The organism is Alteribacter salitolerans (genome assembly GCF_016901055.1).
Lineage (GTDB): Bacteria > Bacillota > Bacilli > Bacillales > Salisediminibacteriaceae > Alteribacter > Alteribacter keqinensis.
Genome location: NZ_JAFEUX010000008.1, coordinates 2,907 through 60,420, shown reverse-complemented (window position 1 = coordinate 60,420; position 57,514 = coordinate 2,907). Strand labels below are relative to the sequence as shown.

Annotated in this window: 55 protein-coding genes, 3 tRNA genes, 1 other RNA gene and 1 riboswitch (1 of these 60 running past the window's edge); of the genes, 47 read left to right on the top strand and 12 right to left on the bottom strand. The window is 43.1% G+C overall.

The window, feature by feature from the left end; all coding sequences use genetic code 11:
- The 18 genes from JSY36_RS15315 to JSY36_RS15230 form a co-directional block, all read left to right on the top strand.
- Positions 1–257, top strand: partial view of a diacylglycerol kinase family protein gene (locus tag JSY36_RS15315; RefSeq protein ID WP_122896392.1) — the 3' portion only. 136 nt of this gene lie to the left of the window's left edge; the window shows 257 of its 393 coding nt (coding positions 137–393); its start codon lies beyond the left edge, outside the window; its stop codon occupies positions 255–257.
- A 314-nt stretch (positions 258–571) separates the two neighbouring features.
- On the top strand, positions 572–1,357 hold the full coding sequence (locus tag JSY36_RS15310; protein WP_205167024.1) for a DUF502 domain-containing protein: 786 nt from the start codon (positions 572–574) through the stop codon (positions 1,355–1,357).
- Positions 1,329–1,730: a cytidine deaminase gene (gene cdd, locus JSY36_RS15305; protein WP_122896394.1), complete on the top strand. Its 402-nt coding sequence runs from the start codon at positions 1,329–1,331 to the stop codon at positions 1,728–1,730. The genes JSY36_RS15310 and cdd overlap by 29 nt, the downstream gene beginning before the upstream one ends.
- Positions 1,723–2,631: a GTPase Era gene (era, locus tag JSY36_RS15300; RefSeq protein ID WP_122896395.1), complete on the top strand. Its 909-nt coding sequence runs from the start codon at positions 1,723–1,725 to the stop codon at positions 2,629–2,631. The genes cdd and era overlap by 8 nt, the downstream gene beginning before the upstream one ends.
- A 353-nt stretch (positions 2,632–2,984) precedes the next feature.
- Positions 2,985–3,128: a YqzL family protein gene (locus tag JSY36_RS15295; RefSeq protein WP_122896396.1), complete on the top strand. Its 144-nt coding sequence runs from the start codon at positions 2,985–2,987 to the stop codon at positions 3,126–3,128.
- A gap of 59 nt (positions 3,129–3,187) precedes the next feature.
- Complete coding sequence (gene recO, locus JSY36_RS15290) at positions 3,188–3,931, top strand: DNA repair protein RecO (RefSeq protein ID WP_205167023.1); 744 nt, start codon at positions 3,188–3,190, stop codon at positions 3,929–3,931.
- 348 nt (positions 3,932–4,279) lie between these two features.
- Positions 4,280–5,170: a glycine--tRNA ligase subunit alpha gene (gene glyQ, locus JSY36_RS15285; RefSeq protein WP_205167022.1), complete on the top strand. Its 891-nt coding sequence runs from the start codon at positions 4,280–4,282 to the stop codon at positions 5,168–5,170.
- Positions 5,163–7,253 carry a glycine--tRNA ligase subunit beta gene (glyS, locus tag JSY36_RS15280; RefSeq protein WP_205167021.1) on the top strand — a complete coding sequence of 697 codons (2,091 nt, stop codon included), beginning with the start codon at positions 5,163–5,165 and terminating at the stop codon, positions 7,251–7,253. The genes glyQ and glyS overlap by 8 nt, the downstream gene beginning before the upstream one ends.
- Positions 7,254–7,316: 63 nt before the next feature.
- Positions 7,317–7,964, top strand: coding sequence for a transcriptional regulator CcpN (locus tag JSY36_RS15275; RefSeq protein ID WP_272873304.1), 648 nt, complete (start codon positions 7,317–7,319; stop codon positions 7,962–7,964).
- Between the two features lie 549 nt (positions 7,965–8,513).
- Positions 8,514–9,326 (top strand): pyruvate, water dikinase regulatory protein, encoded by an 813-nt coding sequence (locus JSY36_RS15270; RefSeq protein ID WP_205167019.1) that lies wholly within the window; start codon positions 8,514–8,516, stop codon positions 9,324–9,326.
- A 408-nt stretch (positions 9,327–9,734) separates the two neighbouring features.
- Positions 9,735–10,202, top strand: a complete 468-nt coding sequence (locus JSY36_RS15265) for a YaiI/YqxD family protein (RefSeq protein WP_122896402.1) — start codon at positions 9,735–9,737, stop codon at positions 10,200–10,202.
- 72 nt (positions 10,203–10,274) lie between these two features.
- Positions 10,275–12,086, top strand: a complete 1,812-nt coding sequence (gene dnaG / locus JSY36_RS15260; protein ID WP_236784982.1) for a DNA primase — start codon at positions 10,275–10,277, stop codon at positions 12,084–12,086.
- A 65-nt stretch (positions 12,087–12,151) separates the two neighbouring features.
- Positions 12,152–13,273, top strand: a complete 1,122-nt coding sequence (rpoD, locus tag JSY36_RS15255) for an RNA polymerase sigma factor RpoD (RefSeq protein ID WP_122896404.1) — start codon at positions 12,152–12,154, stop codon at positions 13,271–13,273.
- A 229-nt stretch (positions 13,274–13,502) separates the two neighbouring features.
- On the top strand, positions 13,503–14,039 hold the full coding sequence (locus JSY36_RS15250; RefSeq protein WP_205167018.1) for a hypothetical protein: 537 nt from the start codon (positions 13,503–13,505) through the stop codon (positions 14,037–14,039).
- Positions 14,040–14,349: 310 nt separating this feature from the next.
- Positions 14,350–15,102 (top strand): glycerophosphodiester phosphodiesterase, encoded by a 753-nt coding sequence (locus tag JSY36_RS15245; protein WP_205167017.1) that lies wholly within the window; start codon positions 14,350–14,352, stop codon positions 15,100–15,102.
- Positions 15,103–15,296: 194 nt separating this feature from the next.
- Positions 15,297–15,674, top strand: coding sequence for a c-type cytochrome (locus tag JSY36_RS15240; RefSeq protein WP_205167016.1), 378 nt, complete (start codon positions 15,297–15,299; stop codon positions 15,672–15,674).
- 73 nt (positions 15,675–15,747) lie between these two features.
- Positions 15,748–16,464 carry a tRNA (adenine(22)-N(1))-methyltransferase gene (locus tag JSY36_RS15235; protein ID WP_205167015.1) on the top strand — a complete coding sequence of 239 codons (717 nt, stop codon included), beginning with the start codon at positions 15,748–15,750 and terminating at the stop codon, positions 16,462–16,464.
- Positions 16,458–17,579, top strand: coding sequence for a Nif3-like dinuclear metal center hexameric protein (locus JSY36_RS15230; RefSeq protein WP_205167090.1), 1,122 nt, complete (start codon positions 16,458–16,460; stop codon positions 17,577–17,579). Before JSY36_RS15235 ends, JSY36_RS15230 begins: the two co-directional genes overlap by 7 nt.
- A 222-nt stretch (positions 17,580–17,801) precedes the next feature.
- Here the strand turns inward: JSY36_RS15230 and JSY36_RS15225 are convergent, their stop codons facing one another.
- The 3 genes from JSY36_RS15225 to vrrA all read right to left on the bottom strand — a co-directional run bounded on the left by JSY36_RS15225 (position 17,802) and on the right by vrrA (position 20,144).
- On the bottom strand, positions 17,802–18,752 hold the full coding sequence (locus tag JSY36_RS15225) for a 4-hydroxy-3-methylbut-2-enyl diphosphate reductase (protein ID WP_205167014.1): 951 nt from the start codon (positions 18,750–18,752) through the stop codon (positions 17,802–17,804).
- 144 nt (positions 18,753–18,896) lie between these two features.
- Positions 18,897–19,391: a CarD family transcriptional regulator gene (locus JSY36_RS15220; protein WP_122896410.1), complete on the bottom strand. Its 495-nt coding sequence runs from the start codon at positions 19,389–19,391 to the stop codon at positions 18,897–18,899.
- A 141-nt stretch (positions 19,392–19,532) separates the two neighbouring features.
- The gene (gene vrrA, locus JSY36_RS15215) at positions 19,533–20,144 is read right to left on the bottom strand and encodes a VrrA/YqfQ family protein (RefSeq protein ID WP_205167013.1); all 612 of its coding nucleotides are present in this window, start codon (positions 20,142–20,144) and stop codon (positions 19,533–19,535) included.
- A gap of 458 nt (positions 20,145–20,602) precedes the next feature.
- On the opposite strand from vrrA, the gene JSY36_RS15210 reads away from it, so the two are divergent.
- Entirely contained in the window at positions 20,603–21,922 is a 1,320-nt protein-coding gene (locus tag JSY36_RS15210; RefSeq protein WP_205167012.1) for a DEAD/DEAH box helicase, read from the top strand.
- A gap of 26 nt (positions 21,923–21,948) precedes the next feature.
- Positions 21,949–22,839, top strand: coding sequence for a deoxyribonuclease IV (locus tag JSY36_RS15205; protein WP_205167011.1), 891 nt, complete (start codon positions 21,949–21,951; stop codon positions 22,837–22,839).
- A gap of 77 nt (positions 22,840–22,916) precedes the next feature.
- Here JSY36_RS15205 and JSY36_RS15200 read toward each other — a convergent pair whose 3' ends face one another.
- Positions 22,917–23,186, bottom strand: a complete 270-nt coding sequence (locus tag JSY36_RS15200; protein WP_122896414.1) for a DUF2624 family protein — start codon at positions 23,184–23,186, stop codon at positions 22,917–22,919.
- A gap of 197 nt (positions 23,187–23,383) precedes the next feature.
- Between JSY36_RS15200 and JSY36_RS15195 the strand changes: the two genes are divergently transcribed.
- The 4 genes from JSY36_RS15195 (at position 23,384) to JSY36_RS15180 (ending at position 27,747) form a co-directional block, all read left to right on the top strand.
- Positions 23,384–24,736: a two-component system sensor histidine kinase NtrB gene (locus JSY36_RS15195; protein WP_205167010.1), complete on the top strand. Its 1,353-nt coding sequence runs from the start codon at positions 23,384–23,386 to the stop codon at positions 24,734–24,736.
- A gap of 354 nt (positions 24,737–25,090) precedes the next feature.
- Positions 25,091–25,849, top strand: a complete 759-nt coding sequence (locus tag JSY36_RS15190) for a metal ABC transporter ATP-binding protein (protein ID WP_122896416.1) — start codon at positions 25,091–25,093, stop codon at positions 25,847–25,849.
- On the top strand, positions 25,846–26,715 hold the full coding sequence (locus JSY36_RS15185) for a metal ABC transporter permease (RefSeq protein WP_122896417.1): 870 nt from the start codon (positions 25,846–25,848) through the stop codon (positions 26,713–26,715). The genes JSY36_RS15190 and JSY36_RS15185 overlap by 4 nt, the downstream gene beginning before the upstream one ends.
- A 303-nt stretch (positions 26,716–27,018) precedes the next feature.
- The gene (locus tag JSY36_RS15180; protein ID WP_205167009.1) at positions 27,019–27,747 is read left to right on the top strand and encodes a transglycosylase SLT domain-containing protein; all 729 of its coding nucleotides are present in this window, start codon (positions 27,019–27,021) and stop codon (positions 27,745–27,747) included.
- Between the two features lie 74 nt (positions 27,748–27,821).
- On the opposite strand, the gene JSY36_RS15175 is transcribed toward JSY36_RS15180, so the two are convergent.
- Positions 27,822–29,933: an RNA degradosome polyphosphate kinase gene (locus JSY36_RS15175; RefSeq protein WP_272873303.1), complete on the bottom strand. Its 2,112-nt coding sequence runs from the start codon at positions 29,931–29,933 to the stop codon at positions 27,822–27,824.
- Positions 29,934–30,054: 121 nt separating this feature from the next.
- Complete coding sequence (locus JSY36_RS15170) at positions 30,055–31,578, bottom strand: Ppx/GppA phosphatase family protein (RefSeq protein WP_205167008.1); 1,524 nt, start codon at positions 31,576–31,578, stop codon at positions 30,055–30,057.
- Between the two features lie 179 nt (positions 31,579–31,757).
- Here JSY36_RS15170 and JSY36_RS15165 point away from each other — a divergent pair, with 179 nt between their 5' ends.
- Genes JSY36_RS15165 through JSY36_RS15150 form a run of 4 tightly spaced genes read left to right on the top strand, consistent with a single transcriptional unit; the run spans position 31,758 to position 34,681 of the window.
- The gene (locus tag JSY36_RS15165; protein WP_122896420.1) at positions 31,758–32,561 is read left to right on the top strand and encodes a metal ABC transporter ATP-binding protein; all 804 of its coding nucleotides are present in this window, start codon (positions 31,758–31,760) and stop codon (positions 32,559–32,561) included.
- A complete protein-coding gene (locus tag JSY36_RS15160) occupies positions 32,558–33,388 on the top strand; it encodes a metal ABC transporter permease (protein ID WP_205167007.1) in 831 nt (276 codons plus the stop codon). The genes JSY36_RS15165 and JSY36_RS15160 overlap by 4 nt, the downstream gene beginning before the upstream one ends.
- Positions 33,389–33,399: 11 nt before the next feature.
- A complete protein-coding gene (locus JSY36_RS15155) occupies positions 33,400–34,239 on the top strand; it encodes a metal ABC transporter permease (protein ID WP_336511502.1) in 840 nt (279 codons plus the stop codon).
- A gap of 19 nt (positions 34,240–34,258) precedes the next feature.
- The gene (locus JSY36_RS15150; RefSeq protein WP_122896423.1) at positions 34,259–34,681 is read left to right on the top strand and encodes a Fur family transcriptional regulator; all 423 of its coding nucleotides are present in this window, start codon (positions 34,259–34,261) and stop codon (positions 34,679–34,681) included.
- Between the two features lie 441 nt (positions 34,682–35,122).
- Here JSY36_RS15150 and JSY36_RS15145 read toward each other — a convergent pair whose 3' ends face one another.
- Positions 35,123–35,692 (bottom strand): 5' nucleotidase, NT5C type, encoded by a 570-nt coding sequence (locus JSY36_RS15145; protein ID WP_122896424.1) that lies wholly within the window; start codon positions 35,690–35,692, stop codon positions 35,123–35,125.
- Between the two features lie 112 nt (positions 35,693–35,804).
- Between JSY36_RS15145 and JSY36_RS15140 the strand changes: the two genes are divergently transcribed.
- Positions 35,805–36,200: a DUF308 domain-containing protein gene (locus JSY36_RS15140; RefSeq protein ID WP_122896425.1), complete on the top strand. Its 396-nt coding sequence runs from the start codon at positions 35,805–35,807 to the stop codon at positions 36,198–36,200.
- Between the two features lie 69 nt (positions 36,201–36,269).
- Here JSY36_RS15140 and ispG read toward each other — a convergent pair whose 3' ends face one another.
- The gene (gene ispG / locus JSY36_RS15135; RefSeq protein ID WP_122896426.1) at positions 36,270–37,391 is read right to left on the bottom strand and encodes a flavodoxin-dependent (E)-4-hydroxy-3-methylbut-2-enyl-diphosphate synthase; all 1,122 of its coding nucleotides are present in this window, start codon (positions 37,389–37,391) and stop codon (positions 36,270–36,272) included.
- 117 nt (positions 37,392–37,508) lie between these two features.
- Positions 37,509–37,871: a hypothetical protein gene (locus tag JSY36_RS15130; RefSeq protein WP_122896427.1), complete on the bottom strand. Its 363-nt coding sequence runs from the start codon at positions 37,869–37,871 to the stop codon at positions 37,509–37,511.
- Positions 37,872–37,954: 83 nt separating this feature from the next.
- Here JSY36_RS15130 and JSY36_RS15125 point away from each other — a divergent pair, with 83 nt between their 5' ends.
- From JSY36_RS15125 to JSY36_RS15085, 9 genes are all read left to right on the top strand, one after another.
- On the top strand, positions 37,955–39,160 hold the full coding sequence (locus JSY36_RS15125) for an MFS transporter (protein ID WP_205167006.1): 1,206 nt from the start codon (positions 37,955–37,957) through the stop codon (positions 39,158–39,160).
- Positions 39,161–39,256: 96 nt separating this feature from the next.
- Complete coding sequence (locus JSY36_RS15120) at positions 39,257–40,159, top strand: DUF1002 domain-containing protein (protein ID WP_205167005.1); 903 nt, start codon at positions 39,257–39,259, stop codon at positions 40,157–40,159.
- Between the two features lie 806 nt (positions 40,160–40,965).
- Positions 40,966–41,595, top strand: a complete 630-nt coding sequence (locus JSY36_RS15115) for an NfeD family protein (protein WP_205167004.1) — start codon at positions 40,966–40,968, stop codon at positions 41,593–41,595.
- Positions 41,596–41,962: 367 nt separating this feature from the next.
- Positions 41,963–42,050, top strand: a riboswitch (cyclic di-GMP riboswitch).
- A gap of 31 nt (positions 42,051–42,081) precedes the next feature.
- Positions 42,082–42,222 carry an anti-repressor SinI family protein gene (locus tag JSY36_RS15110; RefSeq protein WP_336511501.1) on the top strand — a complete coding sequence of 47 codons (141 nt, stop codon included), beginning with the start codon at positions 42,082–42,084 and terminating at the stop codon, positions 42,220–42,222.
- A 377-nt stretch (positions 42,223–42,599) separates the two neighbouring features.
- Positions 42,600–43,691 carry a hypothetical protein gene (locus JSY36_RS15105; protein WP_205167002.1) on the top strand — a complete coding sequence of 364 codons (1,092 nt, stop codon included), beginning with the start codon at positions 42,600–42,602 and terminating at the stop codon, positions 43,689–43,691.
- 18 nt (positions 43,692–43,709) lie between these two features.
- The gene (sipW, locus tag JSY36_RS15100) at positions 43,710–44,297 is read left to right on the top strand and encodes a signal peptidase I SipW (protein WP_205167001.1); all 588 of its coding nucleotides are present in this window, start codon (positions 43,710–43,712) and stop codon (positions 44,295–44,297) included.
- A gap of 94 nt (positions 44,298–44,391) precedes the next feature.
- Entirely contained in the window at positions 44,392–45,282 is an 891-nt protein-coding gene (locus tag JSY36_RS15095; RefSeq protein ID WP_205167000.1) for a TasA family protein, read from the top strand.
- Positions 45,283–45,328: 46 nt separating this feature from the next.
- Positions 45,329–46,048 (top strand): LPXTG cell wall anchor domain-containing protein, encoded by a 720-nt coding sequence (locus JSY36_RS15090; protein WP_205166999.1) that lies wholly within the window; start codon positions 45,329–45,331, stop codon positions 46,046–46,048.
- Between the two features lie 128 nt (positions 46,049–46,176).
- Positions 46,177–46,755 (top strand): class D sortase, encoded by a 579-nt coding sequence (locus JSY36_RS15085; RefSeq protein WP_336511505.1) that lies wholly within the window; start codon positions 46,177–46,179, stop codon positions 46,753–46,755.
- Between the two features lie 37 nt (positions 46,756–46,792).
- Here JSY36_RS15085 and JSY36_RS15080 read toward each other — a convergent pair whose 3' ends face one another.
- Entirely contained in the window at positions 46,793–47,122 is a 330-nt protein-coding gene (locus tag JSY36_RS15080; RefSeq protein WP_205166997.1) for a helix-turn-helix domain-containing protein, read from the bottom strand.
- A gap of 816 nt (positions 47,123–47,938) precedes the next feature.
- Positions 47,939–48,727 (bottom strand): DUF1189 domain-containing protein, encoded by a 789-nt coding sequence (locus JSY36_RS15075; protein WP_205166996.1) that lies wholly within the window; start codon positions 48,725–48,727, stop codon positions 47,939–47,941.
- 240 nt (positions 48,728–48,967) lie between these two features.
- Here JSY36_RS15075 and JSY36_RS15070 point away from each other — a divergent pair, with 240 nt between their 5' ends.
- The 5 genes from JSY36_RS15070 (at position 48,968) to JSY36_RS15050 (ending at position 51,682) form a co-directional block, all read left to right on the top strand.
- On the top strand, positions 48,968–50,596 hold the full coding sequence (locus tag JSY36_RS15070; RefSeq protein WP_205166995.1) for a Na/Pi cotransporter family protein: 1,629 nt from the start codon (positions 48,968–48,970) through the stop codon (positions 50,594–50,596).
- Positions 50,597–50,884: 288 nt separating this feature from the next.
- Positions 50,885–50,961, top strand: a tRNA-Met gene (locus JSY36_RS15065).
- 4 nt (positions 50,962–50,965) lie between these two features.
- Positions 50,966–51,042, top strand: a tRNA-Ile gene (locus JSY36_RS15060).
- A gap of 47 nt (positions 51,043–51,089) precedes the next feature.
- A tRNA-Ser gene (locus JSY36_RS15055) sits at positions 51,090–51,182 on the top strand.
- A gap of 164 nt (positions 51,183–51,346) precedes the next feature.
- A complete protein-coding gene (locus JSY36_RS15050; RefSeq protein ID WP_205166994.1) occupies positions 51,347–51,682 on the top strand; it encodes an iron-sulfur cluster biosynthesis family protein in 336 nt (111 codons plus the stop codon).
- Here JSY36_RS15050 and JSY36_RS15045 read toward each other — a convergent pair.
- A complete protein-coding gene (locus JSY36_RS15045) occupies positions 51,663–52,499 on the bottom strand; it encodes an undecaprenyl-diphosphate phosphatase (RefSeq protein WP_205166993.1) in 837 nt (278 codons plus the stop codon). The two genes, JSY36_RS15050 and JSY36_RS15045, sit on opposite strands and share 20 nt — an antisense overlap.
- Before the next feature lie 286 nt (positions 52,500–52,785).
- Here JSY36_RS15045 and JSY36_RS15040 point away from each other — a divergent pair, with 286 nt between their 5' ends.
- The 4 genes from JSY36_RS15040 (at position 52,786) to JSY36_RS15025 (ending at position 57,483) form a co-directional block, all read left to right on the top strand.
- A complete protein-coding gene (locus JSY36_RS15040) occupies positions 52,786–53,394 on the top strand; it encodes a superoxide dismutase (protein ID WP_122896438.1) in 609 nt (202 codons plus the stop codon).
- Positions 53,395–53,713: 319 nt separating this feature from the next.
- Complete coding sequence (locus JSY36_RS15035; RefSeq protein WP_122896439.1) at positions 53,714–54,970, top strand: MFS transporter; 1,257 nt, start codon at positions 53,714–53,716, stop codon at positions 54,968–54,970.
- 71 nt (positions 54,971–55,041) lie between these two features.
- A non-coding RNA gene (ssrS, locus tag JSY36_RS15030) (6S RNA) lies at positions 55,042–55,228 on the top strand.
- A 149-nt stretch (positions 55,229–55,377) separates the two neighbouring features.
- Positions 55,378–57,483, top strand: a complete 2,106-nt coding sequence (locus JSY36_RS15025) for a penicillin-binding transpeptidase domain-containing protein (RefSeq protein ID WP_336511500.1) — start codon at positions 55,378–55,380, stop codon at positions 57,481–57,483.
- The last annotated feature ends 31 nt before the right edge of the window (positions 57,484–57,514 follow it).

The following is a 57,514-nucleotide window of genomic DNA, read 5'->3' as shown; positions in this document are numbered from 1 at the left end:
TATTAATTGCCTCAACACTTTTAGGTGTCAGCGTAGTTGAACAGGCGCTCCTGATACTTGTTATCGGTGGCGTTCTTGGACTTGAGCTGATTAATACCGCACTTGAGCGGTGCGTAGATATGATCACAAAGGAATACGCAATTGAGGCAAAAATTATTAAAGATGTAGCGGCAGGGGCTGTGATGGTGTTTTCCATTACAGCTGTTCTTGTTGGTATTACGATTTTCCTTCCAAAAATTATTGCACTTTTATTTTAGGCTTATATAGAGCTCCCGCTTTCCTTCACCTTCATGCGTGCTGTTCCGGGGCTTTGCAATCACAGGAAGTCTGTCTCCCATATTACGTTCACGGAGCACGATCCATTGCAACTCAAATAAAAGGCACTGAAAAAGTTGTTTTGTACTTTTTCAGTGGCCTCCTTTAGATTAAGGAGGCTTGCCGGCACCTCCACGGAAAGCGAAGGGCACGCAGGAGGCATCTTTATTTCCTGTACTCAAAAGGAAGTAATTTCAACAGCAATGAAAAGAGCGGTTACCAGAACATGTTAAGGAAAGAGAAGGGAGACTCTGTTATGTGGAAGACTTTTCAAAGAAACCTTGTGGCAGGGTTTCTCTTTTTGCTTCCTGCAATTGCAACAATTTATGTTCTCCAGCTTTTGTTTTCCATCATTGATAATTTCCTCGGCCCGTTTATCACTGATGTTCTCCGGGTAATGAGAGTCGTCAGCGTAGAGGAAGGAGGGCTTTATTTTCTCGGGGTATATACGCCGTTTACCGAACGCCTTGTGGGGATCGGCTTTATATTTACCCTGATACTGGTGGCCTGGATCGGTGCGGTAAAAAGAAAGGGAACAAAAGAGGAAGCCTTTACAGGAGTAGATCGCTTTTTCAGGAAAGTACCCGTGGTGAATTACATATATGGATCGGTGGATCAGCTGATTAATGCCTTTACTCAGGAAAGATCGTCTTTTCAGAAGGTGGTTATGGTAGAATATCCTCGTAAAGGTGTTTACACTCTTGGTTTTCTGACCGGTGAAACAAAAGGGGAAGTTCAGCGAATTACACAAAAGGATTCCATTAACGTCTTTCTTCCTACTACACCCAACCCTACATCGGGCTGGCTTGTCATTGTTCCTTTGGAGGATGTGACAATCCTTACAATGAGTGTGGAAGAGGGGCTGAAGTTTATTATCTCCGGGGGCGTTGTGGTCCCGCCGGATAAGGCAAAGGAACTGAATGAAGAATTTAATGAACAGCAAAAGGCTGAAAAGGAAAAGCTATTTAAAGACTTCGTAGTAAACGTAAGAAAGCATCGAAAGGGTGATTTGGATGGTCGACGCAAAGACATTGATAGCTGAAGCGAAAACAGCGAGGGAAAAAGCATACGTCCCTTATTCTAAATTTAAAGTTGGAGCTGCCCTTCTGTCAGCGGATGGACAGGTCTTTCACGGTTGTAATATTGAAAATGCCGCTTACAGCATGTGTAACTGTGCAGAAAGAACAGCGTTATTTAAAGCGGTCTCTGACGGGGTAACGAAATTCGAGGCGATTGCAGTAGTGGCCGATACAGAAGGACCGGTATCCCCGTGCGGCGCGTGCAGACAGGTGATGAGTGAACTCTGTGCCCCTCAAACGAAGGTTATTCTTACGAACCTTAAGGGAGATGTGTCGGAATGGACAGTACAGGATATCCTGCCAGGCGCTTTTTCAGGAGCTGATCTTGATGACTGAAAAAGTGTTTAAGTCAGGTTTCGTATCTCTGATCGGGCGTCCAAATGTAGGGAAATCCACCCTGTTAAATCAAATGCTGGGTCAGAAAGTAGCGATCATGAGTGACAAGGCCCAGACAACGAGAAATAAAATACAGGGTGTATATACAGAAGAGAGGGGACAGGTCGTGTTTATCGACACACCTGGTATTCACAAACCGAAGCACCGGCTCGGCGATTTTATGATGAAAGTTGTCGGAACAACGTTTAATGAAGTGGACACCATTTTATTTCTGGTTGACGCAAAAGAAGGCATGGGCCGTGGAGACGAGTTCATCATGGAGCGTCTTGCGTCTGTTAAAACCCCTGTATTTCTTGTGGTAAATAAAATCGACGAGGTTCACCCTGATGAGCTGCTTCCGTTTATTGATAAATACCGGAGCAAGTTTGATTTTGCAGAGATCATTCCTATTTCCGCTCTTCAGGGAAACAATGTAGAGACGTTAAAGGAGCAGATTTTTGCGAACCTTGAAGAAGGTCCCCAATATTATCCTTCCGACCAGATAACAGACCACCCGGAACGTTTCCTCATAAGCGAAATGATCCGTGAAAAAGTCCTTCACCTTACGAGGGATGAAGTGCCCCATTCCATTGCTGTGGATATCGAGCAGATAAAACTGCGGGAAGACGGGGAAACCGTTTATGTTTCAGCAGTCGTGGTAGTTGAGCGGAGCTCCCAGAAGGGAATCATTATCGGCAAAAGCGGCAGCATGCTCAAAGAAATCGGCAAACGTTCAAGAGAGGATATCCAGGCTCTGCTGGGTTCAAAAGTATTTCTTGAGCTGTTTGTCAAAGTAGAAAAAGACTGGCGAAACAAAGCCAAATATCTAAAAGAATTCGGCTACCGAGCTGATGAGTACTAAAAGTTTTTGTTATTAAGGAAGGCTGATTTCGCAAAAATTGTTTTCTTTTTTGTGAAAAAGTAATAAACCCGTAGTGTGCCAAAGACTCCGGTGGCCGTGGGGGCCATGCAAGACCCTTCAAAGCTTCAGGAGGCTTGCCCACATCGCCCGGAAAGCGAAGGGCACTCAGGATTCATCTACATTTTTGTAGTGAGAATATCAGCGAAAGCAATCAATCAGAAAGGAAGGGATGCTCTTTTTGCCCGTGAAATCTGTTAATTTTTCCAAGTCATGAAAATGACTGATTAGAGGCACGCTAGTATGTAACGAAAGAATCAGCAAAATAAAGTCTGTTTGAAAGGGTGGAACCGTAAGTGAAAGAATTTTCTTGGAAGGTTTTCTCAGTCACAGGCAGTATTGATTCGTACTTGTTATTTAAGGAAATGGACAACAGAGACGCTGATAATCAGGATGAGGAAGAAGGAACAGAACAGGAACTTCAGCCTCCGGTGCATTAAAGGGTACCCTTCTGCTGAGCTCGAGTGATTAAGCAAACAGCGAAGTGTGGTGTATGAATATGCTTCAAAAAGCAGAAGGCATTATTATCCGGACGAATGACTACGGAGAAACAAACAAAATCATTACGCTTTTCACAAGAGAGCAAGGGAAGCTGGCACTGATGGCGAAAGGTGCAAAACGGCCCAAAAGCCGGTTTGCCTCAAGTGCACAGCTTTTTATTTATGGCACATTTATTTTTCATCAGTCCAAAGGAGTAGGGACATTAAATCAGGCGGATATTACCGAATCCTTCAGAGATGTAAGAACCGATTTAATGCTTACAGCCTATGGGGCATACATGGCGGAAATGATTGATAAGCTTACAGAGGACCGTCAGAGAAATCCGTATTTATTTGAACTGCTGTTTCAGCTTCTGACCAGGATGAATGAAGGTGAGGACAGTGAAGTCCTCATACGAATGTTTGAAACGAAGATGCTGCAGGTGGCGGGGATTGTTCCAATGCTCGATGCATGTGTCAACTGCGGGAGGCAGGAAGGAACCTTTGCTTTTTCCATAAAAGAGGCAGGCATTCTTTGTCATGCCTGTTATGATGTCGATCCGTACAGACTTGAAGCAGCGCCTGGAGTGCTTAAGCTTCTCCGCCTTTTTCACCATCTGGATGTGAGCCGGATCGGTAATATTCAGGTGAAACCGGAAACAAAAAAACAGCTGAAGTATATCCTTGAGCTGTATTACGATGAGTATTCAGGTCTCAGACTGAAATCGAAGCGCTTTTTAAGCCAGATGGAAAAATTAGAGTAAGGAAAGTTGACACCTGCATGCTTTTTAAGTAAGATACGAAATAACTACATACGTGTGCATGCATTGAAGAAGAGGAGTATTTAACCCCTCTGTATAAATCCTTAATTGAGGAAAAGCGAGCCCGGGACAGTGGGAGCCGGGTGTACAGAAGTTAAAGAAGGCGCTTTGGAGCATGGCTTTTTCGAAAAAGCAGGCTGACTTTTGTCAGCAATTAGGGTGGAACCGCGGGTAACTCTCGTCCCTATGTTCATGTTGAGCATAGGGGCGGGATTTTTTTTGTTCCTGTTTCCAAGAATGGCCGTATTTCTCATGCAGCACACAGTTAGAATAGCGAATGGAGGGAACGTTATGAACGTTCAAGATATGATATTAACGCTCCAGAACTTCTGGGCAAAACAAAACTGTCTGATCACCCAGCCTTATGATGTTGAAAAAGGTGCCGGCACAATGAATCCCATGACCTTTTTGAAAAGTATCGGACCGGAGCCATGGAATGTGGCTTATGTTGAGCCTTCCAGAAGACCGGCGGACGGACGCTATGGTGAAAACCCGAACCGTCTTTATCAGCATCACCAGTTTCAGGTGATTATGAAACCTTCTCCTGATAACATTCAGGAGCTTTACCTTGAGAGCTTGAAGGAGCTTGGAATCAATGCGGAAGAGCATGACATCCGCTTCGTTGAAGATAACTGGGAGCACCCTGCACTTGCTGCATGGGGGCTTGGCTGGGAAGTGTGGCTTGATGGAATGGAAATCACACAGTTCACTTACTTCCAGCAGGTTGGAGGACTGGAGGCAAACCCTGTCAGTGTCGAAATTACTTATGGTATTGAAAGACTTGCTTCTTATATTCAGGACAAAGAAAATGTTTACGACCTGGAATGGGTTAACGGAACCACATACGGTGATGTATTCCTTCAAAATGAATACGAGCAGTCTAAATATGCCTTTGAGATTGCAGATGCGAACATGTGGTTTACACTCTTCTCTACCTACGAGCAGGAAGGGATCAGGACGCTTGATGCAGGACTCGTTATTCCTGCTTATGATTATGTACTTAAGTGTTCACATGCCTTTAATATGCTTGATGCCCAGGGGGCGGTCAGTGTGACGGAACGTACAGGTTACATTGGCAGAATTCGTAATCTGGCCAGAAAGTGTGCCAAGGCTTATTACGATGAGAGGGAACGCCTTGGCTTTCCGCTTTTAAAAGAAGAGGAGGTATCAGACAATGAGTAATCGTACTTTTTTACTTGAGATCGGACTGGAAGAAATGCCAGCTCGTTTTGTTACTGATGCAATGAACCAGCTGAAAGAGAAAATGACTGCCTGGCTTAAAGAAAATCGTCTCAGCTATGAAGCTGTTCGTTCTTTCTCCACTCCCCGTCGTCTTGCTGTTCTTGTTGAAGGTCTTGAAGAGAAGCAGGAAGACAGAAGCGAAGAAGCGAAGGGTCCATCAAAGAAAATAGCTCGTGATAACGAAGGAAACTGGTCGAAAGCTGCCCAGGGATTTGCCCGTGGACAAAAAGTCGCAGTTGATGACCTTTACTTCAAGGAAGTAAAAGGAGAAGAATATGTGTTTGTTGACAAGTATATTAAAGGAAAATCAACAATCGAGCTTCTCGCAAGGGTTGACCAGCTGTTAACAGGCATCACTTTTGCGAAAAATATGCGCTGGGGAAATGGAAAGCTGCGTTATGTGAGACCAATTAAATGGCTTGCAGCCCTTTATGGCAATGAAATTATTGATTTCAATATTGCCGGGGTACAGTCTTCCAATGTCACAACGGGACACCGTTTTCTAGGGGAAACAGTTGTTATCGAAGAAGCTTCTGAATATACGAGAACTCTTCTGAAGGAGCACGTACTCGCTGATCCTGCAGAACGTAAAAGTGCCATCGTAAAGCAGATTGACCAGCTGGCGGAAACGGAAGGCTGGGATGTGCCGGTGGATGAAGACCTTCTTGAAGAAGTTAACAATCTTGTTGAATATCCAACAGTCTTTTTCGGAACGTTTGATGAAAGTTTTCTTCATGTACCTGACGATGTCCTTATAACGTCCATGAAAGAGCATCAGCGTTATTTCCCGGTATTGAATAAAGAGGGAGAACTGCTGCCTAACTTCATTACTGTCAGAAATGGTGACCACCGTCACTTGGAAAATGTTCAAAAAGGGAACGAAAAGGTTCTCCGGGCAAGACTTGCGGATGCAGAGTTTTTCTACAAAGAAGATTTGAAATTGAACATCGATGATGCAGCAAATCGTCTTGAAAATGTTGTTTATCATGAAGAGCTTGGATCAATCGGGGATAAAGTCCGCCGTATAAAAGACTTATCTTCCCGTTTTGCAAAAAGGCTAAATTTTGACCAGGAGGCTGTCGGAACAGTAGAAAGAGCAGCCCACCTGAGTAAGTTTGACCTCGTCACCCATATGGTAGATGAATTTCCTGAACTGGAAGGCCGTATGGGTGAAGAGTATGCTGAAAAGGCAGGTGAAAAACCTGAAGTGGCCGCTGCTATCCGGGAGCATTATTTACCCCGCCACGCAAAAGATACACTGCCACAAAGGTCTGAATCCGCCGTATTGAGTGTGGCAGACAAACTCGATACTGTAGTGACCAGCTTTGGTATCGGGCAGATTCCGACCGGTTCACAGGATCCTCATGGATTGAGAAGGCAGACCGCGGCTGTTATCAGCATTCTTCTTGACCAGAAGTGGGATATAAAAGTAACAGACCTGTTTGATGAAGCGTTGGCCTTGAGTGAACAGCGTGGTGTATTGAAGCGAAGTAAGGAAGATGTTAAGGCGGACCTGATGGAGTTTACCGTCCTCAGGATAAAGAACATGCTCCAGGACAAAAATGTACGTTATGATATTATTGAAGCAGTGTTATCTGCAGGGGTAAGCCGTGTGGATACGATTGTTGAAAAAGGCAGATTTTTAACGGAGCAGGCGAAAAAGCAGGATTTCAAGCATTTGGTTGAAGCGTTCAGCCGGGTTACAAATATTTCGAAAAAAGCTGAAGGAAATGTAATCCGGGCAGACGAATCTTTATTTAAACAGCCAGAAGAAAATCAGTTATATTCAACGCTCAGAGAGGTTAAACAGCAAGTATTGAAGGCCCGGAGCAATGCAGATATTGAGAGTGAGTTTGAAGCATTAAAACAGCTTGAACCTGCGATTCATACCTATTTTGATAACATTATGGTTATGACTGATGATGCAAAAGTAAAGCAAAACCGTCTGGCTCAGATGAAGGAAGCTTCTGATGTCATACTGGCATTTGCAGACTTCCAGGCAATTGTTTTTCATTCGGAATAAAAGAAAGAACCTATGAAGGTAAAGAAGAATCCAGTTATATGAATGTCTCTGGATGAGGCGGTGATGATAATCGAGCTTAATAAACGACAGCAGCATATTTTAGAGATTGTAAAAGATAAAGGCCCTATAACAGGGGAGCAGATTGCAGAAAAGCTCTCATTAACACGGGCGACGCTCAGGCCGGATTTGGCAATCCTGACAATGGCCGGCTTTCTGGATGCCCGTCCCCGGGTCGGATATTTTTATACGGGGAAAACCGGTGCGCAGCTCCTCACTGAAAAAATAGGAAAGCTGACCGTCAAAAATTATCAGTCGATACCGGTAGTGGTAAATGAATCAGCTTCTGTCTATGATGCAATTTGTACGATGTTTTTGGAGGATGTAGGTACATTATTTGTCGTTAACCGGACTTCTCATCTTGTTGGGATTCTATCCAGAAAAGATCTGTTAAGAGCCAGCATGGGCAAACAGGATCTGGAATCCATGCCGGTCAACATTATCATGACTAGAATGCCTAATATTACAACGTGTGAACCAACAGATCTTCTACTGGATGTTGCTCAGATTCTTATTACAAAACAAATTGACGGGCTGCCTGTTGTCAATTTCAAAGAGACTGCTGGAGAGACCAAGATGGAAGTAGTAGGAAGAGTCACAAAAACCAGCATTACGAAAGCGTTTGTAGACATAGCGAACAACAAGATTGTTTAACAAACTCACCGGTAAAGAAGCCTGCTTGTTTACCGGTACTGTTTTCGCACGTGTTGCTGTTATTACTGAATACTTTGCGTTCCCGCAGGAGTGACGCACATCAATCAACAAATTCAACAATGCTCTTTAACACAGCCATTGAATAGGATAATAAAGCAGGGGTTTCGAGACTCCTGCGGAAATCAACACCCGGGTTTAACAATCATTAAGCTTTAATCAATGCAAGACTGTTTTCGTAAAAATCATTGCTTTAGCTAAAAAAAGTAATAAAGTCGAAGTACTGAGGCTACTGTGGCGTGTGGGCCAGGCAAGTTCCCGAAGAGCTATAGTTTTAGGAGGTTTGCCGGCACCGCCACGGATAGCGAAAGGCACGCAGGCTCCATCTTCATTTTCTGTTCTCTTAGAGAAGTGAAAATAACAACAATCGATGCGGAAAAAGCGTAATCCAAAGATAAGCATTATCCACGCCAATCAGATAAAAGAGCAGTGTAAACAGGAGGGCGTCTCCCTTTATCTGCTCTAATGCGGGAATCAGGAGGTCGAAAGCGTATGAGCAAACGTCCGGTTGTATATGTTCTATCCGACTCAGTGGGTGAAACGGCGGAGTTGGTCGTTAAAGCATCAGCAAGCCAGTTTAACCACACGGGTATCGATGTGCGCAGAGTCCCTTACGTTGAAGACGAGGGGACAATTGATGAAGTGATTGCACAGGCAAAGGAAGACAATGGCATCATCGCCTTTACTCTCGTTGTTCCTGAGCTGAGAGATTACCTCATACAAAAGTCCAGCCATGCCGGTGTGCCAATTCATGACATTATCACTCCGATGATGGATTTACTGGAAAAACGTACAGGGGAAAAACCCCGCCTTCAGCCAGGGTTGATTCATACTCTTGATGAAGACTACTTTCGCAAAGTCGAAGCTATTGAGTTTGCGGTTAAGTACGATGACGGACGTGATCCAAGAGGAGTGAAAAGAGCTGATATCGTCCTGGTCGGTGTTTCGAGGACATCGAAAACCCCACTATCACAATACCTGGCACATAAACGTCTGAAAGTAGCCAATATTCCTCTTGTGCCGGAAGTGGATCCGCCGGAGGAACTTTTTCATCTGGACAAGAAAAAGGTAATCGGTCTTAAAATCAGTCCGGAAAAACTCAACAGTATCCGCTCTGAGCGCTTGAAAAGCCTGGGGTTAAAAGAAGAAGCGAATTATGCTACTCTTAACCGGATTGAAGAAGAGCTGAGGTTTTCCGACAAAGTGATGGAAAGGATCGGATGCCAGTATATTGATGTGTCAAATAAAGCTGTTGAAGAGACAGCGAACATCATTTACAACATATACCGGAAAAACAACAATTAGTCCTGGCAGGGCTGACTAAGAGGGAATCCCCTCTTAAGTCAGCCCTTTTTTTCACTCCGGTTGTATTTGCGGAATAAAGGTGTTCACGGAAGACCGGAATAAATGGCCGGGAGGTTTCCTGACCCTTTACTGAAAAGTAACTAAAGAAAGCAGTAGTGATGAACATAAAAAATATATAAGTGCCAAATTTTAAAATCTCATTTAAAATGCTGGCGAAATCAATGCATTTACTTTATAATGAAAAATTGTGATTTATTTTTTTGTTTACAGAATGGAATATTGGAAAAAAGAACAAATAAATTTCAGATGTCAAGACTTTTTATCTTATTTTTGGTAAAGATAGTAAGTGTGTAATGAAAAAACGGCAGGAAAAGAAGGATTCGAACAGGAGATGTAGAATAGAGAATTATGTCACATAACTCCAGAACCGTTTTTATTGATGGAGATGCATGCCCGGTTCGTGATGAAGCTGTCAGGATATCCGGCCGGTATGATCTGCCTGTAGTATTGGTGAGTTCATATGCTCACGAAACAAGTAAAACGTTTCCCTCCCATGTTCAAAAAATCACAGTGGACCAGGAAGCCGAAGCTGCTGACATGGCTATTGTAAAAGGCGTTAAAAAGGGAGATGTCGTTATCACCCAGGACCATGGTCTTGCTGGATTACTTATTGCTAAGGGGGTTCATGTACTTACACCAAGAGGCAGAATCATTACAGATCTATACATTAATACGCTGCTGTCCATCCGGCACGATCAGGGAAAGCTCAGACGAGCAGGTAAGAAAACAAAAGGCCCTAAGAAGATGTCGAATGAAGACCGCAGACACTTTGAAAATCAGTTTGAAAAAATTCTGTCTAACAGGCAGGAATTTTGACGAATGAGGCGAATCTATAATAGCCATCCCTTAATAAAGAATGGTAATTTAGGGTGGTGAATCAACCTGAGTATGCGTATACCACAAGAAAAAATAGAAGAAATCCGAAAATCACAGGACATTGTTGATGTTATCGGTGATTATGTCCAACTAAAGAAGCAGGGCAGGAATATGTCCGGCCTGTGCCCTTTCCACGGTGAAAAAACACCTTCATTCTCCGTGTCTCCCGATAAACAGTTGTATCACTGTTTTGGCTGTGGAGCGGGCGGAAATGTCTTTTCATTTATTATGGAAATTGAAGGTGTCAGTTTTGTGGAATCGGTTGGTAAGCTGGCAGAGCGGGCAGGTATCCCCCTTCCCGAAGCCCCGGGTCAGACTCCCGAGAATTCAAAGGAACAGCGCAGAACCCGTTACTGGGTTGAAGCGCACAAACTGGCTGCAAAGCTCTATCAGCATGTATTACTGCAAACTGATGAGGGCAAAGAAGCAAAGCAGTACCTGGAAGAACGAGGGTTTGATGAAGAAACGATTAAAGAATTCCAACTGGGGTTTGCACCTGATTCGTGGGATTTTCTTACGTCCTTTCTGTCAAAACGGAACTATAACATGGATGAAATGATTGAAGCAGGTCTTCTTGCAAGACGGGACTTCGACGGAAAGCCATTCGACAGATTCCGAGGGCGAATCATGTTTCCCATCTGGGACCGTAAAGGCCAGACAGTTGGTTTCAGCGGGCGCGTTCTTGGCAGTGGCCATCCCAAGTACATGAACAGTCCCGAATCCGATCTCTTCAATAAAAGCCAGCTTCTGTATGCCTTTAACCGTGCCCGGCCATCCATCCGGAAAAAAAATGAAGTTATTCTGTTTGAAGGCTATGCCGATGTTATTTCTGCATACAGAGTGGGTATAGATAATGGTGTTGCTTCCATGGGTACTGCCCTTACGGACCGGCAGATCAAAATGCTGAAGAGAAATGCCGACAAGGCAGTCCTTTGTTTTGATTTTGATGATGCAGGTCAGAATGCGACATACAAGAATGCAGAAATGCTCGAAAGTGCAGGAATGAACGTAAGGGTTGCCAAACTCGAAGAAGGGCTTGACCCTGACGATTATATCAACCGGCACGGAGGAAAAAAGTTTAAAGAAGAAGTTCTTGAAGGAAGCCTGACATTAATGGGGTTTAAATTCCGTTATTTCAGGAAAGGATTAAATCTCCAGGATGAAGGGGACCAAATTGAATATGTTGAAAAAATGCTGAGTGAAGTAAGCAAACTGAACCGGGCGGTGGAACGAGACCACTATATCCGGCAGCTCGCTGAAGAATTCAATTTATCACTCGACGCATTAAAACAGGAACTCATCCAAATTTATAAGAGACGTAAAAAAGGCAGGAAAGACGAACCGGCTGAAAGAAAGCCGGAGAGAAAAAGACTGTCGGTTCAGGCCGGGAAAAGGCTTCTGCCTGCTTATGCAAATGCCGAGCGTTTTCTGCTTGCTCACATGCTTCAGGACGCTGAAGTAGCCTTCAGGGTTCAGGAAAAACTTGGAGCATCTTTTAATATAGATGACTATCATGCGATTGCTGCTCATCTGTACAGTTATTACGGTGAGGGTCACCTGTCTCTTGCGGGCTTTATCGAACAGCTGTCAGATGAAGGACTCAAGCGGACCGTGAGTGAACTTGCGATGATGACAATTAATGTTGAATTGTCTGAGCAGGAATTGAACGATTATATTAAACAAATTCTTAACTATCCCAAAAGGCTTGAGATAGAAAGAATGAAGCAAGAGATGAAAACATCACGGGATCCGAATGAGGCTGCTGTGATTGCTAAAAAAATAAGTGAAATGGAACAACAGCTTAAAAACAGCCTGTTAACATAGTGAGTGTCCGGCAGGGCATTCTCTAATACAAGAAGTTGTCGTGAACCAATGGAAGGAGGGATCGCATGGCTGAGAAACCTATTCGTCCTATGGCGGAAGGCGATCTAACCATCGATCAGGTGAAGGAACAATTAGTTGAACTCGGAAAGAAGCGGGGGGTGCTGACTTATGCTGAGATTACCGAGCGTCTCGCAGCATTTGATCAAGACTCTGAACAAATGGATGAGTTCTTTGAATACCTCGGTGAGCAAGGTGTCGAGATTATGAATGACAATGAAGGTGTCAGTGTCCCAAGTATGCAGCAAGTCGAAAAAGAGGATGAATTTGACCTCAATGACTTGAGTGTACCTCCCGGGATAAAGATTAATGATCCTGTCCGTATGTACCTTAAGGAAATCGGTCGTGTTCCTTTATTGTCAGCACAAGAAGAGGTCAGTCTTGCAAAGCGTATTGAAGACGGGGATGAAGAAGCGAAACGCCGTCTTGCCGAAGCGAACCTCAGACTTGTGGTAAGTATTGCAAAGCGTTATGTCGGTCGTGGTATGCTGTTCCTTGACCTGATCCAGGAAGGAAACATGGGGCTGATTAAAGCCGTTGAAAAGTTCGATTATAACAAAGGCTATAAGTTCAGTACCTATGCCACCTGGTGGATTCGTCAGGCAATTACCCGTGCGATTGCAGACCAGGCGAGAACGATCCGAATTCCGGTTCACATGGTTGAAACGATCAACAAGCTTATTCGTGTTCAACGTCAGCTACTTCAGGATCTTGGCCGGGAACCTTCTCCTGAAGAGGTCTCAAAGGAAATGGATCTTACCCCTGAGAAAGTCCGGGAAATCCTTAAGATTGCCCAGGAGCCCGTTTCACTTGAGACGCCGATCGGTGAAGAAGATGATTCTCACCTTGGTGACTTTATTGAAGACCAGGAAGCACTGGCACCTTCTGATGCAGCTGCCTATGAATTATTAAAGGAGCAGCTTGAAGACGTTCTTGACACCCTTACGGACCGGGAAGAGAATGTGTTAAGGCTGCGCTTCGGACTTGATGACGGGCGTACAAGAACACTTGAAGAAGTAGGAAAAGTGTTTGGCGTTACTCGAGAACGTATCCGTCAGATTGAAGCAAAAGCACTTCGTAAGCTGCGCCACCCGAGCAGAAGCAAAAGACTTAAAGATTTTCTTGAATAGAATATTTACTGAACCTGGATATGGGATAATACCCGTATCCGGGTTTTTATTTACCATAAAAGTGATAAATTTCATTTACATTCTGTTCCTGATAAATCTGCAGGTACCTCCGGGACAAGAACTTCTGGAATGAATAGTGATTTATAAAGATTTATTTAACCCTATTAAAATGGGGCTGATTTCTTTCGATATTATTAATATGACTCAATAAGATCGGCAGGGATCGTTTATGGATGACAGAAAAAAAATCATTATTCGTGAAATAGAGTATTGGAGAAAGAATCGTCTCCTCCCTGAAGTATACTGCACTTTTTTGTTACGCCTTTATGAAGATAAGGAACATGACCAAAATGAAAGGAGAAAAGGTCTGTTCACTGACTTTACATCCCTTTTATACATAACAATTGCCATTTCACTGATAGCGTTAACATTTCTTGTCATTTATTTTACTCAGTTTTCGTCGTCAATGCAAATAGCCTTGCTTTCCTTCATTTTGCTTGCCCTGGGAAGGGGGCTTTTCGTCACTTTCAGAAAGGGGTTGGCGGTTGTTCATATCTTTACCGGCAGCTGCGCTGTTCTCATGCTTTATACCCTTGTTTCACTGGCTCAAGCGATGTTTCCAGGGGCTAATGGAGCTTTGAATACAGTGGTTATCCTGGCGTGTATCACCTGGATGGCTGCAGGGTGGAAAACGGGCTTCGTTTATTTAATCGTCGCAGGAATTACCGGGTTATTTATGCTTACCATTGCGAGTGTATTTTTTTAAGAGAGTGCCTATGTTAAAATCATGTGTTAATTTACGCTCATTGCAGCGGGGGCGCCGATGAGCTTCCAAGAGGTTTATACCTGCTTTTTCCTCTGCAAGTAACGCTACGCAGATATGTGCGTCGAAGCAATTCGAAGCTGATTCGTGTTGTACTGCTCGTTGCTCCCGCAGGAGTGTCGCACATTCGCTGCAATCAACATTTTCAATAAATCAACAACACTCTTTAACACAGCCAAGGGAGTACGTTAGCCTTTATTACAGCAGAACGGTATAATGGAAACCAAGTCAAAAATAAAGGAGACATCTGTTTATGGAGGTCATTGCACACCGGGGGAATACATTTTATGCACCTGAAAATACGATGGCAGCTTTTTTATCCGCTGCATCCTATAATATAAGCGGAATCGAACTTGACGTGCAGTGGACGAAGGATGGTGTGCCGGTTGTTTTTCATGATGAAAAAGTTGACCGGACCACAAACGGAAGTGGATGGATCCGGTCATTTACATACAGGGAGTTAAGACAGCTTGACGCAGGAAGCTGGTTTGCCGGAAGATTCGGCGGAGAAAAAATCCCATCTCTTGAGGAAGTACTCGAATGGATGAAAGGTGAGGATATTACGTTGCATATGGAAGTAAAAAAGCCGCCGCGGCAATTTGAAGAGCTTCTGGATATGACGCTTGGGATGATTGAAAACCACGGGATGGCCCATAAAACAGTCGTCTCCACTTTTTATCACCCGCTCCTCACCTACATGGCCGGCCAGAAGAGAACGCATTTCCAGCGTGCATTCCTGACAAAAACCCCCTTGTTCAGGGGTATCCGGTATTTAAACAGTATTCAGGCACATGCGATTCACATCCGCCATTCCTATCAAGCTATGAGGTTCTATCCGTTGTGGGCAAAAAACGGTATACCTGTAAGAGCCTATACCATTAATCGTGAAAAAGAGGCCCTGAGGTGTAAACGCCTGAATGTTACCAGTATTATAACGGATGATCCGAAAACAATGACATCGTTATTTCATCAACCGGAACATTCACATGGTGAAAACAAAATTTAGACAGACTTGTTTTTGTATAAAGTTCGGGTAATTGTAACAGAATCTACAAGAGAGAGACAATAATTCGCCTTTCCTCTTTTCACTTAAACGTTTTTAGAGTAAAATATACTATAGCTTTGTTAAGCTAAACTTCGGGACCGGTTTGGTACTATCCCGGTTTAAGACTTACTGACATTTGAAGGAGGTACATACACATGAGAGGGAAACCCCTTTATCCGTTCCTTGTAACCGCTTTTCTCGGAATCTTACTAATGATCGTTTTATCCTTTGTTGGGAACGTCCAGCAAGCTGAAATTGCTCAGGAAGGCGAAGAAGGAGAAAACGGAGAAGCAGAAGAGCAAGAGTTCGACGATCCGATTGAACTTGGGGAACACGTCTATGAGCAAAACTGTCTTTCCTGTCACGGCGGTGACTTAGAAGGCGGCTCAGGACCTGCTCTTAATGACGGCTCATATGACCAGGAGGCTATTCTAACTGCGATTGAAGAAGGTCCGGGTTCAATGCCTGGCGGTCTTGTAAGCGGCGAAGAAGCTGAAGCCGTAGCAGAATATATCTTAAATGAAAATGAATAAGAAGATGAAAAAGAAGGGATGATCTGTTCCTTCTTTTTGTCTATTTAAAATACATACTGATTAGGTGAAAAAAATGAAACCACAAGAGTTATCTGAGCGATTAAAAAAAGTTGCTTCATACATTCCGGAAGGGTCCCGCCTTGCAGATATCGGGTCTGACCACGCGAAACTTCCTTGTTATGCCTTGGAAAGAGGCCTGATTATTACAGCAGTTGCCGGAGAGGTAAATGAAGGTCCATTAAATGCGGCCCATAGAAACATTCGCGCAAAGGGCATGGAAGAAAGTATTCATGCCAAACTGGGTGACGGCCTGCAGGTGCTGGACGGCGAAACGGTTGACGTCATTACAATTGCAGGTATGGGAGGTCCCTTGATTGTCAGGATTTTAGAGGACGGGAAAAAAAGACTGGGTGCTTCCGTTCAAAGGCTGATCCTGCAGCCGAACGTTGCTTCTGATCATGTCAGGAAGTGGCTCTATGACAATCAATGGTCGCTAATTGATGAGCAGATTCTTGAAGAGGATGGTCATATTTATGAAATCCTGGTTGCTGCAAGGAGTGAAGCACCGGAAGCAGTTTATAACAAACATGAGCTTGAAAAAGAGATGTGGCTTGGGCCGTTTTTAATGAAGCAGAAAAATTCAGCGTTTGAATTGAAGTGGTCTAAGGAAAGAGAACAACTGAAGAAAGTGAAAGAGCAATTGTCCAAAGGTGGAAACACAGCAGCATTAACCGAAAAGAAGAAGAAAATTGATCAATATCTTATATGGTTGGAGGAGGAGTTATCATGAAGCACGCAAACGGCCAGGCCATTATCCAGACGTTCGAAGCTTTCTCTCCGAAGCACTATGCTGTGGAGGGAGATAAGATAGGACTTCAGGTCGGAACGTTAAACAAGCCGGTTAAAAAGGTAATGGTAGCACTGGATGTCATCGAACCGGTGGTAGATGAGGCAATCGAGGCCGGTGTGGATCTCATTATCGCACACCACCCGATTATTTTTAAGCCGATAAAATCCCTTCGTACAGATCAGGTATACGGCAGGACGATAGAGAAGCTGGTCAAACACGATATTACCGTTTATGCTGCTCATACCAACCTTGATGTGGCACCGGGCGGCGTTAATGACCTTATGGCTGAAGCATTGGGTATTAAAGAGACGGAAGTCCTCGTAGAAACGTTTGAGGACCCATTGAAGAAGGTCGTGGTGTATGTTCCCGAAGAAAATGCACAACAGGTCAGAGAAGCTATGGGGCAGGCGGGCGCCGGTCACCTCGGAAACTACAGTCATTGTACCTTCAATACGAAAGGCACAGGAATTTTCAGGCCGGGAGAGGGAACGGACCCTCATATCGGGGAAAAGGGAAAGATGGAATATGTGGACGAAGTAAAGATTGAGTCTGTATTTCCTGCATCAATCGAAAAGCGTGTGGTTCGTGCGATGACGAATGCCCATCCTTATGAGGAAGTGGCTTATGACTTATATGAAATGGCGGTGCCGGGCAGCAAACTTGGCCTTGGAAGAATAGGTGAACTCAAAAATGAAATGACCTTAAAAGAGTTCGGTGAACATGTGAAAGAGGCATTCGGTGTAAGAGGTGCCAGAGTAGTCGGCGATTTGGATAAAAAGGTGAAAAAGGTTGCCGTTCTTGGCGGAGATGGTAATAAATATGTGAACCAGGCTTTATTTAAGGGCGCCGATGTATTTGTAACCGGTGACTTATACTATCATGTTGCACACGATGCAATGATGGAAGGTCTGATGATGGTTGACCCGGGTCATAACGTAGAAAAAATTATGAAACAAGGAGTGGCAGGTTTCCTTTCTGCTTTTATTGATGAAAATAAATACAGCACGGAGGTTATCACTTCCAAAGTAAATACAGATCCGTTTCAGTTTATTTAAGATCAAGAAAAAGGCTGCACCAGAGTCCTATGCCTCTGATGCAGCCTTTGATTTCGCTGTTGAATGGCGTTATTTGTCCTTCCTCCGGGTCCAGAGAAGGAAGATGAAGCCTGTGTGCTCTTTGCTTTCCGTGACGGTGCCTCCATTGCCACAGGAGTCGCAGACACTTCGGCACCATCAGAAAGGGAAAGCAACAATCTTTACGAAAAAATCCTTCATTCATTACTGCGCCTGTTTCTTTTTCACTTTAGGAAGGATTTTACTCATCCTAACCTGGCTGACGGTACTCCATGTTCCTGGATCTTCTTCATCAAATTGTTCAAGAAACTTGATGACTTCTTTTGTAATCGGAGTAGGTGTACTTGCGCCGGATGTGACAGCGACTTTTGAAATGCCTTTTAACCAGCTCAGATCAATCTCGTTGACGTTGGCAATTCGGTAGGCCGGAGTACCGGCGATTTCTTTAGAAACTTGTGCAAGGCGGTTGGAATTGTTACTTTTCGGGTCGCCAACAACTAAGAGAAGATCTGATTCTCCTGCTTGCTTAGCCACTGCTTCCTGCCGCACCTGGGTTGCCATACAAATTTCGTTATGAACCTCAGCATGAGGATATTTACTCAACGCTTTATTTATAATGTTTTTAACATCCCACTGACTCATGGTTGTCTGGTTTGTAATAATAATACGGTCAGAATCGATTGTGAGTTCTTCCACATCAGCTTCTGATTCAACAAGATGAACGATATCCGGTGCTACACCCATAGCCCCTTCAGGTTCAGGATGCCCTTTCTTACCTACGTAGATCACGTGGTAGCCTTCTTGTTTTTTCTCCCGGATCAGGTCATGTGTCCGTGTCACATCAGGGCAGGTTGCATCTACTGTTGTAAGCCCTTTTTCTTTAGCCAGTTTACGGACCTCCGGTGATACACCATGTGCAGTAAAAATCACCGTACCTTTATCCACTTTTTTCAGTATGTCGAGGCGGTTCGGTCCGTCAAGGGTAATAATGCCTTCTTCGTCGAAAGCATCGGTTACGTGTTTGTTGTGTACGATCATACCTAAAATATAGATCGGACGTGGCAGGTCCAGGTTTTCAGCTGCCTGCCTTGCAAGAACCATTGCGTCAACAACACCATAGCAATAGCCTCGCGGGGATATTTTTAAAACGTCCATATTTATTCATTCCTCCTAAGAGACATTATCAAATAAGTAAGTATCACCCCTCATTATAAAGCACATAAGTGAAAAGGGGAACCACCTTGCCTTTTGCAACGAAGTCAAAAAAAGGTGCCCCCTGCATCGGGAGCACCTTTGTTATTAAGCGCCTTGGGAGTTCTTCATAATGAATTCGTAGGCTTCTTCTTCAGAAATATCATTTACAAGCATTAATTCACTAGCGATGAACTGTTTGGCACGGTCCATGTTTTTTCGGTCTTCCATATGAAGTCCGTTTGTACGCTCGCCTTCTTTAGATGTCAGGTTGGCTATCACACTGGCAGCGTCCATGATGCAGCCGGTTTTCAAAAGGGTTTCATTTTCTTTTGAATACGGTCTTGCAGCTTCTTTTTTGGAGGCGTTGAGGTCTGGCTGACTTAATGCAGAAGCGAGTTCGTCGACTTTGGAAGTCTCAATCACTTTTCTGAGTCCGGATTCTTTAACGCGGCCTTCCGGAAGCATTAACGTAACGTGATTCAGTGGAAAGAAAACAACGAAGTAGTTAATTTTTTCGCCTAAAATATCTTTTTCTTCCATATCTTTAATGGTACCGGCACCGTGGTACGGGTAAACAACGTGATCACCGACTTTGAACATATACATTCCTCCATTACGGTTATAAGAGTTATTTTACCACAAAAAGATATAAATTAAAAATTTTACTATGATGGACAAGTTTCGTCAATACAAAATAAATAAGAAAGAAAAATCAGCCTTATTTTAAAAGACTGACTTTCTTTATACATAAAGCTTAGGGCCGGGGAGCCGGTCATCCTTTTTTGATATTCCGGGATTTTTTTCAGTCTTTTTCCCTGCCGGGCGCTTCCTGCGTTTTTTAACAGGCCTGAAGGAAGGCTTCTTTTTACTGACGGCAGCTTTTGCCGGTTTGTTGATTTCAACAACTTCTTCATTATCTGTGTCATTCGAATGATCTGTTTCATCCATTACGGCAGACTCATCGTCACTGTCACTGGCTCTCATGATAGCCATAAGCTGCGGGAGCGACTTCACAAGCGGGCCGTATTGCTGGACCATAGGACCTACAGTCTGGACTACCTGAACTGCTTTTTGTGCATTCTGGACAAGACCAAGAACAGAATTGATTCCGCCACCGCTGCTGACTGCATTTGTCAAAGAGGCGAGGGGACCCGCTCCCGCAGAGGCTCCGGCACCAGCTGAACTGCCGAATCCACCAAAGCTGCCAAACCCTCCTGCAGAAGACCCGGCTGCCTGTGCTCCTCCTCCAAAAAGCCGGGAGAGTAACCCGCCACCTTGTCTCATTGCAGCCTGCTGCGGCGGGCCGAAAGCAGAGCCGCCAAATGGACCGGCAGCTCCCCGGACCGGAAACATACCAGCTCCCGGACCGGGTCCTCTCATAAAGGGAGAGAAGGACGATTGACTTCCTGGTGGTAAGGGGCGTGGACCAAACATACCTACCAATCCTTTCACATGCAATGTATTCTCTTATTAGTTATATGCACACACATTGAATTGGTCTGGGCGGTGGTCTTTTTTATGGAGTTTTTGTATGGGAGGCACACAACCCTGACGTTACAGACTCTCCGTGGTCTTTCGAGGACAGGAAGGTAGTGAAGGTTATTACAGTCAACTCCGGATTACCGACCCTGCAGGAGCCCGTCAGAAGCCCTTTTTAAATCATTTGTAAGTGCTGCTGGCGCAGGATACCTTGTCCGTGTTAAAATATATAATTAGTGTATGCTGAGAAACAGTTATTTAGACGCGAAAAATGGAAAAAACAGGTTTGGTACAAATGCCGGACAAGTGTTTTAGGAAAGTAGGAAGAATAAATGAAGCATAATTTTGAACGATTTGAATTAAAGGGTTACATTATCGATGCCCTTATTGAGCAGGGAATTGATCTGCCTATGGAAATTCAGGAAAGGCTTATTCCGGCAATCCGGAATGGCTCCGATGTCATAGGACAATCCCAGACAGGAACTGGGAAGACACTTGCCTTTTTACTTCCCATCGTTGACCGTATAAATGAAGACAAACGTCACGTTCAGGCTGTTATTACTGCACCGACCAGGGAACTTGCCCAGCAGCTGTATGATGAACTCATGAAAGTACTCTCCCATTCAGAAGGAGCAGTGACTGCGAAGCTTGTGACCGGGGGAACTGACCGTGCAAGAATGGTTGAAAAACTGAAAAAACCTCCTCATATTGTTGTTGGAACGCCGGGACGCATAAATGACCTGGTAAAAGATAATGCCCTTGATGTTCATCATGCAGAAATGCTTGTTGTAGACGAAGCTGATCAGATGCTTGATATGGGGTTTATTGAGGATGTGGATCAGGCAGCCTCCCGAATGGGAGATGATCTGCAGATGCTGGTATTCTCGGCTACAATCCCGGAAAAGCTCCAGCCTTTTTTACGTAAATATATGAAGCAGCCCAAACATGTGAAGGTTGAGCCGAAACAGGCATCACCAAAGAAGATAGAACACTGGCTCATTCCAGACCGTGACCGGGACGTTAAAGATCTGGCCGTACAAATAGCAAAAGCCTTTAATCCATTCCTTTGTGTCATTTTTGCTAACTCAAAAGAAATGGTAGATGAAGTGTATCTTGCATTTGCTGAAGCTGGTTTGAACGCTGAAAAGCTGCACGGTGGAATCCCTCCGAGAGACCGTAAAAAGGTGATGAAGAAGCTAAGGGATGCAGAAGTTCAGTATCTTGTAGCTTCGGACCTTGTTGCCCGTGGGATTGATGTAAAGGGAATCAGCCATATCATCAACGCTGAACTTCCGACAGAGCTGGAGTATTATGTACACCGGGTTGGCCGTACCGCCAGAGCAGGTTGGGATGGAATTGCAGCAACGATCATAAACAGAAAAGACCAGCAGTCCATTGAAAAACTTGAATCACAAGGAATCCCATTTATATATAAAGACCTTAAAAAAGACGAATGGGTCGACCTTGAGCAGAAGATGCGCCGGAAACGAATTCAAAACCAGCCGGTGGACAGCGAGATTAAGCTTAAAACACCAAAACCTAAAAAAGTAAAGCCTGGATACAAGAAAAAAGCCAAGCTTCAAGTGGAGCAGGAGCGAAAGCGCCAGCGGAGGCTTGAAACCAAGAGAAATAACCGGGCAAAAAGAAAATAAAGAAAGCAATACAGGGAGAGGATAACATGCTACTCGGATCACACGTTTCCATGAGCGGGAAGAAAATGCTTCTTGCCTCAAGTGAAGAAGCAGCTTCATACGGTGCAACGACATTTATGATCTATACAGGAGCACCTCAGAATACACGGAGAAAGCCGATTGAAGAGCTTAACATTGAAGCGGGCACTGCTCATATGAAAGAAAACGGGATCAGTAATATTATTGTACATGCTCCTTACATCATTAATATCGGCAATTCGCAAAAGCCAGAGACCTTTGAACTTGGCGTCAACTTTCTTAAAAGTGAAATTGACCGTACCGAAGCTATCGGTGCCAAACAGATTGTGCTTCATCCGGGTGCTCACGTTGGTGCCGGAGCGGACAAAGGGATCGAAAAAATAATTGAAGGTCTAAACGAGGTCTTGGATCCTGAACAAGACGTTCAGATTGCCCTTGAAACAATGGCAGGAAAAGGATCTGAATGCGGCCGGAACTTTGATGAGCTTGCCAGAATTATTGATGGTGTTAATCATAATGAGAAGCTTAGTGTGTGCTTTGACACTTGTCACGTCCACGATGCGGGTTATGATATTGTTAACGATCTCGATGGGGTAATTAATGAATTTGACCGTATTATTGGACTTGACCGTTTAAAGGTTCTTCATGTGAACGACAGTAAGAACGAGCGCGGGGCTCATAAAGACCGTCATGAAAACATCGGATTTGGTCATATCGGCTTTGAAGCACTCACAAAGGTTATTTATCACGATGCTTTTGAAACGGTCCCTAAGATTCTTGAAACTCCTTATGTAGGTACTGATAAAAAGAATAAAAAAGCACCATACCGTTTTGAAATTAACATGATTAAGGAACGAAGTTTTCAGGAAGACTTAAAAGAGAAAATCATGGGTGTGTAAACCAAAGAAAGGCTGGCTTAAGAGGAATATCCTTTTAAGTCAGCCTTTTTTGCTGTTCTGTAAATTTAAACTTGAACTCATGGCCAGTTGATATAATCCTTATAGGGTTCAAGCAGTTTTTCTGCTTTTTTATAAAGGGACGGATCAAGGCTTTTTAACTCGTTTTGCAAAGTAATCATATGTTTTGTATTTCCCACGTCTACTGGTTGTTTTTTCAGGATAGCAATAATTTGTTTGGCCTGCCTCACTGTGAGTGGAATTTTATATTGTTTGCTCAGACGCATCAGTTCTTTGACATCCAACTGATTAATCTTCTGATTTACCAACTGCTGAATAAATGGATTCAAAGGGGATTCCCTCCTTTATACACTTCTATTAACGTATGCAGAACAGGTCGTTTCGTTTCATAAATATGGGGCAATAAAATGTATTGTAAAAGCTTTCTGAAAATTTATAAAGAAATTACTGCCATAATATTGTATACTTTGTAATAAAGACTCTTTGAAATAAAACCTGCCATGAAGAAATGGGGGATATCCTGGGCATGGACTGTCATACTCTAATAAAAAACGAAGAAATAATGGAAACCATTGTAGAAATGTCTTCAGAATGGCTGCTCGTCTTCGATGAAAATGACACCCTTGTTTCACTTACGATACCATCTGAAGAGCAGGGAACGATAAACAGTAAAACATTCTTCACATTATTTCATGAGCACGAAGCGGATCGCTTTCACGTTTTTTTAAGGAAGCTCTCAGAGGGTAAAAAAGCATCCAGTGATTATTTTGAAATGACAGTTAACAATCGTGTGCAGCTGATGCATTTTGAAGGTATGGCACTTTCAGAGGGTGTGCTGTTAAAAGGGAAGAAAGTTAAAGAAGAGGCCGGAGACCTGATAGATGTCTTAAAACATATACCGATTCCTTCTTTTACGATTGATGTAGAAGGAAGAGTCCGATCCTGCAACCACCTCTTTACTGATGTATTAAAAACCCTTGACGAACCTCTTAACACTGACGAACCATATTTAAATGATGACTATTCATTTCACCGGACAATTTCAAAGCTTGCGGATATTGTAAATATGGAAAATCGCAAAGCGGCTGTTGTATTCGAGAAAGAAGAGATACGTCTGACGATTTATGGTCATCTATTATCGCCGACGTTACTGTCTGTCTATATTAAGGATGAAACAGTTGAGCACAGGTTTGAACAACTGCTGACGTATAAGCAGCAGATGGAAAGTGTATCTCAGATAGCGGCGGGAGTCGCACATGAATTGCGTAACCCTCTGTCTGTCATTAAAGGGTTTATTCAGCTTTCCAAGCTGTCTAACAGTTTGAACAAATATTACGAGACCATTTCCTCTGAGATTGACCGGATGAATCTGATTATCGAAGATTTCCTGTCCATGTCGAGAAAAAAAATTGATAAAAAATATGTTCTGCCTTCAGATTTAATGGAGTCCATGCTGATGATTTTCAGGTCTGAGTGTCTTCTGCATGACATTGATTTTCATTTTTCCATAAGAAACTCAAGGCGCTATCTGTATGTGAATGACCAAATGATCAGGCAGGTTTTACTTAATGTGCTTAGAAATTCAATTGAAGCTTACGAAAAAGAAGACAAGGACTGTAAGTTTACGATGCTTACATCAACGTACGGAGACACATATTCTATCGAACTTCAGGATTACGGTCCAGGTATGCCGCCTGATGTCCTGGAAGAAATTTATAAGCCTTTTTTTACTACCAAAGATAAGGGTACAGGTATAGGTATCCCATTATGCAAGAGGATTATCGAGGAGCATAAGGGGACGTTGGATATTGAAAGTGAACCGGGAGAAGGAACGAAAGTAATAATTACTCTTCCCCTTTACGTTGAGATGGAGCCCTGATGCGTTTTTGTTGTTAAGTAAAATGACTGTTTCGGAAGGTGGAGATCCCCTTCTGAAGCAGTTTTTTTTATTTATTTCAGGCTTTGCATAAGCCTTTGGAAATACAGTGACATGCTGAGGTGCGAAACTACCTGTCTCAATAAGCGAAAGTCTGCAGTTTAAGATAAATGATTGAAAATTTCTGTTGAGATCTTTATAATTGTACGTAAGAAGAAAAGTTTACTTAGTGCAACTTTTTAATTTAAGTACAACATTTTCGCGCATGGCACACATCCTTAGCGCGTATCATATATTACAGATGATATCTAATATGGACGTTTATCATACTGTGCATAGAAGAGGAGGAAATACACTATGGCTTTACATGACACCATTGATGTGCGGGAGCTGTCCGTGCATTATCACGGCCATCTTGCATTAAAGGATATTAACTTTTCTGTTGATAAAGGCCAGCTTATCGGGATTATCGGACCGAATGGTGCGGGTAAATCCACGCTGATCAAAGCCATACTCGGTTTGGAAAAAGCAAAAGGAAACGTGCGTTTGTTTGGAGAAACGATCAAAACATACCGTAAGCAAATATCCTATGTGCCGCAGAGAAATTCTATTGACTGGGATTTTCCCGTAAGAGTTGAGGACGTAGTCATGATGGGGAGGTTTGCCCATATCCCGTGGTATAAGAGAAGTTCAAGGAAAGACCGGGAAATGGCAAAGGATGCCCTTGAAAAAGTGGGTATGAGTGAGTTCTCAAAACGACAGATTGGAGAACTTTCCGGAGGTCAGCAGCAGCGTGTTTTTATTGCACGTGCTTTGGCGCAGAATGCCGATGTCTTCTTTCTGGATGAACCCTTTGTAGGGATTGATATGAAGTCTGAGGAAATCATTGTCAGGCTTTTGCATCAGCTGCGTGACAGTGGAAAGACGATTTTTGTCGTGCATCATGATCTAAGCAAAGTAGAGAAATATTTTGATCAGCTTATTTTGTTGAATCAGGAGTTAATCTCTGCCGGCTCAGTAAAGGATGTTTACACTCCTGAGTTTTTAAAGCGGGCTTATCAGGGGAGTGCAGCCGTTTTAGATGATAATGAAGGTTTTCTGGTGGTGAGCCAATGATTGAACAGATTTTAAGCTTTTTGGATCAGGTCGCACGGTATCCCTACTTACAAAATGCCATGCTTGCAGCGGTACTCGTAGGGATCATCTGCGGTGTAATTGGCTGCTATATTATCCTAAGAGGCATGGCCCTCATGGGGGACGCTATTTCCCATGCTGTTCTGCCGGGTGTGGTTATTGCCTATATGATCGGCGTCAACTTTTTTATCGGTGCGGTTATTACCGGTGTAATTACTGCTCTTTCAATCGGTTATATTTCACAAAACAGCAGGATAAAAGAAGACTCAGCTATAGGAATCATGTTTACTGCCATGTTTGCCCTTGGGGTGGTTCTGATTACAGCTATGCGTGGCTCAAGTGTTGATTTGTGGCATATTTTATTTGGTAATGTACTCGCTGTTTCCAGAACGGATTTATGGATAACCTTTGGTATCGGGGTATTTGTTCTCCTGGCAGTATTTATTTTTTACCGTCCTCTGCTTCTCAGTACTTTTGATGAAACAATGGCAAAAGCAACCGGACTTCCGGTACAGTTTATTCATTATATGCTCATGCTGCTTCTTTCACTTGTAACAGTAGCGTCGCTGCAGACAGTAGGAATTATCCTCGTTGTTGCTATGCTAATTACACCTGGGGCGACTGCGTACCTTCTAACTGACAGATTTCCGGTTATGCTCGGCCTGTCAGCCTTGTTTGGTGTTATTTCAGCAGTAGTCGGTCTGTTTTTCTCGGTTGTTTACGACGTATCTTCGGGAGCTTCTATTGTTCTGGTCGCTTCAGCCTTATTCTGTCTGGCACTCTTCTTTTCGCCCAGACAGGGAATCGTGTTCAGGTTTTTCCGTTCAGTAAGTGCGAGGCAAAGTTAATGTTTTTAACAGTTGAATATAGGGAAAAGAGATTATCAGACATAGATAGTCTCTTTTATTTTACACAAATTACCAAAAGGGTTTGAAAGGCAGTAATTCAAGCCCGATCATGGACCTGTGTTGGAAAAAGGAGAATAACGGAGATTGATAGAGTAATTCAGAGGTAATTCTTTGTGGAGACAGATGACCTCTGTTTAAAGCCGGGGAAGAAACAATGACCCGTTTGCGAAATTTGTCGAATGGGCGTATTATATACTCTCGTGTAAGAGAGGTTGACTGTTCTCCAAGGAGGGACATTCATTCATGAAAAAAAACCAACGGATAATCTTTATTGCAGCAGCCGCTTTTGTATTACTTGGCGGTACTTCTATTGTACTCGCTTTCCAAAATATTCAAATGCAAGAGCAGGTTGAAGAAATAAAAGCTGAAAAGCAAAAACAAAAAGAGCAGCAGATTCTGGAGGAAGAAATGGCGAGAATGGAGACCTATATCGACACCCTTCCGGACGATTATGAACTGGCAGGTTATGACTCCTGGCAGCGTGCTTCAATTATAGCTGATCATTTATATGAAGACAGTGACGGCAGGTTTAAGGAAGAGTGGGGCACATTTCTTGCACTTGAAGCAGAGAGAAAAAACATTGACCCGTTTCTTGTGTATGAATTGTTAAGAGTTGAAACAGGTGATACTTTTGACCCTGAAACAGTCGGTCCGGAAACCCAGTATGGACATGCTTACGGAATGGCACAGTTTATGAAGAATACCGGTCCCTGGATTGCTGATATGGCAGACCTCCCTTATGAAGACGATCTGCTATTTGACCCGTTTTATTCCATACAGTTGTCTGTAGTTTACCTGGAATTCCTGTACAGCCAGTACGAAGACTGGGATTACGCCCTGACCGCGTATCACCGTGGAATTTACGGTATGGAAGCTTACGTTGAAGAACATGGAGATGCAAAAAGCTGGTATGCTGTGGAAATTCAGGAGAATGCAGAAGAAAACCAGCAGTTGGTCACACTGGATTACTAATATTGGCAGCTTTGCATTAGAGAGCGACTCATAAGGTATGCAGCCTTTTAGTCGCTCTCTTTTTCATGACTTTTTTATTCCTCTTCATCCAGGAAGTATTCTGAAGCAAGTTGGTAAAAGGCGAGCTGACTTTGTACAGGTCGTTCATTTTTCTTTCTTTTTATATATTTATACAAGCCATCCTTAGTCTGAATTCGTGCTTTTGTATTATCTTTTAATGTAATATCAAAAATCTCTTTAATTCTTGCTTTACAATAAGCACTTTCAATCGGGAAAAGAATTTCGATTCTTTTTTCCATATTACGGGTCATCCAGTCTGCAGAAGAAAGATATGTGTTTTCATCTCCATTGTTATAAAAGTAGAAGATTCGACTGTGTTCAAGGAAACGGTCAACGATTGACCTTACTGTAATATTGTCACTCACTCCGGAGATTCCGGGTTTTAAACAGCATATTCCCCGGACGATTAAATCAATCTTTACTCCGGCCTGACTGGCTTCATAAAGCTTTAGGATTATCGTCTTATCGGTCAGTGAGTTCATTTTGGCCAAAATACGGCCGCTTCCGTGATTTTTTTGGTTTTCAATCTCCCGGTCGATAAGTCTGATTAACTGATCGCGGATGCCAAATGGAGATGTATAGATTTTTTTCCACTTCGGTTTACTCCTGAACCCGCTTAAGTGGTTAAAGAAATTGGTGGCATCTTCCCCGAACTCTTCATTACAGGTGATTATTCCTATGTCTGTATACAGCTTAGCGGTAGTATCGTTATAATTTCCTGTACTCAGGTGGACAAACCGTTCAATCTTCCCTTGATTTTGACGAACGATTAAGGTGATTTTACTATGGGTTTTCAGGCCGGTAATACCATAGATGACGTGTACGCCTGACTTCTCAAGTTTTTTAGCCCATTGAATATTGTTTTCTTCGTCAAAGCGTGCTTTGAGCTCCACGAGGACCGTTACTTGTTTCCCACCCTCAGCAGCAGTGGCAAGTGCCTTAATGATAGGAGAATCACCACTTACACGGTAAAGTGTTTGTTTTATGGCAAGTACATCCGGATCATTTGCAGCCTGGGTAATCCAGTCTACGATTGGCTGGAATGACTCATAAGGGTGATGGAATAAGAGATCGTCCTTTAATGCAGCTGAAAATAGATCACCTTCATTGATCAGGTCCAGTGGTGGTTTTGGAATAAGTGTTTCATTGACCAGGTGCTCAAAATAAGGCGCAAGTTGCTGATAAAAGAAAATCAAAAAGGAGAGGTCAATCGGTCCTTTAACTTCGTAAACATCATCCTGATTAATATCAAGAGCATTTAGTAAAAATATCAGTACTTTTTGCTCCATGTTTCCCGCCTGCATTTCAAGCCTTACAGCAGCTCCGGATTTACGTTTTATCAGTTCTTTTTCAATCTGTCTCAAAAGATCCCGTGCTCCTTCTTCATGAATCGTCAGATCTGCATTTCGTGTGATCCTGAAAGGAGATACGGATTTAACTTTGAAGCCGGTAAACAGACGGTCAATAAAGTGACTTATTACCTCTTCCAGCATAATGAACAGTCTTGTTTTTTCTGTGCCGGACAGCTCAATATAACGGGTTAAAAGAGCTGGCACCTGAACAATTGCCAGCTTCTCGCGTTCACCGCCCAGCACAACTGCCAGGTTTAAACTTTTGTTTAACAGCATAGGAAAGGGACGGCGGGAATCAATGGCTATTGGTGTTAATACAGGAAGAATATACTGGTTAAATTGCTTTTCAATATAAATAAGCTGGTCAGAGGAGAGCTCTTTAATCGTGAGAAACCGGATGTCTTCTTTGTAAAGCTGAGGCTTAATGGTTTCGTTAAACAATTCATATTCGTGTTTTACAAGCTGGTGGTTTGCCATGCTGATTTTTTGAAGCTGTTCTCTTGGTGTTAACCCTGCCTTGTTCTCCGGTTTGTTAAATCCAGCTTTGACCTGGTCTTTAAGGCCTGCAACACGTACCATAAAGAACTCATCAAGATTTGTGCTGAAAATCGCAAGGAACTTTAACCGTTCCAGTAAAGGGTTTTGTTCATCAGCCGCTTCTTCCAGAACACGTTTATTAAAAGCAAGCCAGCTTAATTCCCGGTTAATGTAATAAGCCGGGTTGTTTGAATCTGCATTTTTTTTGCCCGTTTTGTCAGATGTATTTTTCATCATCGGCTTTCACCATCCATCATCAATCTTTCTTTAATGACCCGAGTGCAGCAAACGAAAGTAAAGCAAGTTTTAGGAGCGTGGTACTATTGCACGGTGTTTTCAGCAACCGCCACTGCTGTTTTTAAGAGAGAATATCAATTTTTATCCCAAATGCACGCTCAACATGTTTTTTATATTTCTGTGCATGAAACTCCTCGAAGTAAGCTTCTTTTCTTTTTTCAAGTTTTAAGTGGAGCACGTCTTTACTGTCTGAAGGAGCAAGAAGCACTTTTTCAACCGATCCTTGTTTAGACCGGTCCAGTCCGTAAGCAAGCCTTAAAATGGCACCGAGCTTTTCGTAACGGGAAAACTCATCCTCTTTAATCCAGTGTCTGAAGGGAGTTGCATACTGATTCAAAAGAGAACGGTTACGAAAAGATGCGAGAAGGGCTACACCGAGCCTTTTGCCATGAGAGAGACCGTGGATGGACTGATTAGTAAGGAGGTAAAAGGTGTGCTGTGATCTCGACTCCGGATGGATTGATTCTCCGATATAAAAAACCCTGGCCGCCAGCTGAAGGAGATGTATATCCTCATGGCTGGCCGGTTCTCCTGTATGTTCTTTAAGTGTATGTGCCAGGTAGGTGGCAAGAACAGAGATCCGCTTCTGGTGATCATAGTCAAGATTATAATTACGGCTTAACTGGTAAAAACTTTCTTCTGTTACATTTGGAAAGGTCTCTATTCCTATTTCTTTTAACAGGGTTTCGAAAAACACACCTTCTCTCAGGCCTTTGCTGCTTACCACATATTGTTGGGACCCGGTGTATTCAATGAGAGTCTGAATAACAACGATAGCCGGCAGAATAATATCGGCTCTGTCTTTAGAAAGGCCATCCACCTGCTGGCGCTTTTTCAGTGTCATGGATTCCAGTCTTTCATAAACAGAAACCACATCTTTTAATGTCATTTCAAATTGATGAAGTCCTGAGAGGGGATAGTCTATACTATGCTGATGAACGAGAGCAAGATTTCTTGCGCTTCCCCCGATCCCGATTACAGGACCGGCAGCCTCTTTAAGCCAGGGGAGAGAGTCGAATGATTGAAGTAAAAACCGGCTGAGTTTTTTTGTTTCGGAGGGGAGGGGAGAGTCGCCTTCAAGAAAGTTCTGTTTCAGGGTCAATGCCCCAAAAGGAAAGCTGTGGTAATGTTTTAATTTTCGGTCTTTAAAAATGGTGATTTCTGTACTTCCACCTCCAATATCGACGGTAATTCCAGTGCTGATATCAGTAGAGTTTACAACAGCAAGGTAGCCGTAACAGGCTTCTTCTTTTTCTGAAATAACATCAAATGTCATTTCAGTATAGCCTTTGAGGAGCTTTTCGATTTCCGGACGGTTTGATGCGTTTCGCACGGCAGCAGTGGCAACTCCGCGTATTTCACTAACATTGTACCGGTCAAGTACAGAGCAAAAACGGTCCAGAGTTTCCTTAATTATATTCATTCCTTTATTTGAAAGGCTTCCGTCATTCATTATATGAGAGCTTAAACGGGCAACGACTTTCAGGTTTTGAATTTCCCGGTAACACCGGTCTTCATTAATTTCGAAAATAACAAGACGAATGGAGTTCGAGCCCAAATCGATAATGGCTGTTTGTTTATGCATATCATCACGTCCTTAAAAGGTAGGATTCTGCTCTTCATTATAAACGTTTTTATCTTGAAAAACGACTGAGCCCCGCCCCGGTGCTGTAATGTTTACAAACATAAACCCCTCATGTATACTACTGGAAGGAATAAATCGTAATCGTTCTTAAACGACAGCGATAAAGGGCTGTGGATACTATGGACAAAAAGCAATCAATTATTGAAATAAACAACCTCTCATTTGCCTATAATGGGCGTAATGTACTTGAAGATATTAATTTGTCGATTAAACCGGGATCCTTTCTTGGGCTTGTCGGTCCGAATGGATCTGGGAAGTCGACGTTAATCAAATGCCTTTTAGGGCTTTTGAATCCTGAACAAGGGGAAATCCGCTTGTTCGGTGAAAAGCTTGGACGCTTTCATAAATGGGAGGACATCGGTTTTGTGAGTCAAAAGGCGAACAGTTTTAACAGTGGATTCCCTGCAACGGTTTTTGAAGTTGTTTCCATGGGGCTGTACGGGAAGGTAGGGCTTTTTCGATTTTTAACCAAAAAGCATAAAGAAAAGGTAAGAGAAGCGATTGAACAAGTAGAGATGGAAGAGTTTATGCACAAAAATATCGGCCAGCTTTCCGGTGGTCAGCAGCAGCGGGTATTTATTGCCCGGGCATTAGTCAGTGAGCCGAAGCTGTTAATTCTAGATGAACCGACTGTAGGTGTGGATGCCAAAAGTGTGAAGCGCTTCTACACGATGCTGAAGGACTTAAATCGCAATAAAGGCATTACCCTTGTTCTTGTTACCCATGATATTGGAGCGATGACTGAATATGTGACGGATGTAGCCTGCTTAAATAAACACCTTCACTTCCATGGTGACACGGAAGAGTATGAGGAGCAGGAAGATGATATGATGTCCAGAATGTACGGTCATGACGTCCAGATTATTACACACAACCATGACCCCCACCATGATCATTCCGCTGACGGAGGTCGTGAGTCTTGATCAGCGTATTTTTTCAGTATGACTTTTTAAAATATGCCTTGTATACGGGACTTATGGTTGGTTTTCTTGCACCGTTTCTTGGTGTCTTTCTTGTGGTAAGGCGCTTATCCCTTATAGCTGACGCCTTGTCGCATATTACGTTATCCGGTATAGCATTCAGTCTTTTACTCGGAAGGTATTACGGTTTTTTTGCCGGTTTAAACCCTATTTATATGGGAGCAGCCTTTTCTGTCGGCGGGGCCTTGATGATTGAGAGGCTCCGGACCGTTTATGTATACTACAAAGAGCTGGCTATTCCTATCATCTTATCTGCCGGGATCGGGATCGGTGTTGTGTTTATCAGCCTGGCAAATGGATTTAATAATGATTTGTTTAACTACCTCTTCGGAAGCGTAGTGGCTGTGAGCCGGTCGGATTTTCATTTGATTATTGCTATAACGGCTATTGTTACTCTTTTACTTATTCTGTTCTATAAAGAGCTGTTCTTCCTCAGTTTTGACGAAGATCAGGCCGTAGTAGCAGGAATCCCACGGCGCTTTTTGCACGTTTTGTTTATTATCATGGTCGCCCTTGTTATTGCTGCTTCAATGAGGATAGTGGGAATTTTGCTCGTATCTTCATTAATGACACTTCCTGTAGCTGCAGCCATGCGGCTTGCCAGAGGCTTTAAACAGATGTTTATCTACGCCGTCCTGTTTGGGGAAATATCTGTCATTACCGGCCTTGTAAGTGCGTTTCATCTGGATCTTGCTCCAGGAGGGACGATCGTAATTGTTAACGTTATAATTTTATTAGTGGTTGTGCTGCTCACTCGAAAACGGGTGTAAAAGGTGTGTAAATGATGGAACTATTACAGCAACTTACGTTCTTGGAACGGGGCATTCTTGCCGGTTTGATTATCGGGTTTGTCTGCCCGCTCCTCGGGGCATTTTTACTTGTGAGAAGAATTACAATAATTTCAGAAGCTTTATCCCATATTACTTTAACAGGAATTGCTGCAGGGGTCTTTTTAAGCCAGTCTGCATTATGGCTGGGCTTTATTAATCCACTTTATACAGGGCTTGTTTTCTCTCTTGCCGGTTCTTTGCTTGTGGAAAAATTAAGACAGATTTACAAGCATTTTCAGGAGCTTGCTATACCAATTATTTTATCGTCGGGAATCGGGATTGGTGCCATTTTAATCAGCCTTTCCCAAGGGTCCTATAACGAGTGGTACAATTATTTGTTCGGCAGCATTGTCACTGTAGGCCTCGGAGACCTTGGGTTTATCTTTTTTACGGGACTTCTTGCATTAACGATTCTTATTATGTTTTATAAAGAACTGCTGTCTATCTCATTTGACCAGGAGTTTGCAAAAACATCCGGCATAGGGGTGCGGCGGATTAACTTTTTCTTTTCCCTTCTCATTGCACTTGTGATTTCAATGTCAATGAAAGTCGTGGGGATCTTACTTGTCGGTGCCATGGTTACTCTTCCTGTTGCAGCAAGCATTCAACTGGCGAAAAGTTTTCGTCAGGTTGTCATTCTCGGCATTGTGTTCGGTGAACTGGCAATGATCGGAGGAATCTTTTTTTCTTATCATCTGAATGTGGCAACAGGCGGGATGATTGTTGTAACAGGTGTCGTTTTACTTCTTGCTGCTGTTGTATTGAAACGGTTCAGAACCGGGTTAGCATAAAACGGGAGGGTATACGAGTATGGATGTAAAAGAAGCGTTAACGATTATGAAGGATAAAGGGTACAAATATACGGATAAACGTGAAGATATTCTTACTTTGTTTTCTGACGAAAAACGGTATCTGGCAGCGAAGGATGTCCTCGCATCTTTACAAGCCAGATATTCGGGATTGAGTTTTGATACGATTTACCGTAACTTATCTCTGTTTACGGAGTTGGGGATTTTGGAGGAAACGGAACTCGAAGGTGAAAAAAAATTCCGGTTTGCCTGTTCCACCTCTGATCATCATCACCACCTGATTTGTGTGGATTGCGGTAAGACAAAGCATATTCATAATTGCCCGATGGATGCTATAGAAGATGATGCGGATGGTTTTAAAATCACAGGACATAAATTTGAGATATACGGATATTGCGGGGAATGTGGGGAGAAGCGCGCATAGTGGAGAGCACCGCCTTTTGGGCGGTGTTTTTGTGTGGATTTTTAGTCTGAGTGGTTTGTTTTTTTGGATGGATTTTTTACTTTTCGCAGTTTATTTTTCAGGATTAGAGTTTTATTCTTCAGTTTCGCTAGTATATTTTTCAATTGTGCTTTTGAACAGCTGATTAAAATCATAAATACACTTTTTCGTACCCAATTATGGGGAACAGCTAATCTTTGCAACAGCCTTGTTAATTTAGAACCATTTGTAAACCGTGAGAAGCTTCAGAGGTATGTTGCGAGGCTTTCGTATCAAAATCATCATCCTTTCTGCGAACGTATATTCGGCTTGAGTGTTAAAAATCCTTCAAAAACAAAAAAAGCCGGCACAGGTCCGGCTTTTTTTATCACTGATATTCCTGCATCTCTCATCAAAATAAATGCTACGCTAAAATTTAATTCCTTATTCAAATAAATTGCGGACAGTCTGTCTGGCTTCCTGCCAGCTGTTAACCCGATGCACAAGCTTTGGGACAGGGTCCTGATTGTATGGTGTATTCATAAGCACCACAGGAATATCGCACTCCTCGGCAATGTTTACAGCATTGTCGTGTTTGTCTTCAAAAAAAGCATGTACGCGGTGCTTTTTAACAGCTCCGATTTTATCGTGCTTTCCAATAAGCTCTATGTGGTGGTAGGGTAGTTTATTCGTATCGAACCAGTCCTTTGTAAGCTCGGAAAAGCGGCTGTTTCTGGCACTGATGTAAAAAAGCTCGTGTTTTCTTTCCCACTCCAGAAGGGTTTTTTTAGCTTCTGCAGCAAGCTTAGCCTCAGAGTAGAGGTTTCCTTCATGCTTTTGCATCCACGTCCAGAAATCCTCTTTACTGATTCCCAGGACATTACTTAAATCATACTCCGTGATATCATCCAGTGTCAGTTCACGTTTAAAATGTTCGTTCAAAGCCGGAATAAACGTTGCCGGATCCGTAATCGTACCATCAATATCAATGCCAAACCTGTATAAATTCTTCATATTTACTTAGAACACCTTCCTATCTCCAGTATTTACACACAATTGTGCGGGGTCAGACCCCCGGGCTCGTCGCATACTATGGTTACGTCCGAATGATAAAAGGGGGAGAACCATGGACGAACGCAACAAGCGAGAGCGTGATTTGCGTCTTGTGGAAGAAGAACGAGACGATTTTAATGAACGGGAAGCCGATCAGGAGTATGACCGCGAATACCGTGAAGAAACGGCTGCTGAGGTAGCACCGGATGCCCGGCTGACGGATACGGCCGCTGATAATGACGGAGAAGCGGATTATACGGAAGACGCAACAGAAGGCAAGGGCTTAGGCGCAATTGCTGTAGCCTTGGCTATTGTCAGCTTGTTTTTCCTGCCTGTCATTTTAGGGGCAGCGGCAATCGTAATGGGCTTTATCACCCGTGCCAAGGGGCATGCCGGTCTCGGATATACGGCAATTGGTATCGGAGCCTTCTCAATCATTATCAGTTTGTTTTTGTCACCGTTCTTTTAACCGTAAAACCCTTAAAACTCCAGATGAAAGGCGCACACTCAAACGTGTGCGCCTTTCGTTGTAATCAGTTTAGTCTTTCTGCGCAGCAAGCTCTGCTTCTTTTTTTCGTTGTTCCTCATAGTGTGCCTCTGCCAGCTTATCGATTTCCTTTTTAAGTTCATCGACCATAATTTCTTCCGGAACTTTACGGATAATTTCTCCGTGTCTGAACAGTAACCCTTCGCCGCGCGCACCGGCAATACCAATGTCCGCTTCCTTTGCTTCACCGGGTCCGTTAACTGCACATCCGAGAACACTGACTTTAATTGGTGCATTTACCTGCTGGATATATTCTTCCACTTCGTTTGCAATACTGATTAAATCAATTTCAATACGTCCGCATGTAGGACAGCTGATAAGAGTAGCCGCATTAGCTGCAAGACCGAATGTTTTTAAAAGTTCTTTGGCTACTTTTACCTCTTCAACAGGATCGGCACTTAATGAAATACGTACTGTATTACCGATTCCTTTGTTTAAAATGACCCCAAGGCCGGCAGCACTTTTTACAGTCCCTGCAAATAAGGTACCTGACTCTGTGATTCCAAGGTGTAGAGGGTAGTCAAATGCTTTTGCGGCCTTTTCATAAGCTTCAACAGCCAGACTGACGTCTGAAGCTTTCATGGAAACGATGATGTCATGAAAGTCCAGATCCTCAAGGATTTTAATATGGTGAAGGGCACTCTCTACCATCCCGTCAGCTGTAGGATATCCGTACTTCTCAAGAATTTTTTTCTCAAGAGAACCTGCGTTTACACCGATACGGATTGGGATTTTCTTTTCCTTGGCAGCCTTAACGACGGCTTCCACCTTTTCACGGCGGCCGATGTTTCCGGGGTTGATCCGTATTTTATCCGCACCGCCCTCGATGGCTTTTAAAGCGAGCTTGTAATCAAAATGAATATCCACTACAAGTGGAATGTTAATGCGTTTTTTAATCTCCGGAATGGCTTCTGCTGCACGCATGTCCGGACAGGCAACACGTACAATCTGACATCCCGCCTCTTCAAGACGGAGAATCTCAGCTGTAACAGCATCCACATCATGCGTTTTAGACATGGTCATACTTTGAATAATAACTTCGTCGCTGCCTCCGATTGTCAGCGGTCCGACTTGAACCGGACGCGTGTTTTTACGATGGGTGATTTGAGTCACTGCGTGATCGCCCCTTTATATTAGTAAGAATAAAAATCAATAAATTACTGTCCTCACACATTGTACCAACCGGCTGTGATACTGGCAAGGACTTAGATTTTTACCGGGGCAGAGAGGTTATGATGTCTGCTGCAGAGTTTCTTTATATACAGGGAAGCGATAGGTGCTGCCAATTCTGATATCGTGAGCATTTACATCGGGATTGAGCTTTTCAAAATCAGTTACAATCTTCTCAAAGTCTGCATCAAGGAGCACGTCCTGGTGAAGGGCTTTAACAATAGTATAAACAGTATGACCTGATTGAACGATCACTTCCTGGTAGTGAAGGGTATCAGCAGGAGGTGGTGCGGTCACAGGACTGTTTTCCTGACTTGTATCTTCGTACCCGTTGGTTGTGTTGGGTAAGGTCCCTTCAGTGAGATCATAATAAACACTGATGGCAAGTACCACGACAAGGCCGAAAATCAATAACTGCTTCATTAAAAGCACCTCCCGTTCACGGTTATATCCTATTCGTATGCTTGTCCCATCTTTTTATGACAAAAAATAAGGTGATCTGATAAATGTCAAAACAGGAAAAGTTAATTGTATTTATGCTCGGTCTGCTCCCATTTTTAATGGTTATCGGAAATTCCATGTTTATTCCACTTCTTCCTACGATGGAAGTGGATTTGGGTATTACAGCAGTTCAATCAGGCCTTATCCTGACGGTTTTTTCTGTGCCTGCAGCTTTATCCATTCCATTTACGGGCATTCTTTCTGACCGGGTTGGAAGGAAACGGGTGGTCATAAGCTCACTTGCAACCATTGCACTCGGCAGTGTTGTATGTACCGGGGCGATGCTCATACCGGGAGAAATGTCTTACTGGATCCTTCTCATTGGCCGTTTCATTCAGGGGGTAGGAGCAGGAGGAACCGCTTCCCTTGCTATGACATTTATAGGGGACATCTTTAATGGTGAAAAAAGAAGTGCAGCTCTCGGTATCATGGAAGTGTTTAACGGACTGGGGAAAGCTGTAAGTCCGCTCCTCGGTGCCTTGGCAGCACTCGTTATCTGGACAAGCACCTTTTGGATTTACTTTCTCCTTTCGGTACTGGCTCTCGCAGGCATTTCAAAATACATTCATGAAACTCCATCAGATGATCCGCCTCTGAAGATGAAAGAATACCTGCATACTGTCTTCTCTGCCATTAAAAGAGAAGCCCGCTGGCTGATTCCTGTTATGGTTTCAGGCGGAGCAGCATTGTTTCTTCTGTTTGGCCTTCTTGTATTTTTGAGTTATGAAAGTGAGAGGGTGTACGGGATTGGAGGTGCAGTGAAAGGAGTCATTATCGCTGTCCCTCTTTCGGTGTTTACCATTGCTTCCTATTATTCCGGAAAAAAAACAGGGCAGAATCCCGAAAGGATCCGGTCCTGTTTTACTCTCGGTTTTATGTTGATCGGCATACCTTTGACTCTGGCACTGGTAGGGAATTCTTTATTATTAACAGTCATCTATCTGATGTGCATTTCAGCAGGAATCGGAATTTTTCTTCCGTGCTGTAACCTCCTCGTTACATCTGCCGTCTCACAACATGAAAGGGGAATGGTGGTCTCTTTTTATCACACGATCCGTTTTCTTGGTGTGGCATTCGGGCCGGCAGTATACAGCTCGTGGATGTTTGACGAATGGGGGATGTTTGCTAAATCGCTTGTTCTCATTTTAGCTGCGGCAGTATGGGTTAAAGTAACGTATCCGCACACAGGTCTGGTCGTACAAAGAGGCTGAATGAGTCTTTTCACAGAGATGAATTACAGGTAAGATATGGTTAGAAAGACGTCGTTACAGAAATATAAAAGCGACCTGGAAGGAGAAAGAGAAACAATGAAACATAAACTGATGAAAAGTACGATGGCTGTTTTTGCAGGATGGTTCCTGTTTGCATCAATGGCATTTGCTGACGCTGCGCCAGGTGATGTCATTGTCACACTCGGGGAGGATCTGAATGCAGATCAACGGGCACAGCTTCTTGATGAGATGAACGTAGATGAAAATGAAGCACAGGTTGTCTATGTAACAAATGAAGAGGAACATCAATACTTAGGTAATTATATATCTGCCAGCCGGATTGGCTCCAATGCCTTATCTTCTTCAAAAATTACGCTCCTTGAAGAAAATTCCGGATTGAGCGTAAAAACAAACCGCATTGACTGGGTGAGTGAAGCCATGTACACTAACGCCCTTGCTACAGCCGGTGTTGAAGATGCAGAGATTTATGTGACAGCCCCATTCAATGTAAGTGGTACTGCTGCTCTTACAGGACTGATCAAAGCTTACGAAGTCTCAACCGATGGAGTCATACCGGAAGAGCAAAAGCAGGTAGCCAATGAAGAAATGGTTAAAACAGCTGAACTCGGTGAGAACGTAGGTGTAGACCAGGCAGCTGAGCTTATGACCCGTATTAAAGAAGAAATTGCTGAAGGTAATGTAGAAACAGAAGAAGACCTGCGTGATTTAATTGACCGCATTGCCGCAGAACTTGGAATTGAATTAACGGACGAAGAAAAAAATGGCCTCGTCTCACTGTTCCAGCGTATGCAGAACCTGGACATTGACTGGGGTAAGGTACAGGAACAGATCGGAAGTATCCGGGAGAACCTGACAGATTTTCTTGAAAGTGAAGAAGGGCAGGGTATTATTGATTCCATCCTTGCATTCTTTGAAGCCCTGATCGATGCAGTAAGAAGCTGGTTTTCATCAGCTTTCATTTCACCATTTGTGAAATAACAATGGAGAATATGACGCAACCTGATTTTCTGGGGGCAACAAATGGGGAGGTATTACTTCCTCATTTGTTGCTTTATTTTAGTTGATCAAGGTTGTTTTAACAAAAGTTGTAGTCACTATATTAATCCTCTTAAGATCAGAAAAGTTAGGTGTTGATTTCCGCTCATTGCACGCGGGCGGTTCGGGAGCCTCCTCAGCGCTTTGCGCTTCCGGCGTCTCCCCGGAACTCGCTTTTCCCGCAGGAGTGTCGCGCATTCGCTCCAATCATCACTTTTATTAAAACAGCAATGATCTTTAACACATCATAAATACAATATTCATTTTATGATGCAATTAGAGTGGTGAAGTTGTTTTCGGATTTTGACTTTTTCAGTGGCTTTCTGTGCTCTGTGGGTCTTCCCGGCATCTGCTGTCACAGGAGTCTCGGGCACTTCGGCTTCATTATTATTCCTCTTTTATATGCAACAATCCTTCCTAAAGCATTGTTGTACAAAGATGAAACAGAGACTGCTCACTTCGTTTGGGGCGTCTTTCCTCAACTGCCAGGAGTCTTCGAACATCCCGGGAGCCTGAGGAATTTCATCAACAGTGATCAATTATTGCTTCAAAACAAAAAGCTTCAGGGCATCATTTGCAGAGGAGAAAAAAGAAGCTACGCTGGCTGCTGATACAAGCGATCTGAAACAACGGTTTAAAAAACACATGAAACCTATTTCGAATCTGTTCGTATATAAACTACATGCTATTATTTGTTATGATAGGCATAATGATAAATGAATTCTCTTTTACTGACAGGGGGATATAAAATGGAAATGTTGGAATCAGCAACAGTTGGCTTTCTTGTTGTGTTTCTGGGTACACTCTTCATCTTTGGTGAGATAATGGTGAGGTCAAAGGGATTGTTTGCGGTACTTGGTATTGGAATAATGAGTTTGTATTTTTCCTACCACCTTACAGCTGATGCAGGACTTTGGGTTGTTCTTCTCTATCTCATCGGTCTTGCACTAATTATTTTTGATGGAAAAGTCACTACAGACGGTACGATAGCACTGGTGGGGGTTCTGCTGATGATCCTTGGACTGTCACTTCCGACTCCTGGTATCATTTACGGCACACTCGTTGCATTCGCTCTGATCCTGGCTGTACCAAGTTCGTTTTTGTTCACTAAAGTATTTCCGCCAAGGAACCTTTGGAACAAAATGACACTGAAAGATAAACTGTCTTCTGAAGAAGGTTACAATTCCATGAATGAGACTTACAAGGAACTTGTCGGAAAATCGGGTGTAACCAAAACGCCGTTCAGACCGACTGGAACTATTGAAGTTGAAGGGAAATTGTATAGCGCGACTTCTGACAACCAGTGGATTCAGAGTGACGAAAAGATCAAAGTCATCAGCGTCGACGGAACAAGAATCGTTGTTGTTCAGGATGAGTAGTTTTGACATAAAAATAACTGATTTCTTATTATGTTCCATTGAGGCACCTTTAAAAGGTGTCTTTTTTGCTGTTGAAATATGACGCAGTATTATAAAAAATCAGAATAAATAGTTCCAAAGTACTGTTTAATGCTATACGACACGATTCAGCAAAACCTTTATAGGACTTTTACATGTGTATTGTTTATAATGAAGCTACATCAAATGTTCTATATTGTTATCTGATTGGTAAAGCATCCCAAGTGAATACTTAAATTTAGCTTGAAAAACAGCCGCAGTAAGTGAAACGAGATTGAGTGCACAACGGTTACAGAATTGGTTCTTACCATTATGGTAAAGTCGATGACTATTCTGAACCATCCTCCTTCTAGTTCAACGGCAAACCTATCGAAAGGTAGTGACGCAAAGCTACGGGTCTAAGGGACGCGCTGTTCTATGACCGCCGAGCCACCTAGCAAGGACATAATCGAGGGGAGGATATCGAAGGTGGCAGTAACTGAACGAGCCGAACAGTGGTACGATGAAGAGTGGGAAGCACTGATTAAAGAAGCATTGGAGTTGGGACTCTCGAAGGAAGAAATCCGGTCATTCCTCACGATTAAAGTACATAAGGAAAAAATCAGGTAAAAGTATAGGGGTAAAGTTGCACTTCCGGTTGAGGCGGGAGTGCTTTTTTTCTGCAAAAATACAAGCTATTTGCCGGATGAACGTCAAAACGTTCACTGTGTTCGTTAAAAAAAAGATCAAAAAGCTTGAAAAAAGGTGAAATAGTAAGCAATCAGGAGTTAATCGCTATAAAGAACACGTTTTGTTCGTTATATAGTTCTTTTTGGGTGTTTTTACTGTTTCTCGAAACGAACAGGGACGTTTATACTAAGGGTGTATTCGATATAACGAACATTGGAGAACAAAAGTACTATTCGAAACGAGAGGGATGCCCGTTGGTAAAGCTAAAGGACATTCGAAGGCTCATTCAGATCCTGCGTTCCCGGGAGGGGGATGTTATGAGGAAAGGTCGTTTGACAGCTAAGCGCAGAAGATCCTTAGTCAAAGGGATCTGCATTAAATTTGCTATTTTCAGTTACATATTTTTTCTGCTGATCGCGCAGACGATGGGTTCAACAACAGCACTTTTTAACGACACCGAATCCATTGGGATGCATTTAAAAGCTGCAGATGAGTTTCCGGATCCTTTCTTAGATGAATGGGATAAAAGCTCAATAGAAGTCACTAATGGAAACTTGGAAAGTTGCATCAGAATTACGGCAGATATTAAAAATGTCGGTGACGGCAACATGGGTGGAGAGTTAAAGTACTGGATTTACTTTGGAAATGGTGCTCCCGGAAATAACTTAGAGGAAAATGAAAATTACGAAAAGATATATGAAGGAAAATATGGACCGCTAAAATCAGGTGAAAGTGAAAAGGTCACTTATGAGCTGGATGAGGATCCTGGAAACGGAAAATACTTTGTGGTTGCAGAACGGCACCCGAAACATGCAAATGGAAAAGGTAGCCAGAATAAGGGGTTACCAAGGGCAGAAGTAAATGTAAGCTGCTTTGATGATAAACAGACAGCTGATACGGATGAAGAAACAACTGAGGAACTTGAAGATAGTACAGATGAAGAGAAAGATCAGAATGATAAAAAGGATAACCATATAGAAAAGGATGAAGATGATGAGAATCCTGTAGAAGAAGCGGATCCTGAGGATCAAAAGGAAGAAGATGAAGCGGATCCTGAAGCTCAAAAAGAAGAAGGTGGAGCGGACGAACATGAACAAGATGAAGAAAAAATTGATGTTAAGGAAAAAGTGACTTTTAAACTGAACACTAAAGAGGACGTACTCGAAATTGAATTTACTAATGATAGTTCGATAGATCTGACTGAAGTTGTTATTGTACTTCACTCCCATCAGGGGAAGGGTGCAGTAAAAAACAACAATGCAAAACTGGATGAAATAAAGATCGATACTATAAATGCCGGCGAGTCTAAAGCTCTGGAGTTTGACAAAGAGTTTCAACAATTTTCCGCTATCAGGCTTACATCAAGCAGCGGCTCTGAACATTGGTCCGACATCTATGAGAAAAAATAATGAAAGGGGATTATCATCATGGGAGTGAAAATCCTAAAGGGAATAAGTACAGGAGTAAATGTTCTCCTATTTGGATTACTGATCATTACAGCAGTACTGGTTTTAACATCATTAACATCCGATGGAGAAACACAAATTTTCGGTAAAGAGCTTAAAGTGGTTTATTCCGGATCAATGGAGCCTGAAATCCAGACTGGAGCTGTCATAGGAATTAATCCAAGTATAAACAAAGAAAGTCTGTCAGTAGATGATGTCATCATGTTTCAGCAGGAAGAAGGAGTATTTGTCACTCACAGAATTATAGATGTCATCAATAACAACGGGCACGTCATGTATCAGACAAAAGGGGATAACAACGAAGCTGCTGATACCAACCCAGTGCTTTCCGATAATGTTTACGGTCTTCACGACGGGATTAATGTACCTTACTTGGGTTATGCGATGGACTTTGCCAATTCACAGTTTGGCCTCGTAGCACTACTTATTATTCCTGGAATTATGCTGCTGATGAGTTCAGCCAGAACACTGTACTCAGGGATTAGAGAGTTAAATGAAGAGAAACGAAAAGCAGTAAATGAAGCAGCCTCTTCAACAGAAAGTGCTTAGCATGATTTTAGCGGCGCTGACACTCGTTGGCGCCGGTAAGATATATCATTCATACATACCTCAGTAAAGAGGTGCGAAAGGGAGGAATTATTTAATGAGTATCAAGAAGAAGATTGGTGTAGGCGTATTGACAGGAGTACTTGGACTATCATTAGTAGGAGGAGGAACTTGGGCAGCATTTAACGACACAGCGACAATTAACAACCATTTTGCAGCAGGAACACTTGATCTAGTTGTGGGGAAAAACCATAATTCACATCACATGAACTTTGATTTGAAGAATATGAAACCTGGAGATCAAGTCCAGCGTATTTTTAAGCTAAGCAATGGTGGGTCTATTGCGATTAAGGAAGTCCTTTTAAACGTAACTGCGGATAACTTTGAGTCTGAAGATGGGTACAACAATGATATGTTGGCATTTTTAGATCAGTTTGTCATTGATTTTATGAATACTGACACGGAAAACCCGCAATGGCAACCTAGAGGAAATGTTGTAAAAGATAATGAAGAGCTAACCTTACGAGATCTGGTTGATGAGAATATTGATCACATGAAAAAAATAAATTCAAATTATCACGCTACTGATGGTACACCACGAATTAATTTAGTCCCACTTGTATTACCAACAAATGGTGATCAAACGCGTATTGGCCTACCTGTTGAGCCTAAGGACACAGATGCAGTGTTTACCCAAATTACATTCAAGGACGATAAAACTCGAGTTAATGAGGAAAAGTATGGTGAATTTGTTCAGAACATGTTCCAGACAAATGGTGCAGACTTCTTCTTTAACCTAGAGGCTACCCAGTGGAATGGTTACCATATTGATACTCCGGATGGTAATGGTAAAGTTAACAATGAGATTGCTCCGAATGCTACGGACAAGGATGGAAAGCCAGTTGCGGATCCTAAAACAAACGAAAGAAAAGAGCCACTTAAAACTATTGTTGAAGACGAGCAAAATAACGGGGGATTTGACAATTAATAATTGGGCGGGATTTCCCGCCCTTTTTTGATTAGGGGGGAGAATATTGAGTAGATTTAAGAGGATGATTATACCTTTACTGCTACTATACTCTACTGCTGCTCTCGCAATTATTTTTGTATTTCCTGTACATGGCACAGGAGCAAATGAAGTTCAAGGGAGTGTCAGCATTACAACATCCCCAACAAAAGTATTATTCGATCTATCAAACATGAAACCGGGAGATTCAGCTTCAAGAGTTCTTGGGATCTCAAACGATGGAACGACTCATTATAACTATCATTCAGAAGTAAGACATACTCGTGGTTCGGAGTTGCTTTTTAAACAATTCGAACTGTACGTTTTACAAGGGGAAGAAACGCTTTATTCCGGCAGTATGGCTGATTTCACTGGCTTTGAACCTCGCTACCTGGAAAGTGGTTCTTCGGAGGAATTCATTATGACTGCTGTGTTTCCCTGGGAGTCCGGAAATGAGTTTCAAGGACTGGAAACAGATTTTGAAATAGTATTATGGGCTGAAACAACGCCTGTTCCGTCTCCTGATGACCCTTCAATTCCAAGTGAACCAACAGAGGGACAAGAAAAAGATGAATCAGCAGGGCCACCAACTGTTCCGGGAGGCTCTACCCCAACATTCGGAGGTGGACTGCCGCAGACCGGAGACCAGGTTCCGTATCTTTATTACCTGATGGGGGCATTTTTAATCGCTTCAGGTTTCTATTTATACCAGATGCGAAGACGTAACAAAGTGAAGGTTCAACACTAATGCTTCGCCTGTTCTCCATTATGTTAATGCTGGCGGGGGTTTGTATTCTTTTTTTTCCCCATGCTCAAAAGTATTTTTATGCTCATGAGGAGCAACAGCTCGTCGAGGAATTTCTGGAATTGGAACAGGTGTTCACGAGTGTGGTGGAAGACCATTCAGAGGAAGGGGATTATTCTGATGAGGATCTACGCATAGAAGAGAGCGAGGGGGATGCCGATGATGGGGAGAGCGAGTCTTTGGCTGCACAGGCTGCGAACGCTGAACCCCCAGACCCGATTGTGGAACCCAATCAAGCTGGTGATAAACAACCGGGTGGTCCGATTGCTCTGATCCAGATTGACAAAATTAATCTTACATTACCAATCCTCCCAGCTGCCACTGAAGCAAATCTCCGGGTAGGGGCCGGACATTTGTCTTCAACGGCTGAGATTGGTGCAGCAGGGAACGCCGGTATTGCAGCCCACCGCAGTCATACGTACGGAAGGCAGTTTAACAGACTTGATGAAATCGGACGGGGAGACATTGTAAAAGTCACAACCAAAACCGGGGAACAAGTTTACGAAGTGTTCGACCTCAATGTAGTCGTCCCGGAAGATACAAGCGTACTTACTCCGTTCGGGGATGATGCTGTCATCACTCTGATTACCTGTGAGCCTATGATTAACCCGACACATCGTTTGATTGTGCATGCTAAACGAATATCATAGAAAAAGCCTCCCGTTATCAGGAGGCCTTTTTGTTGTATTATTTTTTCATCTTCCATTTGTTAAACTCCAGAAAGTCCCGGAATTCCTCTTTGGAAACACCGGAGTTCATTGCTTCTCTAACCAGGGACTGCCATTCGTTATCGATAGCGCCTTTGCTTTCTGAGTTATATATATCATCTTTTAACAGATGGTCTACACTAATTCCGAGAACAGAGGAGATCTTCTCCAGGAATTGAATGGATGGGTTGGACTGTATGTTTCGCTCAATGGCACTAAGGTAGCTTTTTGCTACGCCGGCCCGCTGAGCCAAGTCTGTCAGAGAGAGTCCTCTTTCTTTTCGGTATTTCTTCACGCGTTCGCCGATCATTTGGGTATTCCTCCCTTTTAGATATCAAGCAGTCATCGTGTGAATTTCACTGTTCGCTATGACGGTTCATGTTCACTGATTTGTTCGCTAATAATAAATATAGCATACTTTTATATAATGTGACATTTTTGGTCAAAAGTTTTATTTCCTTTTTTAATGCGCTTTCACTTTCTTTGATTTTCTATTATTTATTTTTTACCCTAAAATACACAAAAAGAACTGGAAATTATCCACGTTCTCAGATTGTCGAGAACCCCACGCTTTTTATTATAAGCGGTTTCTTTATAAAGAGAAAAAGTAATCAAATGATGAATGTTTATTCTGATAAAGAAGACTAAACCACCTCACAGCTGGCTGCGAGGTGGTTTGTTATCTTCTTTATGTTCTGTGCTGCGGCTGTCATGAGCGCTGTTCCGGTGCGCCTTTTAAGCCGCGCTACCGGCAAATTAGGAGATACCATGTTATCCTCCTTACTTCATTGTACTTTATGAAGTAGGCAGAAGCGGAAGACGGCTACTCCAGTAACGAGTGGTTACTTCACGGATAAGCTGCGAGTTGCTGCGACGCAGATATTTACGCAGCGTTACTGGCAGAGGAAGAAGCAGGAATAAACCTCCAGGAGGCTGAGGCGTTGCCCGCGGAAAGCGTCCGTCTGTAGCGAATGCAGAATCTGCTAATAAATGAAAAACTAAATTAATTATTACTAGTGTACTTTAAAAATTTGATAGTTGGATTATTTTACACAAAAAGAAAAGACTGCCGAGAAGAAACTTTCTCGACAGCATGAGAACGGGAAATTGTCCCCGTTCTTCTCCTTTATTCCTGTTCGTTTGTTTTTGGCTTTGGAATGTATCTAAGCACCTGGAACAGCATCACGATTGCAATCGTCCAGTAAATACCGAATTGGAACGGTATGTTCAACCCTGTTACATTAACGAGTGCAAAGATCGTAGTGGGGAGGGTGACCGTGAAGGCTGCGAGTACCCAGCTGTGCTTGTAAGTCATATTGGGCAGGCCTACTGATTTTTTAAAGATAAAGCCGATGAGAGCAAGGAATGTGACACCAATAAACTTACTTGCTGTATAAAACAAGTACATAAGCACGATAATCAGGCTTATAATAAGAGGCAGCATGCCTGAGAAGGCTTCAACCATATCTACTGCCTGAGTTTTTGTGAGATTCAAGTCGAGATCCTGATAGGACACAGGCTGCTGTGTAACACCGTTGGTTATCAGGATTGCTTCGCGTTCAAGAAGGGCGATCGCTTCGTCGTAGTTTCCGCTGATGTCACTTTGTGTTAATTCACCTGAAGGGTCGAAAATAATGGTCTGACCATCTTCTTCATTGATAACGGGCTCGTCTGTTTCATCTGACGTAAGAAGGCCGTTTTGAATCTGGAAATCCGGGACGTTTTCTTCCAGATGATTTTCCAGCTGGTTAACAAAGGAATAAATCGTTGTCCCAAGAGATATTGCAAGTGGAATAAGGGTAACAAACATAAGTAAAAATACATAACCGATCGCGCGTCCTATTTTGTGGTGACGAAAAGAGGCGATCATTTTCGGTGAATAAAGACTGGCAATAAACTGTTTAAAAATATTCATTCGTGCACTCCTTTTTACAATCTGAATAATATCCTTTTTAATTCTAGCTGAAGTAGGAGATAAGTACAAGATTTCCTTATGCTTCCAGAAAAAGATGCTGTTTTTAATGGTTGGTTAAAAACTTAATAAAATCTTTACAATTCGTTAATAAAAGATTAAAACTTTAGCTGTAGGATGAACATCGTTGGACAAAAACAAACAAAAAATGAAACTTACTTCAGTCACAAGGGGATGAGATGAATGGAATTAGAACTTCGGGATCTGCTGTTTATGTTTTTCGGCGGACTGGCAATTTTCCTTTTTGGTATTAAATTTATGGGTGACGGTCTTCAAAAAGTCGCCGGGGAAAGACTTCGTGACATTCTTGATAAAACAACAAGCAACCCTGTGATGGGTGTATTTGCAGGTATCTTTGTGACCGTTCTTCTTCAGACAAGTACAGGGACGACAGTACTTACGATCGGACTTGTAAATGCCGGATTTATGACATTCAGACAGGCGATAGGCGTTATTATGGGAGCAAATATTGGAACTACGATTACTGCTTTTATTATCGGTCTTAATATTTCAGAATACGCACTCCCGATTCTGGCTATCGGTACATTCCTGATTTTCTTCCTTAAAAATAAAAAAGCAAACAATTACGGACAGGTATTCTTTGGTTTCGGTGCTCTCTTCTATGGGCTTGATTTGATGGGAGACGGCCTCCGCCCATTAAGAGAATGGGAACTTTTCATGGACTTAACTGTTCAGATGAGTGATAACCCGCTCCTTGGTGTGCTTATTGGTGTTATTTTTACAGTCAGTGTTCAAAGCTCCTCGGCAGCTATTGGTTTACTTCAGCAGCTGTATGCACAGGGAGCTATGGACCTGTCAGCAGCCCTTCCTGTATTGTTTGGGGATAACATCGGTACAACGATAACAGCTGTGCTTGCGGCTTTAGGTGCTTCTTTGGCTGCTAAGCGGGCGGCCGCTTCCCACGTTATCTTTAATCTGGTCGGAACGATCATTGTTTTGATTTTTGTTGTTCCTTATACAGCCTTTATTGCAAACATAAGTGAGCGGTTAAACCTGAACCCTGAAATGCAGATTGCGTTTGCCCACGGGATTTTTAACACAGCCAATGTAATTATCCAACTGCCGTTTATAGCGGTTATTGCAGCGATTATCCTGAAGGTATTACCTGGTAAAGAGAGCGTTGTGGAATACAAGCCGCAGCATCTTGATCCATCCATTATTCAGCAGTCTTCATCAATTGCCCTTGGACAGGCGAAGAAAGAAACGCTTCGGATGGCTGAGTTGTCAGAGAAGGGTATGGTTGAAGCCCGGGAGTTTATTCGTACTAACCAAAAGCGTCATTCGGAGCTTGCCTTTCAGTTTGAGGATGCCATTAACAACCTTGACCGGAAAATTACAGAATATCTTGTACAGATTTCTGCAAACTCCTTGTCAGCACATGATTCCGAAGAACATTCCATGCTTATGGATACGGTCCGTGACATTGAGCGGGTAGGGGACCATATGGAAAACCTTGTGGAACTTGGAGAATATCAAATTGCCAACAAAGTAAAATTGAGTGACCTGGCCATGGAAGATATCTCTGAGATGTTTGATTTAACAATTGAAACATTGCAGCAGGCAATCAGTGCACTTGAAAATGGTGATATTCTCGCCGCCCGTTCCGTTGTACTGAAAGAAGAGCAAATCGATAAGATGGAAAGACAGCTTCGTAAAAAGCACATTATCCGTTTGAACGAAGGTAAGTGCAGCGGTTCTGCCGGCATTGTCTTTGTGGATATGGTGAGTAACCTTGAACGTATTGGTGACCATGCGGTAAATATTGCAGAAGCCGTGATCGGAGAAGAGTAATATGGTAAAATAGAAGGGGCGAAAATGCTCCTTCTATTTTTCTTAGTCAAAGGTGATTTTTGGTTGAGTGAATGCACCAGGCGCTGAGAAAGCTTCTGAATCGCCCCGCGGTAAGGAAGCGCATGCAGCGGAAATTAAAATCAAGGTTCAACAGCCTTCTTCTCTCTATGAAGAAGTCCTGCTGTAAAGGGATTCGACACTTTTTTATTTATTTTTAAAAAACAATTGACTTCTTGTTTCATCACATGCTAAGATATTCATTGTCTTTGAGAAAATAAATGACATCTTGGCGGTGTAGCTCAGCTGGCTAGAGCGTACGGTTCATACCCGTGAGGTCGGGGGTTCGATCCCCTCCGCCGCTACCAAGAAGGACCCTTAGCTCAGTTGGTTAGAGCAGACGGCTCATAACCGTCCGGTCGTAGGTTCGAGTCCTACAGGGTCCACCATACAACGGCTACATAGTTTTCAGTCTTTGCGGATAAGCTTTTTATACGGAGGAATACCCAAGTCCGGCTGAAGGGATCGGTCTTGAAAACCGACAGGGGCTTCACGGCCCGCGGGGGTTCGAATCCCTCTTCCTCCGCCATTATCTGTGATCAACGATTTATGTGTTCATACACTGAGCATGTAAATCGTTTTTTTATTGTCGGGGCCTGTGTTCACCAGGGAGTCCAAAAGCATAAACAATGAATGTGATCACGGTCTTTTGATAAAATAGAGATACCCTGATGAGTGCGAGGTGTATGGAAAATGGATGTTAAAGTAACGAAAGAAGCCCAGGAAAAGATCCTGAGCATGACGGATAAAAAGAATAATAAACGTCTGATTATTGAAATCGAACACGATACAGACGGGTGCGGGTGCATCGTAAGCGGAGTTGCCCGGCTTGTTCAGCATAAGGAAGTTCCGGAAGGGTATGATCGCTTAAATTCCGATTTTAATAATGTCGACTTTGTTATAGACCCAAAGATGAAAGTGTTCTTTGATACCCTGGTGACAGTTGATTTTTCCAACGGTAAGCTGCAATTGAAAAGCCCGAACCAGATGCTTAATCCCCGTTTAAAATTTATACCCCGGCCGCAGTGACGGTTTCAGATCCATAAGTTATCCAGACGAAAATCCCCAGAATAATACAATAAACAGCGAAGTAGGATAGCTTTGTATTTTGAACCATGCTGATCAGCCAGCGGATCCCGATAAGAGCAAATAGAAATGCGCTTAGGAATGCTATTGTCAGGCTGGCAGCACTTAATCCGGAGAAGGATGAAATGCTCGTCATTTTTAAAAGCGTAAGTCCAGAGATAATCGGTATCGACAGAAGGAAGGAGTACCTTAGTGCTTCTTCCTTTTTCAGTCCGAGCATCATAGCACCGACGAGTGTGCTTCCTGCTCTTGATATACCAGGTATTACCGCAATGGCCTGAGCCACACCGATCCAGCAGGCATCCCTGATTGTGATGTCCCCTTTTCCTTTTCGTTCCCTGAACCCCCCGTGTTCAATAAAGATTAGAAAGATTCCGGTAATAATTAGAGCAACAGCAATAAGGGAAAAGTTTGTAATTCCGCTTCCCAGTGCACTTTCCAATAGTTTCCCTGCAATAAAAGTAATAAACGTTGAGACAAGAAGGAGAAGGACAAAACGGAAATCGTTTTTACCTGCAGAAGATCCTTTCAGAACATAATTGGCAGCATTTGATAATAAAGAAAGAAGTTCTTTCCTAAAATAAACAAAAACAGCTAATAAAGATGCGAAATGCAGCCATACTTCAAAGGTAAGTGTTGGATCGTGGTAGGAGATCCCGAGCATTTTTTCTGCTATTAACAAATGAGCGGAACTGGAGATGGGGAGAAACTCGCTGATTCCCTGCACGAATCCAATTATGAGTGCTTCAAACCAATTCATGATAAATCTCCTTTCAGGGCTTGTCTTCTATCACTTATATTTTTAATCGGATGATTCTATGACAAAGGAGAAGGAAATATAGAACCTGGTGAAGAATAGTTGTAATTGGATATCAGGTGTTTATTGTTTGAACACCGAGGGTATATCTGGTAATGTAAAACGTAGAGCTTGATAGGTGCTCTGCGATGTTGGAATGCCTGTCAGACGTGAGCATTCATTCGGTTGAAATGAGGCGCTGCCTCATTCACATAAAAAGGATTACATACTACTAAGGAGGAGATTTTAGATGGCTTTCACACTTCCAGAACTACCTTACACACACGACGCATTAACACCGCACATTGATGAGGAAACAATGCAGATTCACCACGGCAAACACCACAACACTTACGTAACGAAGCTAAACAGTGCACTTGAAGGGCACAGTGATCTTCAAAGCAAAAGCTTGGAGGACCTTCTTACTGACCTGGAAGCATTACCGGAAGACATTCGCGGAGCAGTTCGCAACAATGGCGGTGGTCACTATAACCACACACTATTCTGGCAGATCATGAGCCCGAATGGCGGCGGTGCACCAACTGGTGAACTTGCTGATGCCATCAACAGTGCCTTCGGTAGCTTTGACAAATTCAAAGAAGATTTCAAAAACGCTGCTCTGACTCGTTTTGGTTCAGGCTGGGCATGGCTTGCTGTAAACAACGGTAACCTTGAAATTACAAGCACACCTAACCAGGATACACCGATCATGGAAGGCAAGACAGGCATTCTTGGTGTAGACGTTTGGGAGCACGCTTACTACTTGAAGTATCAAAACAAGCGTCCGGATTACGTTGATGCATTCTTTAACGTAATTAACTGGGATGAAGTTGCTAAGCGCTACGCTGAAGCAAAATAAAAAATTGTAAAATAGTCGAAAGGGGTCCGGTTTTCCGGACCCCTTTCTTTTTTTATGATTGTGCAATGGAACTGTTTTGATTGGTTGTGCAGTGGAGAGGCGCAGCATGGATGCAGAGTTTGGTGAGTATCGGGGGAATAATAGACACCATGACAACTGAAGCCATCTTTCTGCATCAAAATTAAAAATCCCCCCTCTTATTACCCTGTATTGTCAACCAGTTCCCCTCTTTTTCGGGGGACAGACCCCGGTTTGGTCTGCATATCTGGGAATCGTTTTGGCACACTAATTGACGTACCTACATAAGGAGAGTTCAGCCATGAAACGATTCCTGCAGGCGCTTGCCGGTGATATAGAATTGAATAGAGATTTAGGGTTGCTCCTGTTAATTGGCGGCTTGTATTCCCTCGGAATTGCTTTATCCAATACATTTGTGAATGTATATTTGTGGAAGCAGTCGGGTGAGTATGTTGACATTGCGCTGTACAATCTTGCGGTTGTTATTTTCCAGCCATTGACCTTTATTCTGGCGGGGCGGTGGGCGAAGAAAATTGACAGGGTAATCGTATTGCGTCTGGGGGTTATTTTCCTCAGTGTTTTCTTTACAACTGTTCTGAGCATGGGAGAAAATGCCGGGAAGTATCTTCTCATCCTCGGTGCTTTACTCGGGATAGGGTATGGCTTTTACTGGCTGTCATTCAATGTTCTCACGTTTGAAATCACTGAGCCTGAGACCAGGGATTTCTTTAATGGTTTTCTCGGGATCCTTACGTCTTTTGCCGGGATGATTGGCCCGATTGGTGCAGGCTTTATTATTACCCACATGCCCAGACTTACGGGCTACCGCGTTATTTTTGCGATTTCTCTCGGCCTGTTTCTCCTGGCAGTGGTATTGAGTTTTTTCCTGAACCGCCGTTCAGCAGAGGGGTCCTTTGAGATGAAAGACATCTGGAATTTGAGGAAAGAGGATGTGAACTGGAAAGCGATCTGTCATGCTCACTTTTTTCAGGGGCTTCGTGAAGGAACATTCATTTTTTTAATCGTAGTCTGGGTCTATGTAGCAACAGGCAGTGAGCTTGCATTAGGAACCTACGGTCTCGTAGCTTCTGCTGTAGCGTTCATCTTTTATTACCTTGCCGGGAGGTTTATAAAACCCTTATATCGGAAAAAAGCTATTCTTATTGGCGGAATCATGCTTTACGGCGCGATTTTTCTGATTATCTTTGATTTGAGCTTTACAAAACTGCTCATATACGGTGTTATCGTTTCCGTTGCATATCCGCTTTTGCTCGTTCCTTATATTTCTTTGACATATGATGTTATCGGGAGCGGATGGAATGCAGCAAAAATGAGAGTAGAATACATCGTTGTCCGGGAACTTTTTCTCAATTTCGGCAGAATCTCTTCCATTTTGCTTTTTATCGGTGCGGTTCTTCTTTTGGGAGATCAAAAAGGCATTCCGATCGTGCTTCTTATACTTGGAGCAGGGCACACCGTTATATACTGGGTCGTTAAGGGGATTAACCTTCCTCATACAGACGAAAAAGAGAACTTTACTGTGATGAAAAAACGTTAAAAATGACATTCAGGACTAAAGGTTGATGTTGAAAAAGAACACGAATATGCTATAATTAAGTTGAAATTTAACAGCGCCTGCGGTGTTGGTGAACTTCGAGCTTATTCGAACCGAACACCAATTCACACGGGAGCTTTACATTGGATGATGTACAGCACGCCTCTTAACTGAGGAAGCTGGAAATGATCCTGCGAGCACCCACCTGCTTAAGCGCGGGTTCGTGATGTCTTTGAAGATAACCGCATTCGCGGGCAACCGTTTATTTAACAAACAATGAGACACCTTTTGCAGGGTGTCTTCTCTGTATTCTTTAAAAAAAGATGATATAATCAGATAGACAAAAAGCGGTCGTGCCGCTTCCGGATAACTTGGCGGTTAAGCCAAGTTTTTCTTTGTGTGCAGGAGACGTGATTACATATAGAAAGGATATTGCAATGGGAGAACGAAGACATAAAGCGCATGTACCGGTCAGGTTAAATACCCTGTTTTTTGTAGTATTTATCTTATTTTCAGCACTGATCCTGCGTCTTGGTATCGTACAGATTGTACAGGGGGAAGAGTACCAGGAGCAGCTTGAAAGAACGATTAATATCAGTTCGCCGATAGAAGCACCGAGAGGTCTCATGTATGACAGACACGGAAACGTGATTGTTGATAATGAGCTTCAGATGACGGTTACATATACCAACAGACGTACTCCAATGAAAGAAATGCTGGAAGTGGCAAGAGAACTTAACAGTTATATTACCGTTGAACAGGACCGGGTTAACGAGCGGGATATTAAGGATTTCTGGCTCATTTTGAATCAGGAACAAAATGATGCTCTTGATCTTACAGAATATGATGAGCCATTCGATATTCTCCCATTGGAAGAGCAGCGAAGTCTCGGCTTAAGTGAGGATGAGGCTTACCGTGAACGTCTTGACCGGATTACTGATGAACACCTTGAAATGATTACAGATGAGGGAATGGAAGTGTTCGGCATCTGGCGTGAATTTATAGCAGGATATAACTTTCTTCCTCATAAAGTGCTCCAGGGAATTGAATATGAACAAGCCGCACGGATTATGGAGAACATGGAAGACCTCCCCGGCGTGGATATAATCAGAGACAGTAAAAGGAAATATCCATATGGTGAAACGCTCAGAGGAATTCTGGGGAATACCAATTCCATTCCAAGAGAACGGTTGGAGGAATTTATGGCAAACGGGTATTCGAGAAATGAAGAGGTAGGAATAAGTTATCTTGAATCCCAGTACGAAAATGTTCTCCGTGGACGCAACGGATCTCTTGATAACCACATGAACAGACAAGGAGAATTTTTAAGAAATCCTGATGTTAACATGGGCAGCAGAGGGAACGACTTAATTTTGAGCATTGATATGGAGCTTCAGCTGAGAGTAGAGCAGGCGATTGAAGAAGAATTATCCGATTCAGCCCGCCACTTTTTGGATGAAGAAGATGCTTATGTCGTGATGATGGATCCCAATACCGGAGAAGTCCTCGCTCTTTCCGGGTATAAAGGAGACCATGGGATTGTTGGGAGCAGCTTTGCTGTTGGTTCTTCCATGAAAGGAGCCACCATCCTGATCGGGTATGAAACAGGAGTGTTAAACTACGGAGATCAGGTAAATGACAGGCCGATCGAACTGAGAGGAACACAGAATTTACGATCCCACCGTCCGTTGGGAAGAATCAATGACATCCAGGCTCTTGAAAGATCTTCCAATATTTACATGGCTGAGGTGGCTATGAGAATGATCAACTATAAACCGGGTGTATCAACCAGTTTCGGCCCTACTGCCAATATTCACCGGACTTATGACATACTCAGGTATTATTACTCACAGTTCGGGCTCGGAGTAGAAACAGGAATCGACCTGCCGGGGGAATCCACAGGAATTAATGGCGGGTATAGTGATCCCGGTAATCTGTTTTATTTTACATTCGGTCAGTTTGATACGTATACGCCTATGCAGCTGGCACAGCACGTATCAACTATTGCCAATGGCGGTTACCGTGTGGCACCGAGACTCGTCTCAGAGATCAGGGAGCCTGGAGAAAACAAACATGAACTGGGTCCCCTCGCAAGACAGAATGAGCCGAAAGTTCTTAACCGCATCGACATGTCCGATCAGGATATTCAGCGGATACATCAAGGCTTTTACCAGGTCATGCACGGAAGCCAGGGAACGGCGGCGTCTTATTTCAGAAGTTTGGATTATGAGGTGGCTGGAAAAACAGGCACTGCCCAGGTATTTGTGGATGGTGAAGCTGCCAATAACCAGACACTGGTCGGCTTTGCACCGTATGATGATCCGGAAGTCGCATTTGCGATTATTGTTCCTGGCGTATCCCGTGATCACGGGGGCGTGGCCAACCGCATTGGAGTTGAAATCATGGAAGCCTACTTTGATTTAAAAGAAGGACGCCCCACTGATGTTGATGAATCAGAAATGCTGTTTGACGATGAAGACTTCGGCGCAGAAGAGTCAGAAGAAGACGAAGAATAAAAAAGAAGCCGCCTCATAAAAATGAGGCGGC

Bases quoted from the DNA above. Each gene is read 5' to 3' on its own strand.
- JSY36_RS15310 (WP_205167024.1), top strand. From the start codon at position 572: ATGTGGAAGACTTTTCAAAGAAACCTTGTGGCAGGGTTTCTCTTTTTG.
- cdd (WP_122896394.1), top strand. From the start codon at position 1,329: ATGGTCGACGCAAAGACATTGATAGCTGAAGCGAAAACAGCGAGGGAA.
- era (WP_122896395.1), top strand. From the start codon at position 1,723: ATGACTGAAAAAGTGTTTAAGTCAGGTTTCGTATCTCTGATCGGGCGT.
- recO (WP_205167023.1), top strand. From the start codon at position 3,188: ATGCTTCAAAAAGCAGAAGGCATTATTATCCGGACGAATGACTACGGA.
- glyQ (WP_205167022.1), top strand. From the start codon at position 4,280: ATGAACGTTCAAGATATGATATTAACGCTCCAGAACTTCTGGGCAAAA.
- glyS (WP_205167021.1), top strand. From the start codon at position 5,163: ATGAGTAATCGTACTTTTTTACTTGAGATCGGACTGGAAGAAATGCCA.
- JSY36_RS15275 (WP_272873304.1), top strand. From the start codon at position 7,317: ATGATAATCGAGCTTAATAAACGACAGCAGCATATTTTAGAGATTGTA.
- JSY36_RS15270 (WP_205167019.1), top strand. From the start codon at position 8,514: ATGAGCAAACGTCCGGTTGTATATGTTCTATCCGACTCAGTGGGTGAA.
- JSY36_RS15265 (WP_122896402.1), top strand. From the start codon at position 9,735: ATGTCACATAACTCCAGAACCGTTTTTATTGATGGAGATGCATGCCCG.
- dnaG (WP_236784982.1), top strand. From the start codon at position 10,275: ATGCGTATACCACAAGAAAAAATAGAAGAAATCCGAAAATCACAGGAC.
- rpoD (WP_122896404.1), top strand. From the start codon at position 12,152: ATGGCTGAGAAACCTATTCGTCCTATGGCGGAAGGCGATCTAACCATC.
- JSY36_RS15250 (WP_205167018.1), top strand. From the start codon at position 13,503: ATGGATGACAGAAAAAAAATCATTATTCGTGAAATAGAGTATTGGAGA.
- JSY36_RS15245 (WP_205167017.1), top strand. From the start codon at position 14,350: ATGGAGGTCATTGCACACCGGGGGAATACATTTTATGCACCTGAAAAT.
- JSY36_RS15240 (WP_205167016.1), top strand. From the start codon at position 15,297: ATGAGAGGGAAACCCCTTTATCCGTTCCTTGTAACCGCTTTTCTCGGA.
- JSY36_RS15235 (WP_205167015.1), top strand. From the start codon at position 15,748: ATGAAACCACAAGAGTTATCTGAGCGATTAAAAAAAGTTGCTTCATAC.
- JSY36_RS15225 (WP_205167014.1), bottom strand. From the start codon at position 18,752: ATGGACGTTTTAAAAATATCCCCGCGAGGCTATTGCTATGGTGTTGTT.
- JSY36_RS15220 (WP_122896410.1), bottom strand. From the start codon at position 19,391: ATGTTCAAAGTCGGTGATCACGTTGTTTACCCGTACCACGGTGCCGGT.
- vrrA (WP_205167013.1), bottom strand. From the start codon at position 20,144: ATGTTTCCGGTCCGGGGAGCTGCCGGTCCATTTGGCGGCTCTGCTTTC.
- JSY36_RS15210 (WP_205167012.1), top strand. From the start codon at position 20,603: ATGAAGCATAATTTTGAACGATTTGAATTAAAGGGTTACATTATCGAT.
- JSY36_RS15205 (WP_205167011.1), top strand. From the start codon at position 21,949: ATGCTACTCGGATCACACGTTTCCATGAGCGGGAAGAAAATGCTTCTT.
- JSY36_RS15195 (WP_205167010.1), top strand. From the start codon at position 23,384: ATGGACTGTCATACTCTAATAAAAAACGAAGAAATAATGGAAACCATT.
- JSY36_RS15190 (WP_122896416.1), top strand. From the start codon at position 25,091: ATGGCTTTACATGACACCATTGATGTGCGGGAGCTGTCCGTGCATTAT.
- JSY36_RS15185 (WP_122896417.1), top strand. From the start codon at position 25,846: ATGATTGAACAGATTTTAAGCTTTTTGGATCAGGTCGCACGGTATCCC.
- JSY36_RS15180 (WP_205167009.1), top strand. From the start codon at position 27,019: ATGAAAAAAAACCAACGGATAATCTTTATTGCAGCAGCCGCTTTTGTA.
- JSY36_RS15175 (WP_272873303.1), bottom strand. From the start codon at position 29,933: ATGATGAAAAATACATCTGACAAAACGGGCAAAAAAAATGCAGATTCA.
- JSY36_RS15170 (WP_205167008.1), bottom strand. From the start codon at position 31,578: ATGCATAAACAAACAGCCATTATCGATTTGGGCTCGAACTCCATTCGT.
- JSY36_RS15165 (WP_122896420.1), top strand. From the start codon at position 31,758: ATGGACAAAAAGCAATCAATTATTGAAATAAACAACCTCTCATTTGCC.
- JSY36_RS15155 (WP_336511502.1), top strand. From the start codon at position 33,400: ATGATGGAACTATTACAGCAACTTACGTTCTTGGAACGGGGCATTCTT.
- JSY36_RS15150 (WP_122896423.1), top strand. From the start codon at position 34,259: ATGGATGTAAAAGAAGCGTTAACGATTATGAAGGATAAAGGGTACAAA.
- JSY36_RS15145 (WP_122896424.1), bottom strand. From the start codon at position 35,692: ATGAAGAATTTATACAGGTTTGGCATTGATATTGATGGTACGATTACG.
- JSY36_RS15140 (WP_122896425.1), top strand. From the start codon at position 35,805: ATGGACGAACGCAACAAGCGAGAGCGTGATTTGCGTCTTGTGGAAGAA.
- JSY36_RS15130 (WP_122896427.1), bottom strand. From the start codon at position 37,871: ATGAAGCAGTTATTGATTTTCGGCCTTGTCGTGGTACTTGCCATCAGT.
- JSY36_RS15125 (WP_205167006.1), top strand. From the start codon at position 37,955: ATGTCAAAACAGGAAAAGTTAATTGTATTTATGCTCGGTCTGCTCCCA.
- JSY36_RS15120 (WP_205167005.1), top strand. From the start codon at position 39,257: ATGAAACATAAACTGATGAAAAGTACGATGGCTGTTTTTGCAGGATGG.
- JSY36_RS15115 (WP_205167004.1), top strand. From the start codon at position 40,966: ATGGAAATGTTGGAATCAGCAACAGTTGGCTTTCTTGTTGTGTTTCTG.
- JSY36_RS15105 (WP_205167002.1), top strand. From the start codon at position 42,600: ATGAGGAAAGGTCGTTTGACAGCTAAGCGCAGAAGATCCTTAGTCAAA.
- sipW (WP_205167001.1), top strand. From the start codon at position 43,710: ATGGGAGTGAAAATCCTAAAGGGAATAAGTACAGGAGTAAATGTTCTC.
- JSY36_RS15095 (WP_205167000.1), top strand. From the start codon at position 44,392: ATGAGTATCAAGAAGAAGATTGGTGTAGGCGTATTGACAGGAGTACTT.
- JSY36_RS15080 (WP_205166997.1), bottom strand. From the start codon at position 47,122: ATGATCGGCGAACGCGTGAAGAAATACCGAAAAGAAAGAGGACTCTCT.
- JSY36_RS15075 (WP_205166996.1), bottom strand. From the start codon at position 48,727: ATGAATATTTTTAAACAGTTTATTGCCAGTCTTTATTCACCGAAAATG.
- JSY36_RS15070 (WP_205166995.1), top strand. From the start codon at position 48,968: ATGGAATTAGAACTTCGGGATCTGCTGTTTATGTTTTTCGGCGGACTG.
- JSY36_RS15050 (WP_205166994.1), top strand. From the start codon at position 51,347: ATGGATGTTAAAGTAACGAAAGAAGCCCAGGAAAAGATCCTGAGCATG.
- JSY36_RS15045 (WP_205166993.1), bottom strand. From the start codon at position 52,499: ATGAATTGGTTTGAAGCACTCATAATTGGATTCGTGCAGGGAATCAGC.
- JSY36_RS15040 (WP_122896438.1), top strand. From the start codon at position 52,786: ATGGCTTTCACACTTCCAGAACTACCTTACACACACGACGCATTAACA.
- JSY36_RS15035 (WP_122896439.1), top strand. From the start codon at position 53,714: ATGAAACGATTCCTGCAGGCGCTTGCCGGTGATATAGAATTGAATAGA.